The sequence below is a fragment of the Streptomyces sp. NPDC088812 genome (assembly GCF_044750285.1).
Lineage (GTDB): Bacteria > Actinomycetota > Actinomycetes > Streptomycetales > Streptomycetaceae > Streptomyces.
The window spans coordinates 1-57,671 of sequence record NZ_JBIVJP010000036.1; the positions used below are offsets into that span (position 1 = coordinate 1).

Genomic DNA, 57,671 nt, shown 5'->3' on the forward strand with positions numbered 1-57,671 from the left:
GGGTACTTACGTGGTGCTGGCACAGCTCGTGGTTCTCCTTCGGGCCAGGATCATAATCCTGGCTTCAGGGACTCCACGAAACCGGGGTCAGCTCGATCTCGATGCCCGGATGCTCACGCAGCCATCCCTCCAGAGCCTCGACGGTGCGGCCCGGCAACACGTCTACACGTTCACGGGTTTCGACGTCGATCAGGACGGTGGCGTAGTCGTGGCGCCGGCGCAGGGCGAAGTCGTCCACCCCCAGAACCCGGGGCACCGGCCTCTCGGGCAACGGCAGCCGCATCAGCGCGCGCAGGGCGGTGTGCCGGGAGACGACCAAGGCCAGTACGGACAGTGCCCGGGAGCCGGCACGGCCCGCTAACTCCCGCACCACCGCCCCCACCTGCGCGGACAGTCGCGGTGTGCGGCGCTGATGACGCTCCAGGACCCCCGAGAGCTGTTCCCGGAACGTCTGGCGGCAGCCCGGGGTCGGGCACACCAAGCGGCGCACCCACACCTTGACCACGACTTGACGGGCGTCAACGGGAACGTCCGCGACCGTCCGTACGTGATACCCATGCACCCGCCCCGACCGAGCACCACAGTCCGGGCAGGGTGCCGTCCCGCACGGCGTCCGCGCTCGCACCAGTATCCTCCGGTCCTCATCCCGCACATCCTCGATGACCAGCGGAGACAACCCTGAAAACACCGTACTCACAAGCTCGTTGATGTCATGCATGCAACATCAACGATGCCGATCGCCCTCCGTCACCACCGAAAGTGCGACAGAGCCGAACGATTTACAGTCCCGATCCTGGCCGGCGCGGCGGCGGCGCCCCTGCTGAGCGCCATCTCGGCCACTGGCGCGGCGGCGGCAACCGTCTCCACCGAGATCTCCGACGCCGCGTTCTTCGGAGCCTGGAACTCCACCGCCGGCACTTGGACGACCAGCCCCGTCTTCGACTACGACGGGCACCCCGGGCTGGCGCCGGTCGCCGCCGCCGCGCGCGCGGGTGACTACAAGACGGCGCGCACCGCCCTCCTCCAGTACATGAAGGGCCGCGACGAGCGCGTCCCGCCGGCCTGGGCGTACAACGGTGTGTACAGCGCGGCACTCGTCCCGCTGTTCCTCGACCACATATGGACCCTGGGCAAGGGTGAGATCTACCGGACCACCTTCACCGTCGGCACCGACTGGACGACGCTCACCTCCGATGTCACCTCGGCCGTGCAGGGCACGATCAGTGCCGGTGGCGTGGGCTTCATGCTCATGGCCCGCAACAAGGAGTCCGCCGCCGCCGAGTTCGCGAGCCGACACGCCACGAGCGGCGCGCCGGAGCTGACGCTCACCTACGCGGACGGCACCGTCCACACCCTGGCGGCGGACCAGAGCTGTTACATCGCGGCGGGCACGGACGCGGACGCCGTCTTCGGAGCCACCGAGACCATCGAGGTGCACGACGAGGGCACCGGAGCCTTCAGCTCCACCACCCGCAAGGGCTATCTCTGGTTCGACCTGTCCGGCCTGACCTCCCCGGTCAGCGCCACCCTCAGCCTGACCGGCCGCACCAGCGGCACCCGGCAGGACATCATGCTCTACCAGCTCCAGGTCAGCTTCGACGAGACAACCCGTACCTGGAGCAACACCGTCCAGAACACCTTCTCCTGGCAGGGGGACGCGAAGGGCTTCGACTGGAAGAAGATCACGGGCGCCAACGTCGACAGCGAGTTCTACTACCAGCTGCCCCGGTTCTACTTCGCCGGCCCGCTCGCCGACGCCTACGCCGGCGCGGGCGACGAGGACATCGCCACCGGACTCATCGGCCTGATGACCGACTTCATCGCCGACACCAACACCTACGGGTCGGCCGCCGGCGCCGCGAGCTACCCCCGGAACCTGGACGCGGCCTGGGGCGTACAGAACTGGTGCTACGTGTACGAGATCCTGCGCTCCAGCCCGTCGCTGACGGCAGACACCAACACCACCCTGCTCAAGGCGCTCTACGCCGCCGGGCCCTTCTTCTCCACCACCACCTCCGTCACCCCCAACTGGATGATCACCATCAAGAGCGCCCTGGTCTACCTCGGAGCATGCTTCCCCGAGTTCGCCTCGGCGACCCAGTGGCGCCAGGACGCTGTGGCCTATCTGGTCGAGCAGCTGGGCAGCTCGCTCTTCCCCGACGGCGGCTACACCGAGGCGTCCTCCACCTACGCCATGGGTGTCGCGAACACGTTCGTCGGCACCTCCAGCGTGCTGGTCGCCAACAACTACGACGTCGGCGCCATAACCCCACTGAGCGGTCTGTCCTGGTTCCTCGCCGACCAGACCTACCCCAACGGCTACGACCCCTCCTACGGCGACTCCAGCTACACCGACCAGCGTGCCTCACTGGCCAAGCTCGCCGACCTGCTCGGCGACGACCAGCTGAAATACGTGGCCACCGGCGGCGCCGAGGGCACCGAGCCCGGCCACACCTCGGTCACCTACCCGGACACCCGGGTCGCCGTACAGCGCACCGGCTGGACCGACACGGACTGGTACCTGCGTATCGGCGCCGACCGCGGCAACCACGGCCACCCCGACGAGCTCGCCGTCCAGGTCTACGCCCACGACCGGCCGCTGCTGCCCGCCATGGGCGCCTACGCCTACGTCACCGACCCCACCGCCGACTGGCTGCGCAAGACCACCCAGTCGCACAACACCATCACCATCGACGGCCTCGCGCAGGACCCCACCGCCGACGGCTCGGTCACCAACGTCGCCACGCCGTGGGCCGACCTCGCCGACGGCCACACCGACGCGACAGCCGGAGTGCGCCACGAACGCTCCGCCCTGTTCCTGCACGACCTGGGCTGGATCATCTCCGACACCCTGACCCCCGCCGACGCCGCGAAGCACTCCTACGAGCAGAACTGGCACTTGCTCCCCGACGCCGCCCCCACCCTCGACGGCGCGACGGCGCGGACCACGTTCGGCAGCGGCACCCAGCTGCACATCATCCCCGCCGACCCGGACGCGACGACTCCCGCTCTCCAGGACGGCTACTACTCCCCCGTCACCTACCAAGTGACCCCCGCCTCCCACGTGTCCTACTCCCTCACCGCGGCGGACACGGTGCGGCTGGACACGCTGCTGCTACCGCTACCGGTGCCGGAGGGCACCCGCGCCAAGGCGAGCCTGAGCCTGGTGAAGCGCTCGGGGAGCGCGCGGGTGCTGGAACTGAAGGCCGACTCGCTCAAGGGGTATTACCTGCGAGCGGCAGACGACGGGACCACCCACGACTTCGGACCATACAGCTACGACGGACCGCTCGCCTACGTCGACCAGGACCAGAGCGTGCAGCGCATCCTGCTCACCGGCGGCACCACCCTCCGCCAGAGAGGGAACGCCCTCCTCATCGCCGACCAAGCTCTGGACGGCACTCTGGCGGTGCGGTGGAACACGAGGGACAAGACCATCGAGATCACCGGCACCGCCGCCGAGGCCGGCGGCGCGAACCTCTACCTGGCGGCTACCTGGGCGCGTAGCGCCACCGTCGCCGGGCAGACCGTTCGCCTCGTGCGGAACGGCCCTCTCGTGGCAGTCGCAGCCCTGCGTTGACTCGGCCCGCACAAAGCGGAGGGTACGAGCGCCCAGAACTCCGAAAGTGCCTTCAGGAGACGTGGCGCCGGCGGTCGAGCTCCAGACCGTGCTGTTCTTGATCTCGGCGGGGGCCGTCAGGGGCGCGGAGTGTCATAGCGATGAAGAAGTGACGCCTTACGGCGACTACCGCGTGGCATGGCTCTGGCAGCGAGCCCCGGGGCGGAAGCGGTGGCGTCCGTGCGGGCCTGGCGGGCCGACGGCGTCACCGTCGTCGCCGCACGAGGCGGGTCCCGGATGGCCGCTCGCCGCAATCGCCGGCGGCCGCCTGACCCTGGACGCTCCGGACCGCATCATCGCCTTCCTCAACGTCGTGTCACCCGCCGCCCCGACGGCTGACGGGAACACACACGCCCGACGCGGGACGTTCGTCCGGGCGACCGGCGGCCGGGGCGGGCACCCACGCCGGGCCCGCTCCGCATCCTGCCCGGCACGAAGGCAGCAAGGCTCCCCACCACTCGCACACCACACGCTGCAGAGACGCAGACCACGGCCATGCTGTGGGGCTACGGGCACTACGCCGCGGCCGCCGTGGGAGCAGGACTCGCGGTCAACGTCGCCCAGGTCAAGGGACACAGCGCCCTCGCCGATGTCCAGGCCGCGGCCACGTACACGGTGCCCGTGGCCCTCTTCATCACCAGCGTCTGGCGGGTCACGCGGCTGTCCGCCACGGCCGACCTCCTTGCTCCCCTCGCGGTTCTCGCTGTCCTGGCCACCACGTTCACGACGTTCGCCGTACTGTGCACCGGCATCATCGCGTCGCTGCTGGTCGGTCTGTCACTGGTCGTGGCACGGCGGGAAGCCCTGTGAGAAGGCCGACCACTTCACACTGTTCGGTCGGCCGGTACAACGCATCGATGCATCGTGCGGGTGAGATAGTGTTACGAGCACCGGTCAATCCGTGAAAGGTGTGCCTCATGGCTGAGCTGTTCTACGACGCAGACGCCGACCTGGACATCATCCAAAATCGCCAGGTCGCGGTCATCGGTTACGGCAGCCAGGGCCACGCCCACGCTCTGTCGCTGCGTGACTCGGGTGTCGACGTGCGCGTCGGTCTGCACAAGGGTTCCACGTCCCGGGCGACGGCTGAGGAGCAGGGTCTGCGAGTGGTGCCGGTCGGCGAGGCCGCCGCCGAGGCCGATGTCATCATGATGCTCATCCCCGACCCGCTGCAGGCCGAAGTGTACGAGAATTCGGTCGCCCCGCACCTGAAGAACGGCGACGCGCTGTTCTTCGGTCACGGCCTGAACGTCCGGTACGGCTTCATCAAGCCCCCGGCCGGTGTGGACGTCTGCATGGTCGCCCCCAAGGGCCCGGGCCATCTGGTGCGCCGTCAGTACGAGGAGGGCCGCGGCGTTCCCTGTCTCGTGGCCGTGGAGCAGGACGCGACCGGAGGCGCCCTGGCGCTGGCCCTGTCCTACGCGAAGGGCATCGGCGGCACCCGCGCCGGCGTCATCAGGACCACCTTCACCGAGGAGACCGAGACCGACCTCTTCGGCGAGCAGGCCGTGCTCGCCGGCGGTGTCTCCGCGTTGGTGAAGGCGGGCTTCGAGACGCTGACCGAGGCCGGTTACCAGCCGGAGATCGCCTACTTCGAGTGCCTCCACGAGCTGAAGCTGATCGTGGACCTCATGTACGAGGGCGGCCTGGAGAAGATGCGCTGGTCGATCTCCGAGACCGCCGAGTGGGGCGACTACGTCACCGGCCCGCGGATCGTCACCGACGCCACCAGGGCCGAGATGCGGAAGGTCCTCGCCGAGATCCAGGACGGCACCTTCGCCAGGAACTGGATGGACGAGTACCACAGCGGTCTGAAGAAGTACCACGAGTACCAGAAGCAGGACTCCGAACTGCTTCTGGAGACCACCGGCAAGGAGCTGCGCAAGCTCATGAGCTGGGTCGACGAAGAGGCGTAGACGTCGCCCCCGGCGGTGTGACCGGGGAGAAGGGCAGCGGGGACTTGGCCCTTCTCCCCGAGTACGGGAGGGCTGTCAGCCCATTTCTTCCAGTGTCTTACCCTTCGTCTCCTCGAGGAACTTCAGGACGAACGGGATGGAGAGCGCGGCGAAGACCGTGTAGATCACGTAGGTGCCGGAGAGGTTCCATTCGGCCAGGGACGGGAAGCTCGCGGTGATGGCCCAGTTGGCGATCCACTGCGCGGACGCGGCCACACCGAGGGCGACGGCGCGGAGCCGGTTGGGGAACATCTCGCCGAGCATGACCCAGACGATGACCCCCCAGGACAGGGCGAAGAAGAGGACGAAGACGTGAGCGGCGATCAGGGCGACCCAGCCCTGGGTGGCCGGGAGCCTGCCGTCGACGAGGTGGGCGGAGAACGCCCAGGCCTCCAGCGCCAGTCCGACGACCATGCCGACCGAGCCGATGATGGCCAGCGGCTTGCGGCCGACACGGTCCACGAAGATCATCGCGATCACTGTGCCGACGATGTTGATGATCGACGTCGTGAAGGAGTAGAAGAACGAGTCCGTCGGGTCGACGCCGACCGACTGCCACAGCGTCGAGGAGTAGTAGAACGCGACGTTGATGCCGACGAACTGCTGGAAGACCGACAGGCCGATACCGATCCAGACGATCGGCTTGAAGAAGAAGCCGCCGCCGAGCAGTTCCTCGAAGCCGGCCTTCTCCTCGCGGTGCATCGCCGTCTCGATCTCACGGATGCGCGCGTCGAAGTCGACGTCACCGCCCTCGACCTCCTCCAGGATCCTGCGGGCCTTCTCGTGCTTGCTCACCGAGATCAAGAAGCGGGGGGACTCAGGGATGGCGAAGGACAGCAGCCCGTACAGGACGGCCGGGATCACCCTGACGCCCAGCATGACGTGCCAGGCCTCCAGGCCCATCAGCTCACCACGCTGGTCACCGTCCGCGGCGTTCAGCAGACCCCAGTTGACCAGCTGCGACACCGCGATCCCGACGACGATCGCGGCCTGCTGGAAGGAACCGAGCCGGCCACGGTAGGCGGGCGGGGAGACCTCCGCGATATAGGCGGGGCCGATCACCGACGCCATACGATCGCGAAACCGCCGATCACCCGCCACATCGCCAGATCCCACAGCGCGAACGGCAGCGCCGACCCCACCGCACTCACGGTGAAAAGCACCGCGGCGATCTGCATACACCGGATCCGGCCGATACGGTCCGTGATCCGCCCCGCGGTCGCCGCACCGATCGCACAGCCGATCAACGCGATCGCGATGACCTGGGCCAGTACCGCGGAACCGACGTCATACCGGTCCCGGATGGCCTCGACGGCACCGTTGATCACGGAACTGTCGTAGCCGAACAGGAAACCGCCCATCGCGGCCGCCGCCGCGACGAAGACGACATGCCCGAGATGATCGGCCAGCCGGTCCGGGGTCAACCTCGCCACGAGCAGCGCCGACGCCCCCTCGATCGCCCCGGCCTGCTCGGCACTCAGCACGGGATCCTGGGCGCTCCTGCTGACTGTGGTCCGATCCGTAGGGCTCCGTGGGGAACCCAGAGGGAGCCACCCGGGGGCGCCCGGGACCGGCCCCTCATCCGGTTCGCATGGTCTCCTCGTACGGGGTCTCCGTGGCCGGGGTGCTCGCCAGGGCGACCGGCAGCGCACGACGCGAGTTGATCCCGAGCTTCGTGTACACCTTCCGCAGGTGCCATTCCACGGTGTGCGGGCTGATGAACAGCTCCGCGCCGATCTGCGCGTTCGTCATGCCGTCGGCGGCGAGCGTCGCGACCTGCGACTCCTGGGGGGTGAGGACGCTCGTCGGCTTGTCCTCCCGTACCCTGACGTGCTCGCCGGTGGCGAGCAGTTCACGGCCGGCCCGCTCGGCGAAGGCGTGCGCCCGCATGCGGTCGAACATCTCGTGCGCCGTGCGCAGGTGCTCCCGGGCCAGCGAACGGCGGTGGCCGCGGCGCAGCCACTCGCCGTACAGCAGGTGGGTACGTGCCACCTCCACGGTCACACCGCCGCGGCCGAACTCCTCGATCGCGGTCCGGTACAGCCGCTCGGCCTCGTCGCCGTCGGTGAGCAGAGCCTGGCTGCGGGCGCCGGCGCCACGGGCCCATCCGGAGTCGGCGGCGCGGGTGAGTTCGAGCAGCCGGGCCAGCGAGTCGCGGGCCAGGTCGAGTTCACCGCACCGCGTGGCGGCCTCGACGTGTTCGACCAGCGACAGGCCGGTGAAGTTGAATCCGTCGTGCTCGATGCCCGTGCGGGCGGCCTCCAGGGCCTCCTCGTAGCGTGCCAGGCCGTTGAACAGCACGCCCTGGATGTAGCCCATGGCGCCCAGCAGGGACACCTCCCCCCGCTGTTCGGCCTGCTGCCTGGCTTCTTCGATGAGGCCGGCGGCGACGTCCGCCTCGCCTCGCCACGCGGCCAGTACCAGCGTCGCGTACTGGTGCGGGGCGTGGCCGGTCGCGGCGGCGAGCGCGTCGGCTTCGTCGATCATCCGGTCCGCCTCGGCGAAGTCGCCGTAGTGGATGTGCACCCCGCCGGCGTAGATGAGGGCCGGTGGCAGCGCGCCGAGCGCGCCGATGTCGCGGGCCAGCCGCACCGCGCGGCTCGACAGCGTGTCCCACGCGTGCAGGTCCCAGGCGTAGTGGATGAACGCCTCCAGCGCGACCGGCGCGAGCAGCAGCCAGCGCACGGTCGCCTCCCGGGTGCCGAGCTCCTCGTTCGTGAGCAGGTCCAGGGCGCCGCGCAAGGCCGGGATGCCGGTCTCGTACCCGTCCGCGAGGACCGCGGCCACGCCGTCGAGGAGGAGGTCGGCGGCCTGGGAGCCGGAGGAGGGCGCCCCGGACGCGCGGGCGGCGATCGCGGCGGCGCGGGCGCCTGTCGGGCCGTGGACCCGGCCCGCGAAGATGGTCGCGCTGATGGCCTCCAAGTACGTCTCCCGCGCCAGTGGGGACCCCGCGGCGGTGAACTGCGCGGCGGCCTCCAGGAGCAGCGGTGCCGCCTCGTCGCTGCGGCTGCGGGCGAAGAGGATCCTGGCCCGCAGGCGCGCCAGCCGGGCGCTGTCCAGGACGCTCAGGGGGCACAGTTCGGCCACCGTCGCCAGTTCCGTGGCCCGGTCGGGCGCGGCGGCCGAGAAGTGCGCCTCGGCGGCGGCGAGGGCTCGGCGGCCGCGTGGCCGCGGGTCGGGTGTCACCTCGGCCGCGCGCTCCAGCAGTACCGCCTCGGCGGCGATGCCGCCGCGCTGCCGCGCGCGGTCGGCGGCCTGCTCCAGGCCCGCGGCGACCTCCTCGTCCGGCCCGTCGGCGGCCTGCGCGGCGTGCCAGGCCCGCCGGTCGGGATCCAGGACCGGGTCCGTGGCCTCGGCCAGCGCCCGGTGCACCGCTCGGCGCTCTTCGGGCTCGGCTCCGTGGTAGACGGCGGAGCGGACCAGCGGGTGCCGGAACCGGACGGTCTCGCCGAACTCGATCAGACCGGCCACCTTGGCCGGTGCGGCATAGGGGACGATCTTGAGGGCGGCGGCCGCACGGACCAGCAGGCGCGCGTCACCGACCGGTTCCGCCGCCGCGATCAGCAGCAGCGTCCGGGTCGCCTCCGACAGCGCGCCGAGGCGGCTGGCGAAGTCCCGTTCGATGCGGCTCGCCACCGGCTCCTGCACACTCGGGTGGCTCGACGAGTCGAGGCCGTAGGCCAGTTCGGCGGCGCTGCGACCGCGGGAGAACTCCAGCAGGGCGAGCGGGTTGCCGTGCATCTCGGCCACGAACCGGTCCCGGACCCGCTTCTCCAGCCGGCCGCCGACGGTGGCCTCCAGGAGCCGGCCGGCCGCGGCGGTGTCGAGCCCGTCGAGCCGCAGCACCGGCAGACCGCCCAGCGCGGTCCGTCCCTCGGGGTCGCGCACCGCGAACACCATGGCGACCGCCTCGGCGAGCAGTCGACGGGCCACGAACTCAATGGTCTGCAGGGACACTTGGTCCAGCCATTGCGCATCGTCGACCAGCACGAGCACCGGCCGGGTCTCCGAGGCCCGGGTGAGCAGGGTGAGCACGGCGAGGCCGACCAGGAAGCGGTCGGGCGGGTCACCGACCGCCATCCCGAACGCCACCCGGAGGGCGTCGCGTTGGGGTTCCGGCAGCGCTTCGAGCTCGTCCAGGAACGGCGCGCACAGTTGGTGCAGGCTGGCGTAGGGCAGCTCCATGTCGGCCTCGATGCCGTGCGCCCAGGTCACCTTCACCCGGGACGCCTGCGCGGCCGCGTACTCCAGAAGCACCGACTTGCCGATGCCGGCCTCGCCGCGGACCACCAGGACTCGGGACCCGCCTGCACGCAGACCGACCAGCAGGTCGTCCAGCGCCGCACACTCACGATGCCGACCAACCAGGTCGGGAAGCGGGCTGGCGATCATGCGACGCGGCTCCTCGGGATCCGGGGATGTAGGGCTCCCACAACGTTGTCCGGGACGATCTCCATAACGATACCTGGGCCGGCTCCACACCATGTGGCCGATCACTGTGACGCACTCCACGCAAGAAGTCCCTCCGGACCCGTCACATTCGGGCCCGCTGTCCGGTCGCCTCCCTGGCGATGACCGCGCCCGCCCGCCGTCGCAGGGGGTTCCCATGTCTTCCCTCGGACACCAACTCGCCACGTCGGTTTCGTGGTTCTCGTGGTGGGAGCCGGTGCGTCCGGCTTCCGGGCGGCCATCGAAGTCGCCGAGGCCGGTGTCGCGGTCGTCGTGGTGGCCCGGCACACGGCAGAAGACGATGTACACAGTGTCATGACATCCGTGGTTCCGGATGGGCGCCCGCCGGTGTCTGCCACGCGACACGGCGTGGGAAACGGCACGCGGCCGACACGTTGCGGGAGGGCCCGTCCGGCGGCCGGCCCCCGCACCGCGCAGGTCGTGGCCCGCCACGCCGGGCAGGCCTTCCACGGCTTAGGACGCTTCGGCACACGTCCCGGCCGGGGGACGGCGGGACCGCCCCGCGCCGGTCCGACGGCCACCCGTACCGCCGGGTGGCGGTCGCCGGCGGCGGTCCGCGCCGCGGAGGCGGACGTGAACCGGCTGCTGGCCGCCGACGGCGACCAGCACGTCCGCGCGCTGCTGCGCCCGGTGCGCCCTCTGATGACGGAGCGCGCCGGTGTCGTACGCGACGAGGCCGGACCCACCGCCGGGCTCACCGCACCGGACGAGATCGAGGCCCGCACGGGGCAGGTGGGAGTCCACATCGGCATCGGCGGCTTCCAGGACCTCGCGTACGCCTATGACCTCGGGTCCGCCGCTCTCACCGCCCGCGCGACGCTGGAGTGCGCGGTGGAGCGGCGGGAGACACAGGGCGGTCACCACCGGTCCGACCACTCCGACGTCGGCCCGGACCTGACCGTCGACCTGCAAGCGCGTGGAGGCGCCCTCGACCCGTCGTCGGGCGAGTGGTGTGGTCCCCGGCGACCGGGGTGCGCCGCGAACCCGTCCCGCCCGTCCCCACCGACATCGCCGAGTCGATGCGGGAGGCCTCGGCCGACGCCGCGCAGCCCGAGTGGGGTCATGCGCCAGGTTGTTATGCTCGCCGCGTGCAGGGGTCAGGGTGAGCAGCGGGGACGGGCCGAGACAGCTGCGTGGTCGGCGCCGTGAGCGCGACGCACTCGACAAGCTGGTCTCGGAGGTGGAAGCCGGACGCAGCGCCGTACTGGTCCTGCGGGGGGACGCCGGAATCGGGAAGTCCGCCCTGCTGGATCACCTGGCGGCGCGTGTCGCGGAGTACCGCGTCGCCCGTGGGGCGGGTGCCGAGTCGGAGATGGAGCTCCCGTTCGCGGGACTGCACCAGCTGTGTGCCCCGTTCCTCGGACGCGTCGGCTCCCTTCCGCCTCCGCAGCGGGAAGCGCTGGCCACGGCGTTCGGGATCAGTGCGGGACCAGCTCCGGACAGGTTCCTGGTCGGTCTGGCCGTACTCGGGCTGCTGACCGAGGTGGCCGCCGAGCGGCCGCTGTTCTGCCTCGTGGACGACGCGCAGTGGCTCGACCGGGTCTCCGCGCAGACCCTGGCGTTCGTGGCACGGCGGATGCTCGCCGAGCCCCTGGCCCTGGTCTTCGCCTCCCGCGAGCGTCGGGGCCGCGACGAGTTGGCCGGTCTGCCCGAGCTGACGGTCGACGGCCTCGACACCACCGACGCCCGCGCGCTCCTGAGCGCGGCGGCCGACGGCCCGATGGACGCGCGGATCCGCGACCGTGTCCTCGCCGAAGCGCGCGGCAACCCCCTCGCGCTGCTGGAACTCCCCCACGGCCGGCTCGACGCGGAACCGGCCGATGGGCTCGGCCGGCCCGGTCCCGGTCCGGTGACCGGCCGCATCGAGCGGAGTTATCTCGCGCGGGTCCACTCGCTGCCGACGGACACGCGGCGACTGCTGCTGATCGCCGCCGCCGAGCCGATCGGTGACGTGACGCTGCTCCGGCGGGCCGCCGAGCGGCTGGGCATCGACCCGAGCGCGGTGGGCCCGGCGGTGACGGCGGGCCTGCTCGCCGTCGGGGCCCTCGTGCGCTTCCGGCATCCGCTCCTGCGCTCCGCCGTCTACGGGTCGGCCGGGCTCGCGGAGCTCCGGGAGACCCACCGTGTCCTGGCGGAGGTGACCGACCCCGCCCTCGACCCCGACCGCCGCGCGTGGCACCTGGCGCGGGCGACGGTACGGCCGGACGAGGCGATCGCCGGGGAGCTGGAGTCGTCGGCCGGCCGGGCGCTGGCGCGAGGCGGCGTCGCCGCGGCGGCCGCGTTCCTGGCACACGCGGCCGTGCTGACACCCGACCCGCGGCGCAAGACGGCGCGTGCCCTCGCCGCGGCACGGGCGAAACTCCGTGCCGGTGCGCCCGCCGCGGCACGCGATCTGCTCGCGCTGGCCCGCAGTGGAGCCCTGGACGAACACGGCGGCGCCCGCGCGGATCTGGTCCAGGCCCAGATCGCCTTCGTCACCAGCCGCGTCGACGAGGCACTTCCCTTGCTGCTGGCCACCGCGCGGCGCCTGGTGTCCCTCGATGTCGGTCTGGCTCGCGAAACCTTCCTGGACGCCCTGTCGGCCGCCATGTTCGCCGGGCGCCTCGCCTCCGGCGCGGACGCACGCGAGGTGGCGACGGCGGCGCAGCGGACGTCGCCGTGCGCCACGAGGCCGCCAGGCAGTGCCGATCTGCTGTTGGACGCTTTGGCCACCCGGTTCACCGGCGGGTACCGCGACGCGGTGCCCGCCTCGCGCGACGCGGTGCGCGCGTTCGGCCGGGAGACCGACCCGGAGAAGGTCCTGCGCTGGTCGTGGCTGGCCTCGACGCTGGCCGCCGAGATGTGGGACGACGAGGCCTGGACGGAGCTGGTGGCCCGCCATGTGCGGACCGCCCGCGCCGTCGGCGCGCTGACGGAGTTGCCGCTCGCGCTCAACTCACGGGTCGTCGTCCACTCCTCGTGCGACGGTGAGCTGGACGCGGCGGCGCTTCTGATCGCGGAGATCGTCCGGGTCCAGGAAGCGGCGGGCAGCAGCTTCACGCCGTACGGCATGATGACACTCGCCGCCTGGCAGGGACGCGCGCGCGAAGCCGTACCGGTGATCGAGGCCGGTACCCAGGACGCCGTGAACCGCGGTGAGGGTGTCGGCGTGGCCATCGCGCACCGGGCCGAAGCCGTGCTCCACAACGGTCTGGGCAGATACGAGGAAGCCTTCGACGCGGCCCGGCTGGCCAGCGCACATCCGCACGACCTGGTCACGGCCAACTTGGCACTGGCCGAACTGGTGGAGGCCGGAGTGCGCAGCGGTCGCCACGACGCGGCCGGGACCGCGTTGGAGCGGCTGACCCGGACCACGGACGCCGCCGCGACGGACTGGGGGCTGGGCGTCCAGGCACGCTCCCGGGCGCTGCTCAGCCAGGGGGACGCGGCCGAGGAGCTGTACCGCGAGGCGATCGAGCGGCTCGGACGTACCCGGGTCGCGACGGAGCTGGCCCGGGCGCATCTGCTGTACGGGGAGTGGCTGCGCCGGGAGAGCCGTCGCGTGGACGCCCGGGAACAGTTGCGTGAGGCCCACACACTGTTCATACGGTTCGGTGCGGGCGCGTTCGCCGAGCGCGTCGTCCGTGAGTTGCGGGCCACCGGCGAGACGGTGTCCCGACGCGGTGACAACGCCGCGGCGATGCTCACCGCCCAGGAGACCCAGATCGCGCAGTTGGCCAGGGACGGGCTCACCAACTCCGAGATCGGCGCCCAGTTGTTCCTCAGTCCGCACACCGTGGAATGGCATCTGCGGAAGGTGTACACCAAGCTCGGCATCACCTCCCGGCGCCTCCTGCGCACGGTGCTGTGAGTGACATCTCGTCGGTCACACGTAGGGGCGCCGTTCGGTCCGTACTGGAGGCTCCATCACGGTCCCCGTGCCTTCGCCGGGAGCCGGATCGGTGCGGGCGGTTGCCGGCCGCCGCCGGGCGGTGTTCCGTGCACCGCCCGCTGACCGGCAAGGTCGCGATCGTCACCGTCCCCGCTTTGCCGGCGGAACCGGACGCGTCCGGCGTCCGAAGGCCGTGCGGCGGCCCGGTCAGGAGGTGAACGTCATGGTGTCGAGCTGCAGCGAGCCGATCTCCTTGCGGGAGGAGACTCCCAGCTTCGCGAACACCTTGCGCAGATGCCATTCGACCGTGTGAGGGCTGAGGAACAGCCGGGCGGCGATCTCCGGGTTGGTGAAGCCCCCCTGCGCGAGTCGGGCGATCTCGACCTCTTTCGCGGTGAGGGCCACCGGGGGAGCCGAGGCGCGTTTGCGGACCGTCGCTCCGGTGGCCTGCAGTTCCCGTCGCGCGCGCTCCGCGAACGCCTCGGCCCCGGCCTCGGCAAGCATGTCGTGCGCCTCGCTCAGCCGGGAACGGGCTTCCGCCCTCCGCTGTTCGAGGCGGAGCCACTCACCGTGGCGGAGCCGTGCCCGGGCACTGTCGATCCGGGTCTCTGCGGCGTCGAGCTGCTCGATCGCCTCCCGGTGCAGGGCGTCGGCGGCCCGCCCCTCGCTCACCAGGGCACGAACGGCGGCGGAGGTGCCTCGCGCCCAGGGGGTTCCGCTGGCCTGGGCCATCTCCTCGATCGTCCGCGCGGCCTCGGCCGCGCGCGCGGTCCGCCCCAGCCGTACGGCCGCTTCGACGAGTTCCACCCGGGACTGGAGGGACAGTCCGAGTTCCTGCGGATTCTCACATCCGCGCCCGGCGGCGGCGTAGGCCTCCTCGTAGCGGCCGAGGCCGTTGTACAGGACCGCCGCCGCCCACTGGGTAGCCGTCGTCACCTTGCCCTCGCCCTGCAGGACAGTGTCGTGCGTGACGGCTTCGATGGCCTGCCGGGTCGTGGACTCCCGTCCTTTGAAGGGCTCCACCACGAGGGCTCCGTAGTGCGCGAAGAAGCTGCTGCCCGTGGCTTCACCGATCGCGTGCGCTTCCACGACGAGGGAATCGGCGTGGCGGAGGTCGCCGGCGAACACCCGGTTCGACAGGCGCAGAAGGAGGGCCGAGGGCAGCACTGCCAGCGCTCCGGTGCCGCGGGCGAGGTCGACCAGCCGCGCCGAGAGTTCGGAATAGGCGGCGAAGTCCCAGGTGTTGTGGGCCATGCGGCACACGAGGGGAAGCCACCCCAGGCCGTCCTCCGGTGAGTGCCCTTGTGTCCGGAAGGCTGTCACGGCCTCCAGGAGGAGCGGGACGCCCACGGAGTAGCCCTCGGTGATCACCCGTGCGAGACCGGTCAGCAGGAGATTCTCGCGGCTCGGCGTGCGGACGTGGTCCGTCACCCTCAGCACCGCCTCGGCGACGTCGCGGACGCCGCCGGTGGCCAGCCGGCCCGCGGTCAGGGCCGCGTAGATGGCGTCCCGGTAGGTCTGACCGGTGAGTTCGGGGTCGTACGGCTGGAGTCGCTCGGCCGCTTCGAGCAGCTGTGGCAGTGCGGCGCTGGCGCTTTTGGCGGCGGACATGATCTGTCCCCGCAGCAGGGTCGCCTGTCCGGCGCCGACCTCGTCGAGCGGGCTCAGTTCCGCAGCGTCGACCAGTTGCCGCGCGGTGTCGTAGGCGCCCGCCCGGTACTTGGCCCGCGCGGCGGCCAGGGCCCTGGCTCCGCGGCGTACGGGGTCCGGAGTCAGATCGGTGGCCCGGTGCAGGAAGGCCGCCGCCGCCGCGATGCCCCCGCGCGCGTGCGCCCGGTCGGCGGTGCCTTCCAGTTCGGCGGCGACGGCCTCGTCAGGGCGCGACGTCGCGCTCGCGAGGTGCCATACGCGGCGTTCGGGGTGGAGGCTCGCGTCGATCGAGTCGGCCAGGGCTCTGTGCACGCGCCGGCGTTCCCTGAAGCCGACGGCGCGGTACGCCGCGGAGCGGACCAGCGGGTGGCGGAAGCGTACCCACGGGCCGAGCGTGATCAGGCCCGACGCCTCGGCGTGGGTGACGGCGGTGTCCACGGAGATGCCCAGGCGCTCGGCGGCCTGCCGCAGCAAGGACACGTCACCGACCGGCTCGCTGGCGGCGATGAGCAGCAGCAGCTGCGTCTCCGGCGGAAGTGACCGGATCCGGCGGAGGAAGCCCGCCTCGATCTCGCCGGACAGCGGCCGGTCCGTGAGTCCGCCGAAACCTCCGGCCCGTTCCACGGCGGTCAGAGCGCGCGGCAGTTCCATCAGGGCCAGCGGGTTGCCGCGTGTCTCGGCGACGATGCGGTCCCGCACACTCGGATCGAGCGGGCCGGTGACGACCGAGTCGAGGAGTGCGCGGGACTCACGCTCGTCCAGTCCGCGTACGGCGAGTTCCGGCAGGTCGTCGAGGATCTCCCGGGAGCCGGACTCCCGGACGGCCAGGACGAGCAGAACCGACTCGGCGAGCAGCCGGCGCGCGACGAACTCCAGAGTCTGCGCGGAGACCCGGTCCAGCCACTGCGCGTCGTCGACCAGGCAGACCAACGGCTCGTCGCCGACGGCCCCGGCGAACAGGCTCAGGGTGGCCAGGCTGACCAGGAACCTGTCGGGTGTGTCACCGGCCCGCAGCCCGAACGCCGTGCTGAGGGCGTTCCGCTGCGGCTCGGGAAGATCGTCGAGATGGGACAGCAGCGGAGCGCAGAGCTGATGCAGCCCGGCGTAGGAGAGTTCCATCTCGGACTGCACACCGGCCGCCCTGACGACCCGGCATCCGGTGGCCCGTTCGAGGAGGTGGTTCAGCAGCTCGGTCTTCCCGATCCCGGCCTCGCCGCGCACCACCAGGACCCCGCTGCGTCCGACCCTGGCCTGCGCGAGCAGGTCGTCGAGCACCCGGCACTCGTCCCGCCGCCCGATGAGTCCGGCCCGTGTCCCGCCCCTCGCCATGACCGCCTCCCGACTGTCACGATACCCCGGCGTTCACGGCACGCCGGTGGCCCCTCGGTGGCTCAGGCCATCGACGCCATGACGGCCGCCGTGCCCACGAAGGTCACCATGGTGATCACTGCCATGGCGATCAGTGTCCCGCGCAGCCACCGCCCGAACCGGATGTGGTTCGCCGCCTCGGCCGCGCCGATGCTGTCGGCGATGTGCTGCGTCACCATACGGGCCACGTACTTCTGCTCTTCGAGGTACCAGAGCTCGATGTCCCTCTTCTGCTCGTGGGTCAGCCCGTCGGTCTGCCCGGTGAAGGCGGCCACGCGCCGACGGGCGGTACTGAGGTGAGCCTCTCGGTACAGATACGCCTCCAGGTCGGCCAGTCCACGAGCGGCCTGCTTGTCCGTGTTCATGATGCGCTTCCTCCACGAAGGGGGCGAGGGGCCCGGCCGGTCGCTCAGCCGGTGGCCTGCGCGGCCGTGTTGATCAGGCGCGCGACCTCACCGGGGTGCGAGACGCTGACCGCGTGGGACGCGGCGACGGCCACCGCCGTGGCCCCCGCGCGCTCCGCCATGTAGTTCTGCGCCCGCGCCGGGATGTTCCGGTCCTCCGTGGCCACGAGGACCCAGGACGGGATGTTCCTCCACGCCGGGGCGGAGGCACCTTCCGCCAGCGCGGCATCGGTCACGGGCCGCTGGGTGGCGGCCATGATCGCCGTGGTCCCTTCCGAGACGTCGGCGGCGAACTGCTGGTGGAACTTGCTCTTCTCGATGTAGAGGTCCGCGACCTGGCTTCCGTCGGGCAGGGTGACCGGCACCGGGCGGAGCGCCTCCGCGAGGGTGCTGCCCGGAAACCTGCCGGACAGGGCGACCGCGCTCTCGGCCTCGTCCGGCAGGAAGGCCGCGACGAAGACGAGCGCCTTGACGTTGTCGAGTCCCCGCGCGGCGTTGCTGATGACCGAGCCGCCGTAGGAGTGGCCGGCGAGGACCACGGGGCCGTCGATGGAGGCCACGAGCTGTCGGACGTAGTCGCTGTCCCCGGCCAGCCCGCGCAGCGGGTTGCTCGCGGACACCACCGTGTAGCCGTGGGACTGGAGCCCGTCGACGACGCCGTTCCAGCTGGAGGAGTCCGCGAACGCGCCATGGACGAGGACGATGGTCGGCTTCTGCGCACCCATGAGAGTGGCCTTTCTTCGAGTCGGTGAGTCGGTGAGTCGGTGAGTCAGTGAGTCAGTGAGAATGCGGCCGGCTTCCCCGGCGTGAAAAGGCGTTGATTCGCCGGGCGCGAGGTTTCAGTCGGTGCCGAGGGCCTTGCGCAGGACGTGAATCGCCTGCTCGATCGCCGCGGTGGAGGCCTGAGTTCCGCGCACCGGGTTCAGCATCATGAAGTCGTGCAGGGTGGCGTTGTAGCGGATGCTCGTGGTCGGCACGCCGGCCTGGACGAGCTTGCGGGCGTACGCCTCGCCCTCGTCGCGCAGTACGTCGTTCTCGTCGACGACGACGAACGCCGGCGGCAGCCCGCGGAGGTCCTCCGTCGTCGCGCGCAGCGGGGACGCGGTGATCTCGGCCCGCTCGACGGGGTCGGTGGTGTAGGCGTCCCAGAACCACTCCATCGCCTTCGCCGTCAGGTGCGGTCCGTGGGCGAAGGTCCGGTAGCTCTCGGTGTCCTGGCCCGCGTCGGTGACGGGGTAGTACAGCGACTGGTGCAGGAAGGTCACGTCGCCGCGCCGCTTGGCCAGGTGGGTGAGGGCGGCGCTCATGTTGCCGCCGACGGAGTCACCGGCGACCACCAGGCGGGAGCCGTCCAGGCCTTCTTCGCCGCCCTTGGTGGTGACCCACTGGGCGGTCGCGTACGCCTGCTCGACGGCGACGGGGTACTTCGCCTCCGGGGAGCGGTCGTACTCGACGAAGACCAGGGCCGCCCGGGCTCCGACGGCCAGTTCGCGCACCAGACGGTCGTGGGTGCCGGCGTTGCCGAGGATCCAGCCGCCGCCGTGCACGTAGAGGACGACCGGCAGGACACCGGTGGTGCCGGCGGGCTTGACGATGCGCACCCGCACGTCGCCGACCTCGGCCGGGACGGTGATCCACTTCTCGTCCACGACGGGCTTCTCGACCGGCCCGGACTGTACGTCGTCGAGCAGCCTACGGGCGCCCTCGACACCGAGTTCGTACAGCAGCGGCGGCTTGGCGGTCGCGTCGGCGAATCCCTGCGCGGCGGGTTCCAGAACGATGTCGCTCACGGTCTGCTCCTCGAAAGGTGGCGGGTTCGGAATTTCGCTTTCCACCTCATGAGACCGGGCCGGGAGTCGATGTGTGACGCGGCGGCGAGAACGGCACGGAAATCGCTCACCGGATTCCGGTGTCGTCAGTCGGCCGCCACCTGGGTGGGATCGGTGGGCCTCGGCAGCAGGTGATCGTCGATGTACAGATCGACGTGCTCGTTGTAGAACGCCGTCAGTCCGGCGATGCGGTTGGCGTGAACGGTCGGGAAGTCGTACGTCCAGGCGATGTCCTCGTGGGAGGCGGCGCCGCTGTCGAAGGACCAGTAGCCGCTCGTCGTCCCCTTGTAGGGGCAGCGGGTCACCGTGTCCGAGTGCCGCAGCCGGGACCAGTCGACGGTCGTGCGGTCGAGGTAGTAACGGGTCGGCAGGCCGGTCTCGAACAGCTTCACGCAGCCGGACGCCTCGGCCAGCACGACACCGTCCAGCTCGACGCGGACGCTGCTGCCGGACCGCAGGGCGTCCACACGGGAGTAGGGGCTCCGGGGGTGGACGAAGACCGGCTCGTCCTCCTCGAACCAGGAGTCCAGCGCCTCCCACTCGAAGCGCACGGTGTCGTGCAGGGCTCCCGGGGCGCCCTCTCCCCAGACCCACGCCGCTCCCGCACGGAACTCCGGGCCGACCTGAAGGGTGTGACGGTGCGCGGGGCCCGCGCCGAGCTGCTCCGTGTGCTTGTCGTCGTGGAGGACGCCGTCCACCAAGTCCTCCACCGGGATGCTGAACTGGGGGTACGCCTGCCATTCCCACACGTACAGCGCGCGGCGGGTGTCGAAGGCGACCCGGCCGCCGATCATTCCCCGGATACGGCGGGGAACGGGTTCGACGTGCCCGATCGGAACGATGAGGCTCGGGTGCAGGACACTTTCGGCTGCCATGGTGATCACCTTGAATCCGCTGACGGTGCGCTCGCCGTGCCCGGTGACCGTGGCCCCGGGACGACCGCGCTTGCTCGGGCCGACGGCCCTCCCCTACGCGGCCGATGCTATCGGCGGCGGCTCCCGGAGGCGGTGTCCGGACACACGTTGTCTTCACACGATGTGCCGGGGAGCGGGGCCGGCGCCGGAGACGGACGGGGCCCCGCGTCCGTGGCACCGGTCGACACCGGGATGCCACGGGCGCGGGGCCCCGCCGTACGAGGATCAGGCAGTGGGCCGCGGGGCGCGCAGGTGGGCGCGCTCCTTCAGCTCCGCCTCGTCGACCAGTTCCAACATGGGCTTGCCGGGGGCGCACATCATGGTGACGACGAACTCCGTCGGCTCGTCCGCCAGCGCGTTGCCGTCCTGGTAGTGGATGGTGTCACCGCCTGGCTCCCAGAAGGTGCCGCCGGGCTCGACGATGCGCTCCGGCTCGCCCTCCAGCTCGAAGCGGACGGCTCCCTTGACGACGTAGCCGAACGCCGGTCCGGAGTGACGGTGGGGTGGGGTGCCGGGGTCACCGGGCTCCCACCGGACGTGGATGGTCATCGCCGAGGCGCCTTCGGGAACAGTGATCGGCGAGGCGTCCTGGAGCAGTTTCGCCGCCCGGGTCCAGCTGGGACCGTCCTCGCCGCCGGTTCCGTGCCCGTGGTGGCCGTGGTGGGCATGTTCTGAGTTCTCCGACACTGAGTCGCACCTTTCGTGATGACACCGTGGTCGTTCCGGTCGCGAGGGACCGCTCGGTCTTCTGACCGGGTGCCCGCTGGATCTGTGACAGACGACGGCCGGCCTCGTCCGGCGCTCCGGGCCCGGCACGGTGTCACAGGAACCGGACGCGGCCTGTCTCAGGTGTGGTGACACCCAGCAGGGTCATCGGCCCCCGACGGAGGAGATCAAGATGAGAGTCGTCGTTGTAGGTGCCACCGGGCTGATCGGTTCCAGGACCGTCGCCAGGCTCCGGGACCACGGGGTGGAGGCCGTACCGGTCTCGCGTGGAGAAGGGGTGGACGTCGGCACCGGGCGGGGCCTGGACCGGGCGCTGCGCACCGCCGAGGTGGTCGTGGACGTCACCGACGCGCCCTCCCGGGAGCAGGAGGTGAGCACGGAGTTCTTCACCACCGCGACGGGCAACCTCCTCAAGGCCGCCACCGCGGCGGGCGTCGAGCACTACGTGGCGCTGTCCGTCGTGGGCGCCGACCGGGTCGGCTCGGGCTACTTCCGGGCCAAGGCGGCGCAGGAGGACCTGGCGCGGCACGCCACCGTTCCGTACTCCCTGGTGCGTGCCACACCGTTCTACGAGTCCGTGGAGGCCGCCGCGACCGCCGGCACCCGACCCGTTGTGCAGGTGCCGCCGCTGCTGCTGCGCCCGGTCTCGACGGACGACGTCGCCGCGGCGGTCGCCCATGTCGCGGTCGGGCTGCCGCTGTTCGGTGTGCTGGAGACCGCCGGGCCCGAAGAGCGCCGGCTCGACGACTTCGTCACCGAACTGCTGGCCACCACCGGCCGGACCGGCCCGGTGACAACGGACGCGCGGGCCCCCTTCTTCGGCGCGGTGCTCCGGGAACGGACACTGCTTCCCGGACCGGACGCCCATCTTGGCCACCACACGTTCACCCAGTGGCTCAAGACTCGCTGAGTCCACTGGGCGAGGTTCTCCGGGCCGCCCCCTCAGTCGTCCGCCGCGGGCCCGGGGCGTCGGGGAACGTCCGCGTCCGTGCCGGCCGAGGACCCGTGGCAGGTCCGCGCCCAGGTTCGGTCCGCAGAAGTCCGTTCTCGTACCGGCCGACCGAGCGGCCCGCGCTGCGGGCCCGGTCGACTGGCCGTAGGTGTCGAGGTCGATCGAGGCGACCGGCCCTTCAGCGGTCCGCGGGGCCTGGGCCGTGCCATCGCCGGCGTCGAGCGCGTCGAGCCACTTGATCTCCCCTTCCCTGTTGACGGCCCACACGGGACTCATCGGTGCCGTTCCGGACACCAGCGACCGCGCATCGGGCGTCCTCGGGATGCCCCAGGGCCTCGACCTCCTCGGCCACGGGCCGCCGCCAGAGCCGTACGGCGGGACGTGCTTCCTCGGCGAACGCCGCGAACAGGGCACCGCCGTGCGCGCGGGCCGTGGTCGTGGTCGTGGTCGTGGTCGTGGCGGTGGCGGTGGCGGTGGCGGTGGTCGCGGTGTACCAGTTGAGCGCCTCCCCCTGTTGTGGTCAGCGGCGGTGACCGACAGCGCGTTGGCGCTCAGGGGCACGACGGGGCGGCCCGCAGAGTCCACGCAGGAGCGAGTCCAGCACGGGATCGTGCTCGGCCGGCCACGCGGCGCCGTCGTTGCGCCGCTGGGAGGTGCAGGGGTCGGCCATCGCCCGGTGGTAGCGGCTCCACAAGGTCTGCGGCGAACAGCGCCGGTGCAAGGCCACGATGCGAGCGAGGTCGCCGGGCCCGTCGGGACGATCCGCGGTGCGCGGCGCATACGTGCGTTTGACACAGTGGCACACCTCGACGTTCGCCGCACCGGGGTCGGCGCACGGAGCGTGCGGCGTCCTCGACGACGTCGGTCACCTTCCGGGCTGCGAGACCACTCACCGCGGGCGAGGAACGGACCTCACCGGTGTGAGCGCCGGGCCGACCGCGGGGACGAGCAGGGCCACGGCGATGCCGGCGCCGGCCGCAACGGTGAGGGGAAGTACGGGCTCGGCCGATGCGGGAGGCGGAGTTCATGCCAGATACCTTTCGGGCGAGAGGGTGCCCGCCGCGTCCGGAGGGGCGGCGGGCGGTGTTGGTGTCCCCGATGGGTTGTGTGTCCTTGATCAGGACCGGTGCCGGCCGCTGATCTCCTTGTGCTCCGCCTCCGTGGGCTTGGGGACCTGAGTGCCGGGGCCGTAGAGGCCGCGGCTGAGCCCGGCCCGCAGGCGCTGGAGGCGGCCGGCCGTGCTGCCGCCCCCGCCCAGGGGGCGGTGCTGCTCGTGGGCGGTCAGGGTGTGCAGCCGCTCCTGGTCGAGGGGCACATGGATCTCGACGTACCCGCCGTGCGGAAGACGTTTGATGACGCCGCTCTCGCGCCCGTGCAGCACCTTGTCGCGGTCCCGCCGCTGCAGGCCCAGTGCCAGGCGTACGGTGACGACGAAGGCCAGGACCGGGACGACGAGAAGACCGATCCGCACGGCCCAGGTCACGGCGTTGACGGAGACGTGCAGTCGGATGGCGATCAGGTCGTTGGCGGCACCGATCAGCGCCACCAGGTAGACGCTGAGCCAGGCCACCCCGAGCCCGGTGCGCACCGGCCGGTTGCGGGGCCGGTCCAGCAGGTGCTGCTCACGGTTGTCACCCGTGACCCAGGCCTCGATGAAGGGGTAGGCACCCATGGCCAGGAAGAACAGCACACCGACGAGCAGGGGCAGGAAGGTGTCCAGCGCCAGGGTGCGGCCCCAGAAGTCGATCTCCCAGCCCGGCATGACACGCAGGAAGCCGTCCGCGACGCCCATGTACCAGTCGGGCTGGGAGCCGGCCGAGACCTGGTCGGGGCGGAAGGGCCCGTAGTTCCACACCGGGTTGATCTGCGCGACGGCGGCCATGAAGAAGATGACACCGGAGACGAGGAAGAAGAAGCCGACCGCCTTGACCGCGTACACCCGGAAAGGCAGGCCGACGACGTTGGTGTCGGTGCGGCCGGGTCCCGGAAACTGCGCGTGCCGGTGCCGTACGGCCAGGGCCAGCTGGCCGACGATCACCGCGATCACGAGTCCGGGGATGACCAGGACGTGGAGGATGTTGAAGCGGGCGATCAGGTCGTCGCCGGGGAACTCTCCGCCGAAGAGGAAGAACGACAGATAGGTCCCCACGACCGGGACCGACAGCAGGGTGCCGTGGACGACCCGCAGCCCCGTCCCCGACAGCAGGTCGTCGGGCAGGTCGTAGCCGGTCAGCCCCCCGAACATGGCCAGGACGAGCAGCAGGAAACCCAACACCCAGTTCAGTTCACGCGGCTTGCGGAACGCTCCGGTGAAGAACACCCGCAGCATGTGCGCGAGCAGCGCGGCGACGAAGACCAGGGCCGCCCAGTGATGGGCCTGCCGGATGAGCAGACCACCACGGACGTCGAAGGAGAGGTGCAGGGTCGAGTCGAACGCCTCCGACACCAACTGGCCCCGCAACGGGAGGTAACCGCCCTCGTAGACCACGAGGTCGGAGGAAGGGTGGAAGAAGAAGCTCAGGTAGACACCGGTGATCAGCAGGACGACGAGACTGTAGAGCGCGATCTCGCCCAGCATGAACGACCAGTGGCCGGGGAAGACCAGACGCCGGACGGAGCGAGACGCGCCGCGGTGGCCCAACCGGTCCTCCATCCACTGCGCGAGCCTCTGCCCCGGCTCGGCCGGCCGGCTGTCGTTGCCCATCTCTTCACCATTCGTTTCTGCGTGCGCCGGTACCACGGACCCACGGCGATGTCCGGGACCGCGGCGCCGTCAGCCGCTGCGGGCATCGGCTGCGCGTGCCGGTCACACGGTTGATTCCGGCTCGTCCCTGGCTGCGATGTTCCGGCACGATGCGTGAACCGCTGTCGTAGTCAAGACCGGTGAGACGGCTCGGGTGTGACATCGGGCCTTACTCCGTGTGTCACACCGTTGGACGGAGCCCGGTCACATGGACGACCGCACGCACAGGTCGCCGACCGCCCGCCCCACCCCCATGACCGAGGAGAGCAGGCACATGACCGACAGCCCCCTTCCACCCCTGCGTCCGATGCCGGACGACTGGCATCGGGCACTGGCCGTGGTGGCCCACCCCGACGACCTCGAATACGGCTGCTCGGCCGCTGTGGCGTCCTGGGTGGCCGACGGCCGGCAGGTCACCTACGTACTCGCCACCCGTGGCGAGGCCGGGATCGACACCCTGCCTCCGGAACGGGCCCGGTCGCTGCGCGAGACGGAGCAGCGTGCGGCCGCCGCGGCCGTCGGCGTCCCCACCGTGGAGTTCCTCGACCACCAGGACGGTGTGATCGAGTACGGCGTGGCCCTGCGCCGTGACATCGCCGCGGCCGTCCGGCGGCACCGGCCGGACATGGTGATCACACTGAACCACCGGGACACCTGGGCCCACGGCGCCTGGAACACCCCGGACCACGTGGCGGTGGGGCGCGCCGTACTGGACGCGGCGGCGGACGCGGGCAACCGCTGGATCTTCCCGGAACTCACCGGGCGAGGGCTGCGGCCCTGGAACGGCGTCCGGTGGGTGGCCGTCGCCAACTCGCCGACGCCGACCCACGCGGTGTCCGCCGAGCCGGGCTTCGAGCAGGGGGTCCGGTCCTTGCTGCGGCACCGCGCGTACATCGAGGCATTGACCGACGAGGACCCCGAGACGTACGCGCGCCGTTCCCTGGCCGACAGCGCCCGCGTCCACGGCCCCCGGTTCGACGGCCGGCCCGCCGTCGCCTTCGAGCTGTTCAGCAGGTGACCGAACGCCCCCTGATCTCCCACACCGAGAGAGGACCATCCATGAGGTACGCGTCACCCGCCGTGCTGGACGCCGGACCGTCCGACGGCGTCGACCCGGACGAGTTCGTACGCGCGGCCATGCGCTGGCACTTCAGCCCGGCGACCGGCTCCCGCTACTGGCTCGACCGGGCCGGCCGGCTCGGTTTCTGTCCGCGGCACGACGTCAAGGGCGTGGACGACCTCGCGCTCTTCCCCGACCTGACCGACGAACTGCGGAACGTCCCGGTGGCGGACCTGGTCCCCCGGGGCTACGGAGGCGGCGCCCGGCTGGTCAACGTCTTCGACAGCGGCGGAACGACCGGGGCGCCCAAGCGGGTCGTCCAGCTCGACGACTGGCTGCGGCACAGCACGGAGCACGTCGACAAGCGGCTGCGGGAGCACGGCCTGCCCGTCGGTGCCCAGTGGCTGACCGTGGCGCCGACCGGCCCGCACCTGGTCGGAGACGTGCTTCAGCGGGCGGCGGGGTCCCTCGGCGGCCCGGGGCTCAGCGTCGACATGGATCCCCGCTGGGTGAAGAAGCTGGTCGCCGCGGGCCGGAGCGACGAGGCGGAGTCCTACACCGACCATCTCGTCGAACAGTGCCGGCGGATCCTGCTGACCCAGGACATCGGGGTGCTCGCCGCCACCACACCGCTGCTGGAGCGCTTCGCCCGCGAGGACGACCTCCTGGAGCGGATCAACGGCTCCGTCCGGGCCATCGTCTGGGGCGGCACCCACATGGACCCCGACACCCGCCACCTGCTCGCCACGGAGGTCTTCCCCGACGTGCCGCTCATCGGCATGTACGGCAACACCATGATGCTCACCGCGCTGCTCGAACGGGCCGGTCTCAGCGCCTCGGAGCCCTGCGTGTTCGACCCGGTGTCGCCGTACGTGTTCCTGTCGGTCGTCGACCCCGGCACCGGGGAACGGGTCGGAGTCGGTGAGCGGGGCCAGGTGATCGTCAACCATGTCAGCAAGTCGATGCTGATCCCGAACAACGCCGAACGCGACACGGCCGTGCGGGTGCGGCCGGCCGGCGGTCAGGCGGGCGACGCCATCACGGACGTGGCGCCGGTGCCCACGGTGCGGGGCGAGACGGTGATCGAGGGCGTTTACTGATGACGGCTGCGGAGATCACCGGGCCGGTCCACCTGGACGCACTGGGCCCCCGCGGGCCCTACCGGACGCGGGTGCCGAGCGCGGTGACGGATGTGTCCGGTGCCGAGGTGGCGCGCATGAGCCTGGTGCCGCCGGTGTACGTCGCACGGGCGCTGGCCGCACTGCGCAGTGCCGAGCCTGTGCCGGCGGCCGACGTCGACGGGCTGCTGGGGGCGGCCGGCGAGGAGTTCGCCACCGGCACCGTCGGCGGATTGGGCGTACGCGCCTACGAACACCTCGTCAGCCGCACCTCCGGCAGCCCGCTGAAGGTGGTGCGCGCGGCGACGCGGGGCACGGCGCGCTCCGTGGCTCTGGCCCGTTCGTCCGCCGAGCAGGGCAGGCCGCGCGGGGCGGTGTCCGACCGCCGGGAGCCCGCTCCGGGGGCCGGGCACGCCGTCTGGGCCCGGCGGGGCGAGGTGTTCGCCGTCAACGCCTCCGGCAACCATCCCGGTGTCCACCGGCTGTGGCTGGAGGCGCTGGCCCTGGGCTACCGCGTCGCCGTGCGTCCGTCGCGGCGGGAGCCGTTCACCCCGCACCGCCTGGTCGCGGCGCTGCACCGGGCGGGGGTCCGGCAGGACCAGCTGGTGCTGCTGCCCACGGACCACCGGAGCGCCGACACACTGATCCGCGGTGCCGACCGCACGGTGGTGTACGGCGGCGACGAGGTGGTCGCCCGGTACGCCCGTGATCCCCGCGTGCTGCCGCAGGGGCCCGGCCGGAGCAAGATCCTCGTCACCGCGGACACCGACTGGCGGGAGCACCTCGACACGATCGTCGGTTCGGTCGCCGACGAGGGCGGGACCACATGCGTCAACGCCACCGCCGTCTACGTCGAGGGCGATCCGGCGCCGCTCGCCGAGGCCCTCGCGGCCCGGCTCTCCCGGCTGCCCGCACTGCCGCCCCAGGACCCGCGGGCGGTGCTCCCGGTCTGCCCGGTGGACCGGGCGCGGGCCCTCGGCTCCCACCTGAGGTCGGTGGCGGCGGGGACGCGTGCCTGGCTCGGGGGTGACGGTGTCGTCGACGACCTCGGGGACGGAAGTGCCGTCCTGCGTCCCGCCGTCCATCAGGTCGGCAGCGCCGATGCGACGCAGCTGAGGGTGGAACTCCCCTTCCCCTGCGTGTGGGTGGCGCCCTGGAGCCGCGCGGACGGCACCGCCGCGCTGCGGGACACGCTCGTGCTCTCGGCCCTCACCCGCGACCGTGCCCTGGTCGACGCGCTGCTGGCGGAACCCACCATCGCCAATGTGTACGTCGGTGACCACCCGACCCACTGGATGGCTCCCGGAGTGCCCCACGACAGCTACCTCTCGGACTTCCTGATGCGCAGCAAGGGCGTCGTCGGCGTCCTGTGACACGCGCTCAGTGCGGCATGAGCAGCATCAGGGCCGTCCCCAGCGCCATCGCACCGTCGCGCGAGTGACCGTACGGGTCCGTCGCGGCGGCGCGGTGCGCGGGGGCCGTGGCGATCCTCAGCGACGGCATGGGGCGGGTCAGCGACCGTACCGCGCAGGCCAGGAGGAACGCCGTCAGCAGAGCGGTGACGCCGACGGGGACCACCCGGCCGTGGGGTGCCCGCAGCATCCACGCCATCGCCGCCATGCCGGCCGCGGGCGGCAGCCGGGCGGCGATCGCCGCCGTGGTGTCCGTGTCCGCCGTACGGAGGCTCAGGGCGGTCAGCGGGAACCACAGGGCGGCGGCCGTGAAGAGGACCGCCGTGGTCCGGCCGGGCAGCGAGTGGCCGAGGCTCCAGGGCATCGCCGCCATGGCCAGGGCCATGACGCAATGGAGGAGGTGATCCACTCGGTCACGGCGCCCCGTCCTCCGGGACCGCACGCCCTGCCACAGTGCGTGCACCGCCACGACGGCGAAGAGCACGGTCAGCATGAGGTGCACGAGGTCGACGGGAGTACTCACAACAGTCTTGACCAGGTGCGCGATCGATCCGTGACAGGCGCGTCCCCCGGGTCTCGAGTGCCACGGTGTGACACCTGTGGCCCGCTTGCAGTACGGGGTGCCCGAAGCCGCAAGGGACGATCCGTGCACGCCGGTACCCGCCCCGGCACCCTTGGCCGGACAACCCAGGACTTCCTCGCGGCGCGCCCGCAGATCTTCGGTATCGCGTACCGCGTCCTGGGCGGTGCGGTGGAGGCCGAGGACATCGTGCGGGAGACCTGGCTGCGGTGGCGGACCACGGACCGCACGAGGGTCGACGAACCCGCCGCCTTCCTGACCACGGTGGCCACCCGGCCGGCGATCGACCTGGCGAAGTCCGCACGGGTACGCCGGGAGGCCTACGACGGGTCCTGGCTCCCCGAGCCCGTCGGCACCGCGCACGATCCGCAGCCGGGAGCGGAGCGGGCCGAGGACCTGGAGCTGGCGGTTCCGCTGCTCCTGGAGAAGCAGCCGCCGATGTCATCACAGCGGCTCGGACGGTGGCGGGATCCGCGGCTCGGACGGGATCCCGGTGGTCGGACAAACCCACGTGTCCCGGTGTCCCGTGGCCTTCGCCCCGCGCTTGTGGCCCCGGGCCGGCATCCGGCGGGTCGAGGTGAGCGGCCTGCCCGCCGTGCCGGTCTCGTCCGGCGGTGAGGCCGTCGCCCTGTTGTTCGCCGACGTTCCGGCGGAAGGCATCGACCCGGCTCGTCTGGGTGATGAACCCGGCCGAGCTCTCGCTTCACGTGGCCTCGCTGAACGGCCGTGCCTGACCCGGCCCGGTCGTGCCGGCCACCGTTCACATCGTTCGCGCCGCTGTCACAAACCACCGTCTGCCCTTGTCACCAGTAAGTGACCCACCCAGAGCGACGGGAGCAATCGTGGCCATGACCGAACAACGACTCGCCACCGCGGTGCTGGTGATCGGCACCGGCGGAGCCGGCCTGCGGGCGTCGATCGAGCTGGCCGAGGCCGGCGTCGATGTCATCGCCGTCGGCAAACGCCCCAAGGAGGACACCCACACCTCTCTGGCCGCCGGCGGGATCAACGCGGCCCTGGCCACGATGGACCCCGAGGACACCTGGCAGCAGCACGCGGCGGACACGCTCAAGGAGAGTTACCTGCTCGGCGACCCCCGGACGGCCGAGATCGTCACCCAGGGCGCCGCCCAGGGCATCGACGACCTGGAGCGCTACGGCATGGCCTTCGCGCGCGAAGGGGACGGCCGGATCTCCCAGCGCTTCTTCGGCGCCCACACGTTCCGCCGTACCGCCTTCGCCGGCGACTACACCGGCCTGGAGATCCAGCGCACCCTCATCCGGCGTGCGAGCCGGCTGGACATCCCCATGCTCGACAGCGTCTACATCACCCGCCTCCTGGTCCACGACGGTGCCGTCTTCGGCGCCTACGGCTTCGACCTCGACAACGGCACCCGCCTCCTCATCCACGCGGACGCCGTCATCCTCGCGGCGGGCGGACACACACGCATCTGGCGGCGTACCTCCTCACGACGGGACGAGAACACCGGCGACTCCTTCCGGCTGGCGGTCGAGGCCGGGGCCCGGCTGCGCGATCCCGAACTGGTTCAGTTCCATCCCTCCGGCATCATCGAACCGGAGAACGCCGCCGGCACCCTGGTCAGCGAAGCGGCCCGCGGCGAGGGCGGCATCCTGCGCAACGCCCTCGGCGAGCGGTACATGAACCGCTACGACCCCGAGCGTAGGGAACTGTCCACGCGCGACCGCGTGGCGCTCGCCTCCTATACCGAGATCAAGGAGGGCCGGGGCACGCCCAACGGCGCGGTCTGGCTCGACGTGTCCCACCTCCCCCGCCAGACGATCATGGAGCGGCTCCCCCGGGTCTACCAGACGCTCCTCGACCTGCAGATGCTCGACATCACCCGCGAACCCATCGAGGTCGCCCCCACGGCGCACTACTCGATGGGCGGCGTCTGGGTCCGGCCCGAGGACCACAGCACCGACGTCCGCGGCCTGTACGCCATCGGCGAGGCCGCGAGCGGCCTGCACGGTGCCAACCGGCTCGGCGGCAACAGTCTCATCGAACTCCTGGTCTACGGCCGTATCACCGGCCAGGCCGCCGCGGCCTACTCGGACTCGCTCACCGCGCAGCCCCGCAGCGCGTCCGCCGTGGCCCGGGCCCGCGCCGAGGTCGACGAACTGCTCGCCGCCGACGGACCCGAGAACGTCCGCGCCCTCCAGCGCGCCATCCGCGACACCATGACCGAACACGCCGGCGTGGTCCGTGACGAGCAGGGTCTGCGCGCCGGTCTGGCGGAGCTGGACCTCATCGAGAAGCGCATGGAGAACGTCGGAGTCCACCCCGACATCGCCGGTTTCCAGGATCTCGCCCACGCCTTCGACCTGAGATCGGCCGCCCTGGCGGCCCGCGCCACCCTGGAAGCGGCACTGGAACGCCGGGAAACCCGCGGTTGTCACAACCGCAGCGACTTCCCCGACATGGACCCCGCCTTCCGCGTCAACCTCGTCTGGTCCCCGACGACCGGAATCACCCACGAGGACGTTCCCCCCGTCCCGGAGGAGATCGCGTCCCTCATGGCGGAGGTCTCCACCGAAGGAAAACTCGTCGAATAGCCGGCGGACACCGGGGACACACGGTGGCCTTGTCACAACAGACGTGCGCACCCGGTCTTTCCTTGTACCGACACATCAGCATGTTTCACGAAAGGGTTCCCACATGAAGGTCGTAGTCATCGGCGGCACCGGACTGATCGGCTCGAAGCTGGTCGCCAAGCTCAACGAGCATGGCCACGAGGCGGTGCCGGCCGCCCCCAACACCGGTGTCAACACGCTCACCGGTGAAGGCCTGGCCGAGGTCCTGACCGGCGCCTCGGTGGTGATCGACGTGTCCAACTCGCCGTCCTTCGCGGACGACGCCGTCATGGACTTCTTCCGCACCTCGACCACCAACCTCCTCAAGGCGGAGGCGGAGGCCGGTGTCACCCACCACGTGGCCCTCTCCGTGGTCGGCACGGAGCGGCTCCAGGAGAGCGGCTACTTCCGTGCCAAGCAGGCACAGGAGGGTCTGATCAAGGACTCGGGCATCCCGTACTCCATCGTCCACGCCACGCAGTTCTTCGAGTTCATGAAGGGCATCGCCGAGTCGGCGACCGACGGCGACACCGTCCGTCTGGCCCCGGTCAAGATCCAGCCCATCTACTCCGACGACGTGGCCGCCGCCGTCGGCCGCACCGCAGTCGGCACTCCCGTGGGCGGGGTGGTGGAGGTCGCCGGCCCCGACGTGTTCCAGCTGGACGAGCTGATCCGCAAGGGCCTTGCCGCCAAGAACGACCCCCGCGAGGTCGTGACCGACACGCACGCGCCGTACTTCGGTGCGGAACTGCAGGAGACCACGCTGCTCCCGGGTCCGGACGCGCGCATCGCGGAGACCCGGTTCACCGACTGGCTCGCGCAGCAGCACTGAGCCGCCGGGGGGCGAGCCCCGGGAGGAAGGTCCGCCGCCCGCGCGTGGGGCCTGTCGTCCGCACTGCGGCACGGCGGGCCCCTCAGTGCGTTTCCGGCACGGCGACGGCCGGGACGCCACCCCCCGTCATGTTTTCTGCGGTCCTGCAAGAGGGCCGCTGGCCTCCGGGCCCGACATGACTGGTCCCCCCTGTGCCAGGCCGTCAGCGGGCGGCAGGTCTGCATGACGTGGATGCGCGCATACGGCACCGAAGCGCCAGGAGCGCGACACCCACCCCACTCCACACGTGTCCTTCCGCTCGGCGACGACACGTTCCGTCTCAGGGGCGGTCTGCGCATCAAGGACATCGAGCTGCCCCTGGACATCCACATGGGCCTGGCCGGGAAGGCGGATGGGCGGGGCGGTCCCGGTACCGGGACCGCCCCGCCCATCCGCCTTCCCGGCCCTGTCGGTCCGGCCGTTCTCACGTCACTCGGCCCGCGCTCACGCGGCCGTCTTCGTCGCAGCCGTCCGACGCGCCGTGCGCCGTCGGGTGGCGCGCCGCTCCCCTTCCGTCGTACCGCCCCAGATACCTTCGACGGGGCCCGCGTCGACGGCCCACGCCAGACACTGCTCCATCACGGGACAGCGACGGCAGACGGCCTTCGCGTCGTCCGTCTGCATCACCGCCTGGCCACTGTTGATGTTGCCGATCGGGAAGAAGAGATCAGGGTCCTCGCGTAGGCAGAGGCCCCTGTCGCGCCAATCCATGAAACACCTCCTGCGTAAGGAACGGACACTGCTCGGGGGTTGCTCGTCATGTGGGGGAGCGTGCGCAACGCGGGTGGGCGATACAGCACCACTTTTCACTTGAGAAGACCGGACGGTCGGTGAGTGTGTGACATCGAACCGGTGCCGACCGGCCCTCCCGGGGGCCCGCCGAGGAACTCACCGCGAAAGGGTCACGAAGCGCCCGCGCCCCCGGGCTTCCGTGAGAACACCGGCACAAGAGAAACGGAGACCGAAGGATCATGCTTCGCGCCGAAGGGGCGGAAGCACTGGAACCGGCCCTCCTCCTGGTGCTGGAGCAGCTTTCCCCGGCCGAGCGTGCCGCGTACGTCCTGCGGGCCTTCGGCTACGCCTGTCCCGACATCGCGCGGATGCTCCGGCTCGGTGTCGTCACCGTGGGGAAGATCGTGAGCCTCACACGCGGACTGCTCACCGACGAGCACCGTCCACAGCGTGTCAGGGGAGAGGCTGGTTCCAGGAGCGCAGTTTGTCGGGGTTGAGGACGACCCAGACCTGTACGACACGGGAGCCGGCTATGTCGAGGGTGACGACCGCGGCGACCTGGCCGTCGTAACGGACCACCAGACCCGCGCGTCCGTTGACGGAGCCGGTGTGCAACGTGGTGCGCGGATGCCGGGCGAGCAGGGTCAGCAGACTCCGGGCGACCCGCTCGCCGCCGGTGACGGGCCGGGTCAGGACACGGACCTTGCCACCGCCGTCGAAGAACGCAGTGGCCTCCTGGTCCAGCAGGGACGCCAGCCGGCCGGTGTCCTCGTCGGCGCACGCCTGCCGTACGGCGTGGACGATCTCGTCCTGTCGGCGTGGGGATGCCGGCCGCGCTTGCCGCGCTCGGAGGCTGTGCCGGGCCCGGTCCACAGGCTCGGCGCGGTCCGGCTCGGGCCTGCCCAGGCTGTCCGCGGTTGTGGGCCCCGTCGTTCCGAGGAGGTCGTCGAGCACCAGCACCGCTCTCTCGGCCGGGGACAGCGCGTCCACGGTCCGCCGCAGCACCGCGTCGACCTCGTCCTCCAGGCCGGTGCCGCGCCGTCGCCTCCCGCGCGCGGACCCTTGTGCGTCACCGTGGTGGTCGGACACGTCCAGCCGCGCCAGGGAGATGCTTCCCACGACCTGGATCAGCCAGGCACGCGGTGTCCTTATCCGCGCCCGCTGCTGGTCGGAGAGCTCGTACCACTCGCGGTACGCCTCGTCGATGACGCGCTCGGCCGCTACGGGGCTGCCCAGCATCCAGTGGGCGACATCCAGCAGATGCCGCCGCTCGTCGAGCAACTCCGCGATCGGCAGGGTGTCACCGACAGGTTCCATACCGCCTCCTCCTTCCGAACGGCTCTCCGGCCGCACTGCCGCTGAGGCGGCACGCGCATCGGAACGTTACCCGCGGTGTCCGAGAACTCCGGCGATCGTGACATCTCCGCAACGAAAACACGCTTACCTGTGGACCCACTGTTCGAGAACATGTTCAGTGGCAATACCGTGCGTTCCGGGAACGGCCCGTCCGCGAGGTCCATGTACGTGAGGTCCATGTACGTGAGGTCCAAGTGAGGTCCACGTACCCCGGGCGGCTCTTCACACACTCGTCTCCCGACGGAGATCAGCATGCGCAACTCGGTGCGTGCGTACCGCGGCGGTCGGAACCGTGCTGCGTCCTGCCGCACGGCGCCCCGCTCTCGCGGGACGCTCCTGACCCCGGCTGCGAACTGCCGTAGCGGACGTCGCCGTACGACAGGCCGTTCCCTGACGGGCCGCGCGGGCGGACTCGGTGGGTTCTCGCGACAGACGATGTGTTCTCCCCGCCGCCCGCGCGCTCCGTTCCCGACCGGCGCGGGCCGCCGCATAGAATGTCCGGGTAGCATCCCCGATGCTGGGCCGTGTGACGGAGCCGGCGCATCGGACGGTCCCGGCAGAGGACGAGAGGAACGCATGATCTCCGTGACCCCCACGGCTCGCAACATCGAGATCACCGCCGAGAGCCTTCAGGAGGAGCTGGCCCGGCTGGAGATCCAGAAGCAGGCGCTGGAGAGGGAACTGACCGCGGTCACCGCGCACCTCGGCTCCGTGCAGCGAGCCCTCAGCGCCTTCCAGGCCCTCATGCCCGAGACTCCCCCGTCACCCGCGGCATCCGCTCCCGTGGCGGCGGACACCGCCGAGGACGCCGACGAGAGCCGGACGACGGCCGGCCGCACCGACGCCGACGCCGACAGCGCGAAGAGGTACGGCAAGCTCACCGAACAGATCCTGGCGTACTTCGCCGAAACCGGCGACGTCGATGTGCGTGCCCGCGATGTCGCGGCCGCCCTGGGCCGCGACACCGACAGTGGCAGCATCAATGCCGTCCGGAGCACGCTCGACCGTCTGGTCGGCACCTCCCGCGTCCGCCGTGTCGGCCGCGGGCTGTACCGCGCGGTCAGGCCCGGTCGGTGACCGTCACGTCCGCCTCGTGGACCAGGGACGTACGGTGGGCGTACTGAATTGTGCACATCTTCTTGCCACCGAAGGACGACGTTGTTGCCGGCCGACGGGAAGTAGTCGGTGGGCTGCCGGGGAGCCGCCGTGGAGACGTAGGCCTGTCCGGTCGGCACCGACGTCATCGTCAAGAGGTACGGCTCCGACCTGCGGCGACGCGCCCGTGAGCGCGCCGCGCCGGAGAGCTCGCGGTCGCGCAGGGAAGTAACAGCGCCTGGAGACGACACTGTTGTGCGCTGAACGCACCAGACGTGCTCCGCCGAAACAGTGGGGCAGCTGTGCTCCGGGGCGACGCGCTCTTCACACGGTCATCGCGCGCTCCAGTGGCCCTCCAATATCCCGGCCACCTCCGCGGGCCGCTGGAGCACCGGCCAGTGGTTGCAGTCCATCTCGATCACCTCGGAGACGCGCAGGGAGGCTCCGAGCTTGCGCCCGAACTCGATCTGGCAGGCGGGGTCGAGCGCTCCCCAGAAGACCAGGCAGGGCGCCGACACGGCGGACAGCCCCGGCTCCCACTCCGACCCCATGGTGACCGCGGACCGGTACAGCCTGAGGACGGCGTCCTTCATCGGCTCGTCCATGCGGCTCGCCATCTGCCTGGCCAGGTCGACCGGCACGTCGAAGCCGGCCGCCAGGTCTTCGGCGAAGGGCTCCGCCCGCAGTTCGCTCATGAAGCGGTCGCCCTCGGCCTGGTCCTGCCAGATCTTGGCCAACGGGTGCCATACGTATCCCGCGTTGACGGGACCGTTGCCTCCGGCCCAGGTACGCACCAGATCGGGGCGCAGGCCGGCGACGCGGAGGGTCAGGATGCAGCCCCAGTCGTGACCGACCAGGTCCACCGGCTCGCCGACCCGCTCCAGCCGTCGGATGAGCCAGTCGACATACTCCTCCTTGGTGGAGCCGAAACCGGCCGGGCGCGGGGCGCCGAAACCGGGCAGGTCCCAGGCTTGTACGTCGGGCCTGGTCAGGTGCTGCCGCACACCGTCCCATACGTGGTGGGTGTCGGGGACTCCGTGGATCAGGATCGCGGGCACGAGTGACATCCTTCATCAGGGGACGACGCGTCGTCCGTACGGGCGAAATGCCATCCTGTCACACTGTTGTTTTCTCCTTCCGTCACGGAAGCCACTCGCATCGACCGCAGCCTCCCCCCGGGCGGCCGACGACTCGTCAGCGCCGCTGCCCCCGGCACCCACACGATCAGTGTCACCCATGGACCTGTCCGCGTGGAACAGCGTGGCGGACCCGGGGCCGGCGGGGTGTCACAAGTCCCGCCGCTGTTCGGTCAACTGTTCAGACACGGACACGGCAGCCAGTTCCGCAGCACATCATAAAATATGCATGTGTCGTACCAGTTTGGAGTCGGTATGCTCTCCAGCCAGTCGGCGCAGGTCGTCCGCGCCACCCTCCCCGCCGTAGGAGCCTCCCTCAGCACCATCACCGAGCTGTTCTACCGCCGCATGTTCGAGGAACGGCCCGAGTTGCTGCGCGGCCTGTTCAACCGCGCGAACCAGGCCAGCGGTGCCCAGCGCGAGGCTCTCGCCGGCGCGGTCGCCGCCTTCGCGACAGCGCTCGTGGAACACCCGGACGAGCGACCCGACGCGGTGCTGGGCCGCATCGCGAACAAGCACGCCTCGCTGGGCATCACCTCGGACCAGTACACGCTGGTCGCCCGGCACCTCCTCGGCGCCGTCGCGGAGGTCCTCGGTGACGCGGTGACCCCGGCGGTGGCGGCCGCCTGGGACGAGGTCTACTGGCTCATGGCCAACGCCCTCATCGCCATGGAGGCGCGTCTGTACGCCCAGGCCCAGGTCGAGGACGGCGCCATCTGGCGGACGATGGAGATCGCCGAACGCCATGAGGAGACCCCGGACGCCGTCTCCTTCGTCCTGCGCCACACCTACGGGTCGCCCACCGAACCGTTCGTCCCCGGCCAGTACGTCAGCGTCCAGGCCCAACTCCCCGACGGTGCCTACCAGATACGGCAGTACAGCCTCTCCACGGCTCCCGGCCGCAAGACCTGGCGCATCACTGTCAAGCGAGAGCGCTCCGCCGACGGCCGTGTGCCCGAGGGAGAGGTCTCCTCCTGGCTGCACGCGCACGCCCGTCCCGGTGACACTCTGAAGGTCTCCCTGCCCTTCGGCGACCTGCTGCTGCCCGAGGGCGACAGCCCGCTCCTGCTCGCCTCGGCGGGCATCGGTGTCACCCCCATGCTGGCCATGCTGGAGCACCTGGCCACCGTCTCACCCGACCGCCCGGTGACCGTCGTCCACGCCGACCGCTCGCCCGTTCACCATGCCCACCGGCTCGAACTCTCCGAACTCGTCGGACAGCTCCCCAACGCCTCGCTGCACGTGTGGTACGAGGACACCGACCACCCGGACGCCGCCGGTGACCACGTCAACGAGGGCTGGGCCGACATCACCCGGCTCTCACCGGACCCCGGCACCACGGCGTTCCTGTGCGGTCCGCTGATCTTCATGAAAGCCGTCCGCACCGACCTGCTCGCCCACGGACTCAGTCCCAGAGACATCCACTACGAAGTGTTCGGCCCCGACCTGTGGCTCAGCAAGTAGCTGCCGGGAAACTCACGCCGCTCCTGGTAGGACTCCGTCGAGTCTGTCTCGTGTCTCCATGACCTCCGTCGCCCGTGCGGCCGGCGTCGGCGACGCCACCCGCAGCCCCGCCGCACCCGGCGCTCTACCACGCCATGGTCCGCCTCATCCGCTCACGCCCTGCCCGACCCCAGGCGCCCCGCCCGTGCGCGGGGGCCGGGGCAGGGCGTGCCGGCGAACGGGTCAGATCAGTTCCAGTCCTCCGTCGACGGTGACCACCTGACCGGTCGCGTGACGTCCGGCGGGTTCGGCCAGACGCAGGATCCAGTGCGCCACCTCGTCCGCGGAGGCGATGTGATGCGTGGGGATGCGTTCACGCTCGTAGGCGTACATGTCGTTGGCCGCCTCCGGGCTGAGACCGGCGTGAAGCATGACGTCCGTGCGGGTCGGTCCGGGGGCGACGGCGTTGACGCGGACCCCTTCGGCGGCGAGTTCGAGGGCCCAGCTCCGCGTCATCTGCTCGATGGCCGCCTTGGTCGCCGAGTAGTGGGCGCCGCCGGCCATCGGGCGATGGCCGTAGGTGCTGGAGAGATTGATGATCGTGCCCGACGTCCTGCGCAGGTGCGGCAGGGCCTCGTGGGCCAGCAGACTCGGAGCGACGACATTGAGTGCCAGGAGGTCGAGGACGGCCTGCTTCTCGGTCTCCTCGAGCGGCATCACCGCTGTGGCACCGGCGTTGTTGACCAGGTGATCGATCCGTCCCCACTGTCGCACAGCGTGGGAGACGATCTCGGCGGGTGCACCGTCGTCGCAGACATCGATGGCGAGGACCTCGATGTTGTGGTGGGCCGCGGCGGTTTCCTTCAGGGGTTCCGCACGGCGGCCGACTCCGAGCACATGCGCGCCGGCCTCGGCGAAGGCGATGGCCGTCGCCCGGCCGATACCGGAACCCGCACCGGTGACGATGGCGACATGACCGGAGAATCCCCGGTCGGTGGTGATGGCAGTCACGTGACATCCTTCGTTCGACGTTCACCGTCCACAGAACGTGGGGTGACGTCCTACTGTCCGGCCGGGAATGCGGGCTGTGACAGGCCACCGCATGTGATGAGTCACAGTCGATGAGACGTGAGCACGTGAGGACGAGCGCGGATGTCACAGGACCGACGCGGCTCCTGTCCTACGTGCAGTAACGGTCCCCGACGGAAGGGACGCCCATGAGAGTCGTCGTAGCAGGAGCCACCGGTCCGAACGGTTCGAGGACGGCGCCGGACTGCGCGGCCACGGTGTGTGGGCCGTGCCACGTCGGCACCGTGCTCGCGCGGCAGTGAGGGGCGTCCGCATCGTGGCCGTGTGAATGCCACGGTGTGTCCGCCGGAGGCGGTTCGATGTGACACTTGTAGCATGGTCGGCGACACAGTTAGAAGGGACCGTTCCATGCCCGCCGGCGCCCCTCACGACCCCCTCGCCCGAGCGACGAAGGACTTCATCGCCGCGCGTCCGCAGCTCTTCGGCATCGCGTACCGCATCCTGGGCAGCGCCGCGGAAGCCGAGGACGTGGTGCAGGAGACCTGGCTGCGGTGGCAGAACACCGACCGGGCGGCCGTGCACGAGCCAGCCGCCTTCCTGACCACGGTGACCACCCGCCTGGCGATCAATCTGGCCCAGTCGGCACGCGTACGCCGGGAGACCTACGTCGGTCCCTGGCTCCCGGAGCCGGTCGACACCAGACAGGATCCGCAGCTGGGCGCGGAGCGGGCCGAGGCCCTGGAGCTGGCGGTGCTGCTGCTCCTGGAGAAGCTGAACCCCGTGGAGCGCGCCGCCTACGTGCTGCGGGAGGCCTTCGACTATCCCTACGGGCGGGTAGCCGAGATCCTGGAGACGAACGAGGCCAACGCCCGTCAGCTGGTGAGCCGGGCCCGCAAGCACCTGGCCGCCGAACGCCGCGAGCGGGTCAGCCCGGCGGCCCACCGGCGCCTGCTGAAGGTCTTCCTCTCCGCGGCGCGGACGGGCGACCTCTCGGTGCTGGAGGACGTGCTGACCGCGGATGTCGTCAGCTACTCGGACGGGGGCGGAATCCGCAGCGCGTCCAAGATCCCGGTCGTCGGACGTGCCCGCGTGTCCCGGTACCTCGCGGCCTTCGCGCCGCGCTTCTGGCCGCCGGCGGACACTCGGTGGGTCGAAGCCAACGGCCGGCCGGCGGTGCTCGTGTCCTCCGCCGGGAGCGCTGTGGCCCTGCTGTGCGTCGATGTGTCCACGGAGGGCATCGACCGGATCATGTGGGTGATGAACCCGGACAAGCTGTCTCCCTATGTCGCCTCTCTCGACAACTGACCCACTGTCGAGTGTTCTTCGGCCGGCACCGGGTAGGCGTCACAGACAAGGTGACTCGTCGGTCATCCGGTAGGCGGGACCCCTCGTCCTCGCACATCAAAAGACAGACAGCGTGACGCTTCGTCGTCACGGAACTCTGCAACTTACAGTGACAGCATCGGAGTCATGCCGTGACCGAGCGGATTCAGTTGCCCACCCTGTCGACCGGGAAGGACTTCAACGGGGACTCGTTCTCGCCCATCTACACCACGACGGTGACCGTCAGCGGTGGTGTGGCCGCGCACGGGCGGGCCTCCGGACGGGCACGGTCGGCCGACGGCCTCCTGGACCTCGATCTGCGCATGCCTTCCGAGCTGGGCGGTGACGGCCAGGGCACCAACCCCGAGCAGTTGTTCGCCGCCGGTTTCGCCGCATGCTTCCACGGAGCGCTGAGCCTGGTGGCGCGGCACGAGGCGCTCGACCCGGACCTCATCTCGGTCGCGGCGACCGTGGGCTTCGGACGGGACCCGGGGAACGGCGGGTATCTGCTGCGCGTCGATCTGGTGGTGACGTGGCCCGGTGTCGCAGCGGAGGTGGCCACCCCCCTGATGGAGAAGGCCAACTCCCTGTGCCCCTACGCGCGGATGGCGTGGAAGGGCACACCGACGACCGTCACACTCTCCTCCTGAGGGTCTGTCCCGGTCAGAGCGGGAACCACAGGTCGGCATCGGCGGCCTCCTCCTTGCCGACGGTGAACACGGATATCTCCTTCTTGGGGAGGCTCTGCGGAGGCAGGGCGACGACCAGGGGATGATCGCCCCGCGGAGCGTGCGGTGCGGGCTCCGCGGGGGCGGCGGGCTCGAAGTACTCCGCGTTGACGGACGCGTAGTGTGCCCAGTGCCGCGGCAGTTCGTCCTCGGGGAAGATGGCCTCGACGGGGCAGACGGGCTCGCAGGCGTGGCAGTCGACGCACTCCGAGGGGTTGATGTACAGGGTGCGCACGCCCTCGTAGATGCAGTCCACCGGGCATTCGGTCACACACGCGCGGTCCTTGATGTCGACACAGGGCTGCGCAATGACGTACGTCATCCTCTCCTCCTCGCCGTGGCAGACGTCCCGGAAGCTGTTCGCAAGAGCAGTCCGGCTCGTCCATATGACCGCGCGGGCCGCGGAAGTGTGACGGCAGGCCCACCGTTCTCAGCTGTCGACATGCTGTCGATGTGCCCCTGTCCACACCATGTGACCGATGGCGGAGCAGCGTACGGGGACGTGCTGCGGGGAGGGCGTCACGAACGGGGCCGGTAGGACCGTTGACGGAATGGGTATGCGCGACCCGGGCCCGCTCGGGATCGGAGAGTCCGTGCCACCGCCGGTTCGCGTCGTTGATCACTCCCTGTCGCGGGGCATCCCGAGGAGAGCACGACAGCGGCGCGGGGGGGGGGGGGCCCCCCCCCCGGGGGCCCCCCCCCCCCCCCCGGGGGGGGGGGGGGGGCCCCCGGGGGGGGGGCCCCCCCCCCCCCGCGCCGCTGTCGTCAGGGCCGGCTCACCGGGCGACCGCGTCCTCGGGCTGTTCGCCGGGGCGGGGCGTGCCCTTGGAGACGAAGGCGTCCCGTGGGTGCTGGACCGACGCGAGCGAGACGACGTCGCGTCCGTAGAGGGCGGCGGTGACCCACACGGCGAACACCCGGGCCTTGCGCTCCCAGGTCGGTATGGCCAGGACGTGGTACCCACGGTGCATCAGCCAGGCCGGGAACCCTTTGACGACCAGGCGCCGGTACTGGAAGATGCCGCCGCCGAGGCCCAGCGTGGCCACCACGCCGAGGCTGTGGTGGACGTAGTCCTTGGTGGGCCGGCCGCGCAGCGCCGCCAGGATGTTCTTCGCCAGCAGCTTCCCCTGCCGTACCGCGTGCTGGGCGTTGGGGACCGTGTGCGCACCCGGGCGTCCGGACGCCAGGTCGGGCACGGCGGCGTCGTCGCCCGCGGCCCACACGTCCGCCACCGCCTCGGTGTCGGTGCCGACCCGGAGGTCGGCGCGGACGACCAGCAGTCCTCGTTCGTCGACCGGGAGATCCGTGTGGTTGCGCACGACCGGGTTGGACGCGTTGCCCGCCGCCCACACGAGCAGATCCGAGTCGTACGCCTCACCGTCGGACAACATGATGCGACCGCCGGCCGCGGAGACGAGCTGGGTGTTCAGATGCACCCGCGCACCCCGCTTCTCCAGAGAGCGCACCACCCACTCACCGGGCCCGTCGCCGACCTCGGGAAGGATGCGTCCCCTCGCCTCGATCAGATGGAAGGACAACTCCTCCGCGTCGATCTCCGGATAGTGCTTGAGCAGCGCGGTCGCCAGGGCCAGCAGCTCTCCGAAGCCCTCGACGCCGGAGAAGCCGCCGCCGACGAAGGTGACCGTCAGCAGCTTCCGGCGTTCGGGCCCGGGAGGCAGGATCGCCGCGCGGTCGAACGAGGTCAGCAGCCGGTCCCGCACGGCCACGGCCTCCTCGACGTGCTTGAGCCCGTAGGCCTGTTCGCCCACTCCCGGGATCGGGAAGCTGCGGGTGACCGCGCCCGCCGTCACCACCAGTACGTCGTAGGAGAGGTCGAAGTCCGGCCCGGTCTCCGGCCGGACCGTCACCGTGCGTTCGCTGTTGCGGATCTCCGTCACCGCGCCCGCGATCAGCCGGGTGCGACGCAGATGCCTCCGCAGTGACACCGCCGCGTGACGGGCCTCGACCGAACCGGCCAACACCTCGGGCAGGAACGGCTGGTACGTCATGTAGGGGCGAGGGTCGACCACGGTGACGCGTGCCTCACCCCGGCGCAGCTTCTTCTCCAGGCCCCACGCGGCGTAGAAACCCGCGTAACCACCGCCCACGATCAGGATCTCACGCACAGTGTCCTCTGTTCCTCTCGGCTTCTGACACCAAGACCGGGAGGAACCGCCCACTGTGACACGACAGTGGTGCGCACGACGGCGGTGTGGAGGACAGCGACGGTGTGACGGGGTCAGTCCGGGAGGGAAGGAGCCGACAGCCGCAGCCGGGCGGGCGGCGGATGCGGCAGGGTGCGGGCACCGGAGTCGCGCAGTCCGTCGAGGGCCAGCTCCAGGTAGCGCCGCCACAGCTGCGGGTCGGTGTCCAGCAGCGGGGCCGCTGTCTGGTGGATTCCGCCGAGAAGCAGCGTGATGTCGGTCCCCGTGACGTCCGGGCGGACGGCGCCCTGCTCCTTCGCCCGGGCCGTGAGGTCCTCCACGACGTCGCCGAGGCGGCCTATTGCGTCCCGTACCTCCGCCTGCTGCAACGAGGGCCGTCCGACCACATCGCAGAACGCCTGGTCGGCGGCGAGCGCCTCGACGCCCGCGGTCATGAACTCCCGCAGCGCCGCGCCCGCGTCATCGGCTCTCAACAGGCGTGTCGCCAGATCGGTGAGCCGGTCGAGCAGTTGCAGCATGATCGCCGCGAGCAGATCGTCCTTCGAGGCGAAGTGCCGGAACACGGTGCCTTTGGCGAGGCCGGCCCGCTGGGCGATCTCGCTCATCGACACATCGACCCCGCACTCGGCGAAGGCCTCGGCCGCCGCCGTGAGCAGCAGGCGCCGGTTGCGGACCATGTCGGCCCTGGGGCCGGGAGCGGGCGTCGTGTCAGTCATGCCACCTCTTTTCGCCCTGAGCCTAACACTGAAGATGACCGTGCGGTCATCTTCAGTGTTAGGCTCATCAACATGACCGACCGGTCACTTTAGCCGGGCGGTGCCCTCACCGGCCTCGGGCCCGAGCGCCCGACGGCGACAACTCTCGGAGGAGACATGAGCACCACTGTTGACAACAAGGTCGCCCTGGTCACGGGCGCATCCTCGGGCATAGGCCGGGCGACGGCACTCGCCCTGTCCAAGGCGGGCGCCCGGGTGGCCGTCGGCGCCCGCAGGGCCGACCGGCTGGCCTCCCTCGCCCGGGAGGGCTCCGGCGAGATGCTGGCCCTGGATCTGGATGTCACCGACCCCCGCTCCGTACAGGACGCCGTCGCGGCGACCGTCGAGCACTTCGGCTCAATGGACATCGTGGTGAACAACGCGGGCCTCATGCTCAGCGGGGCCATCCTCGGCGCGGACACCACGGAGTGGACGCGGATGGTCGAGACCAACCTGCTGGGGTCGATGTACACGGTGCACGCGGCGCTGCCCCATCTGCTCGCGGCCAAGGGCGCCGTGGTGCAGATCTCCTCGACTTCGGGACGCATCTCGTCGGCGGCGAGCGGTGCCTACGCGGCCACCAAGTTCGGCATCACCGCCTTCACGGAGGCGCTGCGGCAGGAGGTCACCGAGCAGGGCGTACGGGTCGTCGTCATCGAGCCGGGATTCGTCTCGACCGAACTGACCAGCCACATCACCGATCCGGTCATGCAGGCCGCGGCGAAGAACATGGCCGAGTCCATGCGAACCCTCGACCCGGACGACATCGCCGCGGCCGTCCTCTACGCGGTCACCCAGCCCGAGCACGTGGCCGTCAACGAGATCCTCATCCGTCCCACCGACCAGACCCGCTGACGGACGACGGCCCCGCATCGCGTCCGGTGTCCCGGAGGCCGGGTGATCAGGCCACCGTGCCCACCACGACGGCTGTGCACACGATCGTCATCACGGTGATCGGCATCATGGCGGTCGGTGTGCCCCTCAGCCACCGGCCGAACCGGCCGCGATGCCCGGCCTCGGCGGCGCCGACGCTGTCGGCGATGTGGTCCGTCACCGCACGGGCCACATGTCTCCGTTGCTCGACGGACCACCGCTCGACGGCGGTCCGCTGCTCATCGCCCAACCCGTCGGCTTGAGCGGTGAAGTCGGCCACGCGGCCTGCTTGTCCGGGTCCCTGTGCACTCCGTGGTCAGTGGCCGCTGCCGCGGGAGACCGGGTTGTCGGCGGATGTGTGACACGCCGGAGGTGCAGGGCGAAGTCATCGGCCCGTGCGTGTCACAGATCGGCGGGCAGCCCGGTCAGTGGGCTGTAACGAGTCCCCCTTGTGGAGAGGTCCCTTCATGGACGCGCGTATCGACTACTTCGGCAACGCCCTCGCGGGCAAGGTCATGAAGCACCTGAACTCGGCCGGCGCGGCGGTGCACTCGGCCGTCCCGGTCGCCACCCAGGAACTGGTGAAGATCCGCGCCAGCCAGATCAACGGTTGCGGCTTCTGCACCGACATGCACACCAAGGACGCCCTCGCCGCCGGTGAGGACCAGCAGCGCCTGAACCTGGTGGCCGTGTGGCACGAGGCCACGGTCTTCACCGACGCCGAGCGCGCGGCGCTGGAGCTGGCCGAGCAGGGCACGCGCCTCGCGGACGGCGCGAGCGGTGTCTCGGACGAGGCATGGGCGAACGCCTCGAAGTACTACGACGAGGACCAGCTCGCCGCGCTGATCTCACTGATCGCGATCATCAACGCGTACAACCGCATCAACGTCATGAACCGGCAGCCCGCCGGGGGCTACAAGCCCGGCATGTTCGGCTGAGACGTCAGCCACCGGACTCGCCGCATGCCAGCCGCCCGTCTCCCGGCCGTCCCCGGCCACCGGCCGGGAGACGAGCCACCGGCCGGGAGACGAGCCACCGGGAGTAGCCGCCGCCTGCCGCGGGCCGACGGCGGCCCGCGGCCGTCCGTTCACCGTCTTCGAGAACACCCGAGCGGGGTCACGGCCCCCGGACGGACGAGACCACCATGAGAGTCGTCGTCGCAGGCGCCACCGGTCTGATCGGTTCCAGGACCGTGGCCGGGCTCAGGGACCACGGAGCGGAGGTCGTACCCCGTCACCGAACTGCCGATGCGGCGGGTACGGCCGCCGGCCGGACCGGGCCGGTCGTCGCCGACCCGCGTGTCCCGTTCTTCGGCGTATCCCTCGAGGAGCGGACGCTGCTTCCCGGGCCGGACGCCCATCTGGGCCACCACACCTTCGCCCAGTGGCTCAAGCAGCGCTGACCCCCTCCGGGCGGCGGTCCGCGGCCGCCTCCTCCCCAAGTCGTGCCAGGAAGGCCCCCATGAGTGATCCGTCCCGGCCCACTGAGACCCCTGACCTCAGTGAGCTCGACCAGTTGCCCGACCGTGACCGCGAGGAGACCGCCGAGTGGCTGGCCTCCCTCGACGCCGTCGTGCGGAACGCCGGGCCGGAACGAGCGGTGTACCTGATGCGACGGGTGCACGAGTTCGCCGCGGCATCCGGGATGCCCCTGCCCGGACTGCTGTCCTCGGACTACATCAACACCGTCCCGGCCGCCGCCCAGCCTCGGTTCGACGGCGACCTGGAGCTGGAGTCCAGGATCACCGCGCTCAACCGGTGGAACGCCGCGGCGATGGTCACCCGCGGCGCCCCCTCGGGGCTGGGCGGGCACATCTCCACCTACGCCTCGGCGGCCTGGCTGTACGAGATCGGCTTCAACCACTTCTTCCGGGGCAAGCAGGGCAGCGGCTCGGGCGACCAACTGTTCCTCCAGGGGCACGCCTCCCCGGGCATCTACGCCCGGGTGTTCCTCGAAGGCCGCCTGGGCCCACAGCAGTTGGACTCCTTCCGCAGGGAGGCCGGCGGTCACGGCCTGCCGTCCTATCCGCACCCCCGGCGGCTGCCCTGGCTGTGGGAATTCCCGACCGTGTCCATGGGACTCGGCCCCCTCGGCGCCATCTACCAGGCCCGCTTCAACCGCTATCTGCACGCCCGCGGCATCAAGGACACCTCCGCCTCACGGGTGTGGGCGTTCCTCGGCGACGGGGAGACGGACGAGCCGGAGTCCATGGCCGCCCTGACCCTCGCCTCCCGTGAGGGCCTGGACAACCTCACCTTCGTCGTCAACTGCAACCTGCAGCGCCTGGACGGGCCGGTACGGTCCAACTCGAAGATCGTCCAGGAGTTGGAGGCGCGCTTCCGCGGCGCGGGGTGGAACGTGGTCAAGACCCTGTGGGGCGAGGCCTGGGACCCGCTGCTGGGCCAGGACACCACCGGCGACCTGGTACGGCGGCTGGGCGAGGTGCCCGACGCACAGATGCAGACCCTCGCCGCGCGGGATGCCGCCTACATACGCAAGAACTTCTTCACCGGTGACGCCCTCTCCGTCCTCTCCGCCTCCCTGAGCGACGCCCAGGTGATCGACCTGTTCGGGAACTCACGAGGCGGACACGAGCCCTTGAAGGTGTACGCCGCCTACCGGGCCGCGGTGGAGCACCGGGGCGCGCCGACGGTGGTCCTCGCCCAGACCGTCAAGGGCCACACCCTCGGCTCGGCGTTCGAGTCCCGCAACGCCAACCACCAGATGAAGAAGCTCACGACGGCCCAGTTCCGCGAGATGCGCGACCTGCTGGAGCTGCCCATCCCGGACAGCGCGCTCGCCGGCGACCAGGTCCCCTTCTGGCATCCGGGGGAGGACGCACCCGAGGTGCGGTACCTGCGCGAGCGGCGGGCCGCGCTGGGCGGTCCCGCACCGGCGCGCGAGGTGACCGCGAAGCCGCTGCCGCAGCCGCCCGCCCCACCCTTCGAGGCGCTGGAGAAGGGCTTCGGCCGCCAGGAGGTCGCCACCACCATGGCGCTGGTCCGACTGGTCAAGGATCTGATGCGCGACAAGCGGACCGGCGCGCGCTGGGTGCCCATCGTTCCCGACGAGGCCCGTACCTTCGGCATGGAGTCGATGTTCCCCACCGCCGGCATCTACTCGCCGCAGGGCCAGAACTACGACCCGGTCGACGCGGACCAGCTCCTCCACTACAAGGAGAGCACCACCGGGCAACTCCTCATCGAGGGCATCACCGAGGCCGGTTCGGTGGCCGAGTTCACGGCCGCGGCGACCTCGTACGCCACCCACGGCGAACCGATGATCCCGTTCTACATCTTCTACGCCATGTTCGGGTTCCAGCGCACCGGCGACCAGTTCTGGGCGCTCGGCGACCAGATGGGCCGCGGCTTCGTCGTCGGCGGCACCGCCGGACGCACCACCATGACCGGTGAAGGGCTGCAGCACGGCGACGGACACTCGCACCTGCTGGCCGCCACCAACCCGGCGGCCGTCAGCTACGACCCGGCGTTCGCCTACGAGATCGCGGTGATCGTCCGTGACGGCCTGCGCCGGATGTACGGCCCGCGGCCCGAGAACGTCTTCTACTACCTCACCGTCTACAACGAACCCACACACCAGCCGCCCCTGCCGGAGACGCCGGGAGTGGAGGAGGGCATCGTCCGGGGCATCTACCGGTACCGGCCCGCCCGGCCCGCCACCACCGGACCCCGGCTCCAGCTCCTGTCCTCCGGTACGGCCGTCCACTGGGCGCTGCGTGCCCAGGAACTCCTCAGGGAGGAGTGGGACGTGCACGCCGACGTGTGGTCGGTGACGTCCTGGACGGAACTTCGCCGCGACGCCATGCGCGCCGACGACGCCCGGACCCGCGGGGAGGAGCGCTCCCCGTACGTCACCGAGGCCCTGGCCGGTGCCCCGGGCCCGGTGCTCGCCGTCAGCGACTGGATGCGCCAGGTTCCCGACCAGATCAGCCAGTGGATCGAGCAGGACTACTACTCCCTGGGCACCGACGGCTTCGGACTGTCCGACACCCGTGAGGCCGTACGCCGCTACTTCCGCGTCGACGCCGAGTCGATCGTGGTGACCGCTCTGGACCGCCTGGCCCGCGCCGGACAGGTCCCGCCGGAGACCGTCGCCCGGGCCCGCGCGCGCTACGGCCTCGACCGGTGAGAGCCCGCCGGTGCGGGCCAGGTTGACCACACGCCCCCACCCGCGTCGCCGCATCTCCGGGGCGCACCGCCGCGTCAGGGCCAAGACACTGCGCAGATTGGTCGCCATCAGGGCGTCCCACTCGTCGAGTCCGGTGTCCCACACGGAACCCGAGACGGTGCGGGCGGCGTTGCCGACCAGGATGTCGGGCGAGTGCCAGGTGTCGGTGGCCGCGCGCACGGCCGCCGCCGGCGCCTCGTCGTCGGCGACGAAGGGCACGGCCGTGCCGTCGCCGGAGTCCAGTCGGCGGGCGAGGCGGGTCACGGCGTCGGCGTCGCGGTCGAGCAGGGCGATCCTCATTCCCCGCCCGCGCCGGCGGTGTCGAGCAGCAGGCTCACGGCCCGGTGGGCACACCGTGCGGAGTGGGGGGCGTCCATGCGCAGCCGGGCCCGGTCGGCGAGCGCGGGGCGGCGGCCGGCCCGGGCCTGCGTGTCCACCTCGTCGGCGGCGCGCCTCAGGTGGAGGCGGGCGGTGTCGACGAGTACGGCGGCCTCCGCCACGTTCGCCTGGTGCGACGGGGCCTCGGCCACCACGGGGTACAACGGTGAGGCCGTCCTCTTCCCGCCCGCCGCAGCGCTGACCACCCGGTCCAGGGTGGCCGCCGCGACGCCCACGACGGTCGCCACCAGCGGCAGATTGATGGACAGGTGGAAGACGACGCGCGGTTCGTCGGGATGGCGGCGCCGGTAGGACCGTCCGCCAGGTCCGTCAGGGAGATGACGCGCGAGTCCGGCACGAAGAAGCCGTCCGTCACGACCGCGTCGCCGGCGGTGCCCCGCATCCCGGCCATGTGCCACACGTCCTCGACGGTCAGCGCGGAGGTGGGTACGAGGGCCATGCCGCGCCGCGGGTCACCGTCCGAGCCCTCGGTCCAGGTGAAGCCGAGCAGGTTTCAGGGCGCGTGGTGAACACCGGAGATCCACGGCCAGCGGCCGCTCAGGACCCAGCCGCCGTCCGTACGGCGCGCGGTTCCCGACGGGTTGGCGGTGCCGCAGACGAAGGTGTCCGGGGTGTCCTTCCACAGGGTCGCGCGCTCGGTGTCGGGGAGCTGGGAGGCGAAGAGGTCGCCGCCGTAGGCGATGGCCACGGTCCAGGAGGCGGCGGCGCATCAGCGCGCCAGTTCCTCGCAGACCTCGACCGCCGTCCGGACGTCCGCGCCATGTCCTCCGTGGACGGCGGGGGTGCCCAGCCGGAACATGCCGGACTCGCGCAGGGCGGTCACGCTCGTGGCGGTGAGCCTGCGTGCGGCGTCCGTGTGCGCGGCCTCGCCGACCAGGAGCGGGACCAGTGACCGGGACCGACGGTCAGATCGGCGAGACTGCCGAACTGCGCGGGCAGCCACACCTGTGGAGGAGTCCCGGTCATGTCGACGTGCTCTGCTTTCGGTCCGGAAGGGCTCCGAAGCCGGAGCCACAGAACTGATGGACCGCACCGGCATGTTGTGACAGCGTGTGGGTGTGAGGACGAGCACACCCGGCACGTCCCACGCCCGCGCCCGCCGGACCGCCGCTGTCACAGGCCCGGCCGGCGTCCTGTCTTGCTGAGCATGCACCTCGTCACAGTGATCGCACCGAAAGCCCGGACCCGGCCGGACTCCTACGCCGTCACCGCGGAGTTCTACGACATCCTCCAGGCAGGCGAGGACGAGACACTGGTCCGTTGCCTCTACGGTCCCGCGGTCGGCGAAGCCCGTCTGGGCGTGCTGGACATCGGGGCCGGAACGGGACGGGTCACGTTGATGAGCCTGTCGGAGTCCCGGGTCGGCGTACACGCGGTCGAGCCCTCGCGTGCCATGCGCGCCCCGTTGATGACCCGTCTCGCCGCGCTGCCGGCGGCGCTGCGGGAGCGGGTGACGGTACATCCGCACCCGTTGGACGAAGCGGCCCTGCACGGGGTCGCGGACGTGGCCGTCTGCCACAACACGGTCGCCTGCCTCCCGCCGGCCGCGCGGCGCGCGCTCTGGCCGGCGATCGCCGCGGCCCTCACCCCCGGTGGCACACTGCTCCTCCATCTGCCGCCCGCCCGTCTTCCCGTGCGGGACGTCGTGCGCGTCTTCCCCGAGCGCCGGATCGGCCGGCACGCATACGGCGGGCGCATGGTGATGTCGGCGGTCGGGGACCGTATCCGCACCCGCGTCGACTACCGGGTCCGGGCCCGGGAGGGTGTGCTGCGGGAACACACCGAGACGTTCTGGATGTGGCCGGCCTCGCGCTCCGAACTCGTCCGCGATCTGGAACGGCACGGGTTCACCCCGCTGTCCCGGCCGACCGATGCGGCCGTCCTCGCGATGACCCGCGATGTCACAACCAGGGCTTCGACGCGGTCTGGTGAGAGACAGCGTCACACGGCTCGTCCGGTGTGACCGACCAGGACGGAGGACATCATGCCGCGTGACCGTACGTTCGTGATCGTCGGAGGCGGCCTGGCCGCCGGCAAGGCCGCGGAGGAACTGCGCGAGCACGGTCACGACGGGCCGGTCCTCCTCATCGGCGACGAGCGGGAGCGGCCGTACATCCGGCCACCGCTGTCCAAGGGCTACCTGCTGGGCAAGGAGGAGCGCGAGTCGATCCACGTGCACCCCGAGGGCTGGTACCGGGAGCACGGAGTCGAACTGCTTCTGGGCACGAGCGTCACGGCCGTCGACGCGGCCGCCGGGGAGGTGACGCTCGACGACGGCCGCCGCGTGCCCTACGCCGCGCTGCTCCTGGCGACCGGATCCTCACCGCGCCGCCTGTCCGTACCGGGCTCGGAACTGGACAACGTGCTGTACCTGCGCCGCGTGGGCGACAGTGAGCGACTGAAGGCCGCTTTCACCCCGGGCGCCCGGATCGTGGTCGTCGGCGGTGGCTGGATCGGTCTGGAGACCGCCGCGGCGGCCCGGACCGCGGGGGCCGAGGTGACGGTGCTGGAGCACTCGGAGCTGCCCCTGCTGAAGGTCCTCGGACGGGAGGCGGCCGAGGTGTTCGCCGCACTGCACAAGGAGCACGGAGTCGACCTGCGCCCCCCTGGCGCGGATCGAGCGCCTCACCGGGACCGACGGGCGCGTCGACGGGGTGCTGCTCGCCGACGGCACCCGTCTGCCCGCGGACGCCGTGGTGGTGGGAGTGGGGATCACACCCAATGTCCGGCTCGCCGAGGAGGCGGGTCTGGACGTACGCAACGGCATCGTCACGGACCAGTACCTACGGACGTCGGTGGCCGGCATCCACGCCGCCGGGGACGTCGCCAACGCCTACCACCCCAGGCTCGGCCGGCATCTGCGCGTCGAGCACTGGGCCAACGCCCTGCACCAGCCGCGGACCGCCGCGCTGAGCATGCTCGGCCGGGAAGCGGCGTACGAACGGCTGCCGTACTTCTACACCGACCAGTACGACCTCGGGATGGAGTACACCGGCTACGTGGAGCCGGGCGGTTACGACCGTGTCGTCTTCCGCGGCTCGCGGGACGAGCGGCGGTTCATCGCCTTCTGGATGTCCGGGAACCGCGTCCTCGCGGGAATGAGCGTCAACGTGTGGGACGTCATCGACCCCGTCCGTTCCCTCATCGATTCCCGGACCGAGACGGACGACTCGGTCCTGCGCGATCCCGACGTCCCGCTGGAGTCCCTGGTGTCCTGAAGGCCGCGCCGGGGCCGCCGCGTCCCGCCCGTCGTGCGCTGTCACAACTCCCCGGGCTGCTCGGTCAGTGCGGTAGCGTGCCCGGGCGCCGACGCTCGGGCACGGTCCCCACGCCCCCCTCTCCGGCCGAAGCAAGGACGTCAGATGACCCACGATCACCACGAGCCCTTCGACACCGCCGCCGCCGGCGTCACCCTGGCGGCGGAGGCCGCCGTGCTGGAGGCGCGTGCGCACCTGCTCCGGGAAGCCATCGACACCGTCGACGCACGCATGCGGGAGACCTCGGAGAAGCTGTGCCGGCTACGCCTGTCATGTCCCGCCCCAGCGGCGGAGGAGGCCCAGCGCCAGGACGGCGGCGACCGGCGTGCGGACCTTCCGTTCCCCGGAGAACACCTGCGGACAGCCCGGTACGTCCGCGGCGACGAGTATGCTTCCGCCCAGGATGTCCGAGGCGATCGTGCCGGTGTCCGAACCACGCGGCACCACAGGTGAGCTCGTCCGGCGCCGCACGGAGGGTGAGGGTGAGAGGAAGACATGGCCCCGGCGACTCGCGCGGCGCACGACATCGAGATCACCGCTGAGAGCCTTCAGGAGGATCTGGCCCGGCTGGAACTCCAGAAGCGCGCGCTGGAGAGGGAGCTGGCAGCCGTCGTCGCCCACCTCGACTCCGTGCAGCGGGCGTTGAGTGCCCTCACGGTGGTGATGACGGAAGCGGCGGCCGCGTCCTCCCCCGCCGAGACCCCTTCCGCCCCCGCGGGGACCGGTGCGGGCGGCGCCGGTACCGAAGCGGTCGCGGCCACCGAAGTCGCCGCCCCGTGAAGGAGGAGACCCGGGCACGACGGCGGTCGGGGCCGGGGAAGCGGCAGGCGGCGAAGAAGCCGGCCGCTCGCCCGCGGGCCGGGAAGCAGCAGGGCGACTACGGCAGGCTCACCGAACAGATCCTGGACTACTTCGCGCGGACCGACGGCGGCGACGTGCGCGCCCGCCAGGTCGCGGCGGCGCTCGGACGCGACACCGACAGCGGCAGCATCAACGCCGTCCGCAGCACACTCGACCGGATCGTCGGCAGTTCCCGCGTCGAACGGACCGGTCGCGGCCTCTACCGCGCGAAGTCCTGACCGTGACCCGCGGCATCCGGCTGGAACCGTCTGCCCTCAGCTGCCGCCCAGCGCTTCGCGGAGCTTGGTGCGCGAAGCGACATCGAGCTTGGTGAACACCTTGCGCAGATGCCATTCGACGGTGCGTGGGCTGATGAACAGCTCGGCGCCGATCTCCGAGTTCGTCCTGCCCTCGGCGGCCAGTCGGGCGATGTGGGCTTCCTGCGCGGTGAGGGCCTCGTGCACATCGGCCTCGTGGCGCCGCACGGACTCGCCGAGCGCGGCGAGTTCGCGGCGCGCTCGCTCCGCGTAGGCGCTCGCTCCGAAACCGTGCAGCATGTCGAACGCCGTACGCAGGTGTTCACGTGCCTCGACGCGGCGGTTCTCGCCGCGAAGCCATTCGCCGTACACCAGGTGGGTGCGCGCGAGATGGACGGTCACCCGGCTGCCTCCGAGGTGTCTGATGGCCTCCCGGTACAGCCGGTCGGCCGCCCGGCCGTCGCTCAGCAGCGCCCGGGACCGGGCCAGGACGCCGAGGGCCCACTCCGTGCCGCTCGCGGCGGCCCGCTCCTCCAGCCGGACCAGCGCCGCCGCGGCCGCTTCCGGGGCGTCATCGCGGACACCGGCCTCGACGAGTTCCATGAGAGAGAACCCGACGACCGCCAAGTCGTCGTACGCGGACCCCAGTTCGGCGCTGGCGAGGGCGTCCCCGTACCGGCCGAGACCGTTGTACAGCACCGCGAGCAGATAGTGGGCCAGGCCGATCGCCCGGCCCTCTCCCCAGGTGGACGCGTCCCGGGCGCCGCCCTGGATCAGCTCCGCCGCCCGGACGCCGTCGCCACGCCAGGCCGTGAGCAGCAGCGGGGCGTATCCGAGGGGCGAGTTGCCCGTGACCTCGGTGAGGTTGCCGGACTCGTTGATCAGCTCGGCGGCCCGGTCGAACTCTCCCGCGTGCACATGGACGGCGGCGCGGTAGGAGAGGGCCAGCGGGAGGAAGTTGAGCGCGCCGCTCTCGCGGGCCGCCCGGACGGCGTGCGTGGTCAGTGTGTGCCACGTTTCGTCGTCCCACATCTCGCCGGCGGCCAGCCATGTCAGCCAGAGCCAGCGCACGGTGTCGTCGCCGTCGTACTCGGCGGCCTGCCGGAACGCCAGCAGGGCCGGCCGCAGCAGCGACGCGCCTGCGGCGTGGCTCTCGGCGAACCAGGCGGCCAGGCCGTCGAGGAGCAGGTCCGCCGGCCGGGGCGGTCGCGGTCCGGGCGGTGCCGCGACGGCGGCCTCGGCCGCCTCCCGCACCCCGACCCGTCCGCTGAGGCGACCGCCGAAGACCGCCGATCCGATGGCTTCCAGGTACGTCTCACGCGCTTGGCCCTCGTCGACGTCCTCCAGCCGGGCGGCGGCGTCGAGCAGGAGCGGCAGCGCCTCGGCGCCGCGTCTACGGGCGAAGGCGATCTGGGCGCGGAGCCGGGCCAGCCGTGCCTGCCGGGCCGTGTCCAGCGGGAGGGTCTCCGCGGCGGAGAGGAGTTCGAGCGCCACCTCCGGGGCCCCGGCCTCGAAGGAGGCCCGCGCCGCGGCAGCCGCCCGCGTTCCGCGTCTGCCCGGGTCGGGCGTCAGCTCGGCCGCGCGTCTCAGGAACGCGGCCGCCGCCGCGATACCGCCGCGGGCCTGTGCCCGGCCGGCCGAGCGCTCCAGGTCGCCGGCCACGGCCTCGTCGGGTTCGACCGCCGCGTGGGCGCGGTGCCAGGCGCGGCGGTCCGAGTCGAACTCAGGGACCGTCGCCTCGGCCAACGCGCGGTGCACGGACCGGCGTTCGCCGGGCGGGGCCGCGCGGTAGGCCGCCGAGCGCACCAGCGGATGGCGGAAGCGCACCCGCGTACCGAACTCGATCAGCCCCGCCTCCTCGGCCGCGCCCTCGGCGTCCGCGTCGATCTGGAGCTGCTCCGCGGCCCGCCGCAGCAAGGGCACGTCCCCCACCGGTTCCGCGGCGGCCGCCAGTAGCAGGCGCTGAGCCCCGTCCGGAAGCGACGCGATCCGCCGCACGAAGGTCTGCTCGATCTGGCTCGTCAGCGGCCGTGCGTCGGGACGCCCGAAGCCACCGGCCAGCTCCGCCGTGGTCAGCCCCCGGGTCAGCTCCAGCAAGGCCAGGGGGTTGCCCCGGGTCTCGGCGATGACGCGCTCCCGGACACGTTCGTCCAGCCGCCCGGGCACCACCGACTCCAGCAGCGCACGCGCATCGTCGTCGCGCAGCCCTACGACCTCGATCTCCCGCAGCGCCGCCCACGGATCGTCACCCGTCCCGTAGGCCGGGGTGCGTGCCGCGAAGACCAACGCCATGCGCTCCGCGAGCAGTCGGCGGGCGACGAAGGCCAGCGTCTGCGCGGAGACCCGGTCGAGCCACTGGGCGTCGTCCACCACGCACAGGAGCGGCCGGTCCTCCGCCGCCTCGGCCAGCAGGCTGAGTACGGCCAGACCCACCAGGAACCGGTCCGGCGCGCTCCCGTCCCGCAGGCCGAAGGCGATGGCCAGGGCGTCGTGCTGCGGGCCGGGAAGCCGGTCGATGTGGCCCAGCACCGGCATGCACAGCTGGTGCAGGCCGGCGAAGGCCAGCTCCATCTCGGACTCGACACCGGCGGCCCGGAGCACCTGGAAGCCCGACGCGCTCCGTGTCAAGTACTCCACCAGTGCGGACTTGCCGACCCCGGGCTCGCCCCGCAGGACCAGCACCTGACCGCGGCCCTCCCTGGCGTCGGCGACCACGTGGTCCAGCACCCCGCACTCGTGGCGCCGGCCCAGCAGGCCGCGCCGGGGAGCGCTGCTCGACATTCACACCACCGCAGGTCAGGGGGCCGTACGACCCTGATCGGCTCGGATCGCCCCCATCATGCACCACCGCCCACGCCCCGGCCAGTCAGTCCGTCCCCGGGGCTCCGGGAGACCGCCGACACTGTCAAATGGTCACCTGGTGTGAGGACTTGGGTACGGAGCGGTGCCCCCCGGGGGTGCGCACCCGGGGGGCCAGGGTGTGGACCAGGTGTCCCACGGGGCGCCGTAAGGGGGCCCGGCAGGCGACCGTGGAGAAACACACCGACGGATGCCGCGAGTGAACCGAGCCGAGTCCTCGCCTGTGCGCCCGACGTCCCCACAAGGCCGCCCGCCTCGCAGGCACCCACCGCAAGAACGGAGACAGCAGGCTCATGAATCCCGAACCGTCCCCCGGGGACGGCACCCTGGAGGAGGCCGTCTCCGTCTTCGTGGAGCTGCGGCCGCGCCTTTTCGGTATCGCCTACCGCATGCTGGGCAGCACGGCCGAGGCCGAGGACGTCGTCCAGGAGGTCTGGCTGCGCTGGCAGAAGACCGACCGCTCGGCGGTGGTCAGCCCCGCAGCGTTCCTGTCGAGCGCCACCACCCGCCTGGCCATCAACGTGGCCCGGTCCGCACGGGTCCGCCGCGAGACCTACATCGGTCCCTGGCTCCCCGAGCCCATCGACACCAGTCACGATCCCGAGGCCGGCGCCCAGCGTGCGGAGGCCCTGGAACTCGCCCTCCTCCTCGTCCTGGAGAAGCTGGCTCCCGCGGAGCGGGCCGCGTACGTCCTGCGCGAGGCCTTCGACTACGCCTACACGGACATCGCCGACATGTTGCACCTCAGTGTGGTCAACGTACGGAAGATCGTGAGCAGGGCCCGCAAGCACCTGCTGTCCGAGCAGCGGGAGACCGTGGACGCGGCGGAACACCGGCGGTTGCTCAAAGCGTTCGTCACCGCGGCCCGGACGGGAGACATCACGTCATTGGAAACACTGTTCACTCCCCGCGCCGTCGCCCCGTCCGACGACTTCAGCGCACGCGGTCCCGCCCCGAACCGTGCGCGCAAGGGGAAACGGCCGGCCGCCCGGCTGTGACCGGCTCATCGCGACGGCACCGCCCGAGCCCGTCCTCACAGGTGCCGGCGCGAGGTGACGCCGAGCTTGGCGAAGATCTTCCGCAGGTGCCATTCCACCGTGCGT

44 protein-coding genes and 6 pseudogenes (1 of these 50 running past the window's edge) are annotated in these 57,671 nt (G+C 71.3%); 26 read left to right on the forward strand and 24 right to left on the reverse strand.

Going from position 1 to position 57,671, the window contains the following annotated elements:
• Positions 1–94: 94 nt before the first annotated feature.
• Positions 95–718, reverse strand: a pseudogene (locus tag ACIP67_RS41060) (transposase family protein); the annotation flags it as partial.
• Positions 719–730: 12 nt separating this feature from the next.
• Between ACIP67_RS41060 and ACIP67_RS41065 the strand changes: the two are divergent.
• The 3 genes from ACIP67_RS41065 (at position 731) to ilvC (ending at position 5,535) form a co-directional block, all read left to right on the forward strand.
• Positions 731–3,580 carry a heparinase II/III family protein gene (locus tag ACIP67_RS41065; protein WP_401699305.1) on the forward strand — a complete coding sequence of 950 codons (2,850 nt, stop codon included), beginning with the start codon at positions 731–733 and terminating at the stop codon, positions 3,578–3,580.
• Positions 3,581–4,114: 534 nt separating this feature from the next.
• Positions 4,115–4,429: a hypothetical protein gene (locus ACIP67_RS41070; RefSeq protein ID WP_401699307.1), complete on the forward strand. Its 315-nt coding sequence runs from the start codon at positions 4,115–4,117 to the stop codon at positions 4,427–4,429.
• Between the two features lie 107 nt (positions 4,430–4,536).
• Positions 4,537–5,535, forward strand: coding sequence for a ketol-acid reductoisomerase (ilvC, locus tag ACIP67_RS41075; RefSeq protein WP_401699310.1), 999 nt, complete (start codon positions 4,537–4,539; stop codon positions 5,533–5,535).
• A gap of 75 nt (positions 5,536–5,610) precedes the next feature.
• Here the strand turns inward: ilvC and ACIP67_RS41080 are convergent.
• Together ACIP67_RS41080 and ACIP67_RS41085 are read right to left on the reverse strand one after the other, a co-directional pair.
• A pseudogene (locus tag ACIP67_RS41080) lies at positions 5,611–6,935 on the reverse strand (sugar porter family MFS transporter).
• Positions 6,936–7,152: 217 nt separating this feature from the next.
• Entirely contained in the window at positions 7,153–9,966 is a 2,814-nt protein-coding gene (locus ACIP67_RS41085) for an AAA family ATPase (RefSeq protein WP_401699312.1), read from the reverse strand.
• A gap of 651 nt (positions 9,967–10,617) precedes the next feature.
• On the opposite strand from ACIP67_RS41085, the gene ACIP67_RS41090 reads away from it, so the two are divergent.
• Together ACIP67_RS41090 and ACIP67_RS41095 are read left to right on the forward strand one after the other, a co-directional pair.
• A complete protein-coding gene (locus ACIP67_RS41090) occupies positions 10,618–11,193 on the forward strand; it encodes a hypothetical protein (RefSeq protein WP_401699315.1) in 576 nt (191 codons plus the stop codon).
• Entirely contained in the window at positions 11,147–13,894 is a 2,748-nt protein-coding gene (locus ACIP67_RS41095) for an AAA family ATPase (protein WP_401699317.1), read from the forward strand. Before ACIP67_RS41090 ends, ACIP67_RS41095 begins: the two co-directional genes overlap by 47 nt.
• Before the next feature lie 228 nt (positions 13,895–14,122).
• Here ACIP67_RS41095 and ACIP67_RS41100 read toward each other — a convergent pair whose 3' ends face one another.
• The 6 genes from ACIP67_RS41100 to ACIP67_RS41125 form a co-directional block, all read right to left on the reverse strand.
• Positions 14,123–16,894, reverse strand: a complete 2,772-nt coding sequence (locus ACIP67_RS41100) for an AAA family ATPase (protein ID WP_401699319.1) — start codon at positions 16,892–16,894, stop codon at positions 14,123–14,125.
• Positions 16,895–16,956: 62 nt separating this feature from the next.
• The gene (locus ACIP67_RS41105) at positions 16,957–17,298 is read right to left on the reverse strand and encodes a hypothetical protein (RefSeq protein WP_401699321.1); all 342 of its coding nucleotides are present in this window, start codon (positions 17,296–17,298) and stop codon (positions 16,957–16,959) included.
• A 44-nt stretch (positions 17,299–17,342) separates the two neighbouring features.
• Positions 17,343–18,062: an alpha/beta fold hydrolase gene (locus tag ACIP67_RS41110; protein WP_401699323.1), complete on the reverse strand. Its 720-nt coding sequence runs from the start codon at positions 18,060–18,062 to the stop codon at positions 17,343–17,345.
• A 114-nt stretch (positions 18,063–18,176) separates the two neighbouring features.
• A complete protein-coding gene (locus ACIP67_RS41115) occupies positions 18,177–19,127 on the reverse strand; it encodes an alpha/beta hydrolase (protein WP_401699325.1) in 951 nt (316 codons plus the stop codon).
• A gap of 125 nt (positions 19,128–19,252) precedes the next feature.
• Positions 19,253–20,041: a DUF427 domain-containing protein gene (locus tag ACIP67_RS41120; protein ID WP_401699327.1), complete on the reverse strand. Its 789-nt coding sequence runs from the start codon at positions 20,039–20,041 to the stop codon at positions 19,253–19,255.
• Between the two features lie 264 nt (positions 20,042–20,305).
• Entirely contained in the window at positions 20,306–20,767 is a 462-nt protein-coding gene (locus ACIP67_RS41125) for a cupin domain-containing protein (protein ID WP_401699329.1), read from the reverse strand.
• 211 nt (positions 20,768–20,978) lie between these two features.
• On the opposite strand from ACIP67_RS41125, the gene ACIP67_RS41130 reads away from it, so the two are divergent.
• Complete coding sequence (locus ACIP67_RS41130; RefSeq protein ID WP_401699332.1) at positions 20,979–21,716, forward strand: SDR family oxidoreductase; 738 nt, start codon at positions 20,979–20,981, stop codon at positions 21,714–21,716.
• 1,159 nt (positions 21,717–22,875) lie between these two features.
• Here ACIP67_RS41130 and ACIP67_RS41135 read toward each other — a convergent pair.
• Positions 22,876–24,462 carry a cytochrome bc complex cytochrome b subunit gene (locus ACIP67_RS41135; protein WP_401699335.1) on the reverse strand — a complete coding sequence of 529 codons (1,587 nt, stop codon included), beginning with the start codon at positions 24,460–24,462 and terminating at the stop codon, positions 22,876–22,878.
• 313 nt (positions 24,463–24,775) lie between these two features.
• Here ACIP67_RS41135 and ACIP67_RS41140 point away from each other — a divergent pair, with 313 nt between their 5' ends.
• Genes ACIP67_RS41140 through ACIP67_RS41150 form a run of 3 tightly spaced genes read left to right on the forward strand, consistent with a single transcriptional unit; the run spans position 24,776 to position 28,052 of the window.
• The gene (locus tag ACIP67_RS41140) at positions 24,776–25,519 is read left to right on the forward strand and encodes a PIG-L deacetylase family protein (RefSeq protein WP_401699337.1); all 744 of its coding nucleotides are present in this window, start codon (positions 24,776–24,778) and stop codon (positions 25,517–25,519) included.
• A gap of 41 nt (positions 25,520–25,560) precedes the next feature.
• Positions 25,561–26,661 (forward strand): phenazine antibiotic biosynthesis protein, encoded by a 1,101-nt coding sequence (locus tag ACIP67_RS41145; RefSeq protein ID WP_401699340.1) that lies wholly within the window; start codon positions 25,561–25,563, stop codon positions 26,659–26,661.
• Positions 26,661–28,052, forward strand: coding sequence for an aldehyde dehydrogenase family protein (locus tag ACIP67_RS41150; protein ID WP_401699342.1), 1,392 nt, complete (start codon positions 26,661–26,663; stop codon positions 28,050–28,052). Before ACIP67_RS41145 ends, ACIP67_RS41150 begins: the two co-directional genes overlap by 1 nt.
• A 7-nt stretch (positions 28,053–28,059) precedes the next feature.
• On the opposite strand, the gene ACIP67_RS41155 is transcribed toward ACIP67_RS41150, so the two are convergent.
• Positions 28,060–28,614, reverse strand: coding sequence for a DUF5134 domain-containing protein (locus ACIP67_RS41155; RefSeq protein ID WP_401699345.1), 555 nt, complete (start codon positions 28,612–28,614; stop codon positions 28,060–28,062).
• Between the two features lie 123 nt (positions 28,615–28,737).
• Here ACIP67_RS41155 and ACIP67_RS41160 point away from each other — a divergent pair, with 123 nt between their 5' ends.
• The 3 genes from ACIP67_RS41160 (at position 28,738) to ACIP67_RS41170 (ending at position 32,094) form a co-directional block, all read left to right on the forward strand.
• A complete protein-coding gene (locus ACIP67_RS41160) occupies positions 28,738–29,289 on the forward strand; it encodes a sigma factor (protein WP_401699347.1) in 552 nt (183 codons plus the stop codon).
• Between the two features lie 230 nt (positions 29,290–29,519).
• Positions 29,520–31,244: an FAD-binding protein gene (locus ACIP67_RS41165; RefSeq protein ID WP_401699349.1), complete on the forward strand. Its 1,725-nt coding sequence runs from the start codon at positions 29,520–29,522 to the stop codon at positions 31,242–31,244.
• 103 nt (positions 31,245–31,347) lie between these two features.
• Positions 31,348–32,094: an SDR family oxidoreductase gene (locus ACIP67_RS41170; protein WP_401699351.1), complete on the forward strand. Its 747-nt coding sequence runs from the start codon at positions 31,348–31,350 to the stop codon at positions 32,092–32,094.
• Between the two features lie 483 nt (positions 32,095–32,577).
• Here ACIP67_RS41170 and ACIP67_RS41175 read toward each other — a convergent pair whose 3' ends face one another.
• Positions 32,578–32,844 carry a WhiB family transcriptional regulator gene (locus tag ACIP67_RS41175; protein ID WP_401699353.1) on the reverse strand — a complete coding sequence of 89 codons (267 nt, stop codon included), beginning with the start codon at positions 32,842–32,844 and terminating at the stop codon, positions 32,578–32,580.
• A 260-nt stretch (positions 32,845–33,104) separates the two neighbouring features.
• Between ACIP67_RS41175 and ACIP67_RS41180 the strand changes: the two genes are divergently transcribed.
• Positions 33,105–33,362, forward strand: coding sequence for a hypothetical protein (locus tag ACIP67_RS41180; RefSeq protein ID WP_401699355.1), 258 nt, complete (start codon positions 33,105–33,107; stop codon positions 33,360–33,362).
• On the opposite strand, the gene ACIP67_RS41185 is transcribed toward ACIP67_RS41180, so the two are convergent.
• A complete protein-coding gene (locus ACIP67_RS41185) occupies positions 33,319–34,182 on the reverse strand; it encodes an RNA polymerase subunit sigma (RefSeq protein ID WP_401699357.1) in 864 nt (287 codons plus the stop codon). The genes ACIP67_RS41180 and ACIP67_RS41185 overlap by 44 nt on opposite strands.
• 615 nt (positions 34,183–34,797) lie before the next feature.
• Here ACIP67_RS41185 and ACIP67_RS41190 point away from each other — a divergent pair.
• Positions 34,798–35,298, forward strand: coding sequence for a hypothetical protein (locus tag ACIP67_RS41190; protein WP_401699359.1), 501 nt, complete (start codon positions 34,798–34,800; stop codon positions 35,296–35,298).
• 350 nt (positions 35,299–35,648) lie between these two features.
• On the opposite strand, the gene ACIP67_RS41195 is transcribed toward ACIP67_RS41190, so the two are convergent.
• Positions 35,649–36,383: an alpha/beta fold hydrolase gene (locus ACIP67_RS41195; RefSeq protein ID WP_401699361.1), complete on the reverse strand. Its 735-nt coding sequence runs from the start codon at positions 36,381–36,383 to the stop codon at positions 35,649–35,651.
• 324 nt (positions 36,384–36,707) lie between these two features.
• Here ACIP67_RS41195 and ACIP67_RS41200 point away from each other — a divergent pair, with 324 nt between their 5' ends.
• The gene (locus tag ACIP67_RS41200) at positions 36,708–37,916 is read left to right on the forward strand and encodes a globin domain-containing protein (protein ID WP_401699364.1); all 1,209 of its coding nucleotides are present in this window, start codon (positions 36,708–36,710) and stop codon (positions 37,914–37,916) included.
• 222 nt (positions 37,917–38,138) lie between these two features.
• Here ACIP67_RS41200 and ACIP67_RS41205 read toward each other — a convergent pair whose 3' ends face one another.
• Positions 38,139–38,906 carry an SDR family NAD(P)-dependent oxidoreductase gene (locus tag ACIP67_RS41205; protein ID WP_401699367.1) on the reverse strand — a complete coding sequence of 256 codons (768 nt, stop codon included), beginning with the start codon at positions 38,904–38,906 and terminating at the stop codon, positions 38,139–38,141.
• 426 nt (positions 38,907–39,332) lie between these two features.
• Here ACIP67_RS41205 and ACIP67_RS41210 point away from each other — a divergent pair, with 426 nt between their 5' ends.
• Positions 39,333–40,229, forward strand: a complete 897-nt coding sequence (locus ACIP67_RS41210) for an RNA polymerase sigma-70 factor (RefSeq protein ID WP_401699370.1) — start codon at positions 39,333–39,335, stop codon at positions 40,227–40,229.
• Between the two features lie 170 nt (positions 40,230–40,399).
• Positions 40,400–40,897 carry an Ohr family peroxiredoxin gene (locus ACIP67_RS41215; RefSeq protein WP_401699372.1) on the forward strand — a complete coding sequence of 166 codons (498 nt, stop codon included), beginning with the start codon at positions 40,400–40,402 and terminating at the stop codon, positions 40,895–40,897.
• Between the two features lie 13 nt (positions 40,898–40,910).
• Here ACIP67_RS41215 and fdxA read toward each other — a convergent pair whose 3' ends face one another.
• From fdxA to ACIP67_RS41230, 3 genes are all read right to left on the reverse strand, one after another.
• Positions 40,911–41,297, reverse strand: coding sequence for a ferredoxin (gene fdxA, locus ACIP67_RS41220; RefSeq protein WP_401699374.1), 387 nt, complete (start codon positions 41,295–41,297; stop codon positions 40,911–40,913).
• A gap of 454 nt (positions 41,298–41,751) precedes the next feature.
• Complete coding sequence (locus ACIP67_RS41225) at positions 41,752–43,101, reverse strand: NAD(P)/FAD-dependent oxidoreductase (protein ID WP_401699376.1); 1,350 nt, start codon at positions 43,099–43,101, stop codon at positions 41,752–41,754.
• A 113-nt stretch (positions 43,102–43,214) separates the two neighbouring features.
• A complete protein-coding gene (locus ACIP67_RS41230; protein WP_401699378.1) occupies positions 43,215–43,856 on the reverse strand; it encodes a TetR/AcrR family transcriptional regulator in 642 nt (213 codons plus the stop codon).
• Positions 43,857–44,012: 156 nt separating this feature from the next.
• On the opposite strand from ACIP67_RS41230, the gene ACIP67_RS41235 reads away from it, so the two are divergent.
• Entirely contained in the window at positions 44,013–44,750 is a 738-nt protein-coding gene (locus tag ACIP67_RS41235; RefSeq protein WP_401699380.1) for an SDR family NAD(P)-dependent oxidoreductase, read from the forward strand.
• A 46-nt stretch (positions 44,751–44,796) separates the two neighbouring features.
• On the opposite strand, the gene ACIP67_RS41240 is transcribed toward ACIP67_RS41235, so the two are convergent.
• A complete protein-coding gene (locus ACIP67_RS41240; RefSeq protein WP_401699382.1) occupies positions 44,797–45,048 on the reverse strand; it encodes a hypothetical protein in 252 nt (83 codons plus the stop codon).
• A 187-nt stretch (positions 45,049–45,235) separates the two neighbouring features.
• On the opposite strand from ACIP67_RS41240, the gene ACIP67_RS41245 reads away from it, so the two are divergent.
• The 3 genes from ACIP67_RS41245 (at position 45,236) to aceE (ending at position 48,917) form a co-directional block, all read left to right on the forward strand.
• Positions 45,236–45,706 (forward strand): carboxymuconolactone decarboxylase family protein, encoded by a 471-nt coding sequence (locus ACIP67_RS41245; protein WP_401699384.1) that lies wholly within the window; start codon positions 45,236–45,238, stop codon positions 45,704–45,706.
• Between the two features lie 206 nt (positions 45,707–45,912).
• Positions 45,913–46,170, forward strand: a complete 258-nt coding sequence (locus ACIP67_RS41250) for a hypothetical protein (RefSeq protein ID WP_401699386.1) — start codon at positions 45,913–45,915, stop codon at positions 46,168–46,170.
• A 59-nt stretch (positions 46,171–46,229) separates the two neighbouring features.
• Positions 46,230–48,917 (forward strand): pyruvate dehydrogenase (acetyl-transferring), homodimeric type, encoded by a 2,688-nt coding sequence (gene aceE, locus ACIP67_RS41255; protein WP_401699388.1) that lies wholly within the window; start codon positions 46,230–46,232, stop codon positions 48,915–48,917.
• A gap of 45 nt (positions 48,918–48,962) precedes the next feature.
• Here aceE and ACIP67_RS41260 read toward each other — a convergent pair.
• From ACIP67_RS41260 to ACIP67_RS41270, 3 genes and pseudogenes are all read right to left on the reverse strand, one after another.
• Positions 48,963–49,256 (reverse strand): annotated as a pseudogene (locus tag ACIP67_RS41260) (SDR family oxidoreductase); the annotation flags it as partial.
• Positions 49,253–49,582, reverse strand: coding sequence for a hypothetical protein (locus ACIP67_RS41265; RefSeq protein ID WP_401699391.1), 330 nt, complete (start codon positions 49,580–49,582; stop codon positions 49,253–49,255). The pseudogene ACIP67_RS41260 and the gene ACIP67_RS41265, both read right to left, overlap by 4 nt.
• A 266-nt stretch (positions 49,583–49,848) precedes the next feature.
• Positions 49,849–50,043: a hypothetical protein gene (locus ACIP67_RS41270; RefSeq protein ID WP_401699393.1), complete on the reverse strand. Its 195-nt coding sequence runs from the start codon at positions 50,041–50,043 to the stop codon at positions 49,849–49,851.
• Positions 50,044–50,502: 459 nt separating this feature from the next.
• Between ACIP67_RS41270 and ACIP67_RS41275 the strand changes: the two genes are divergently transcribed.
• The 4 genes and pseudogenes from ACIP67_RS41275 (at position 50,503) to ACIP67_RS41290 (ending at position 53,691) form a co-directional block, all read left to right on the forward strand.
• Positions 50,503–51,318, forward strand: a complete 816-nt coding sequence (locus tag ACIP67_RS41275) for a class I SAM-dependent methyltransferase (protein WP_401699396.1) — start codon at positions 50,503–50,505, stop codon at positions 51,316–51,318.
• Between the two features lie 21 nt (positions 51,319–51,339).
• Positions 51,340–52,573: pseudogene (locus ACIP67_RS41280) on the forward strand (NAD(P)/FAD-dependent oxidoreductase).
• A 144-nt stretch (positions 52,574–52,717) separates the two neighbouring features.
• Positions 52,718–53,065, forward strand: a complete 348-nt coding sequence (locus ACIP67_RS41285; RefSeq protein ID WP_401699398.1) for a hypothetical protein — start codon at positions 52,718–52,720, stop codon at positions 53,063–53,065.
• A gap of 42 nt (positions 53,066–53,107) precedes the next feature.
• A pseudogene (locus ACIP67_RS41290) lies at positions 53,108–53,691 on the forward strand (hypothetical protein).
• Positions 53,692–53,727: 36 nt separating this feature from the next.
• Here ACIP67_RS41290 and ACIP67_RS41295 read toward each other — a convergent pair.
• Positions 53,728–56,490, reverse strand: coding sequence for an AAA family ATPase (locus ACIP67_RS41295; protein WP_401699401.1), 2,763 nt, complete (start codon positions 56,488–56,490; stop codon positions 53,728–53,730).
• A gap of 371 nt (positions 56,491–56,861) precedes the next feature.
• Between ACIP67_RS41295 and ACIP67_RS41300 the strand changes: the two are divergent.
• A pseudogene (locus tag ACIP67_RS41300) lies at positions 56,862–57,521 on the forward strand (sigma-70 family RNA polymerase sigma factor); the annotation flags it as partial.
• A gap of 80 nt (positions 57,522–57,601) precedes the next feature.
• Here the strand turns inward: ACIP67_RS41300 and ACIP67_RS41305 are convergent.
• On the reverse strand, positions 57,602–57,671 hold the final stretch of the coding sequence (locus ACIP67_RS41305) for an ATP-binding protein (protein WP_401699403.1). It continues 2,702 nt past the right edge of the window; only the last 70 of its 2,772 coding nucleotides appear in the window; its start codon lies off the right edge, out of view; its stop codon occupies positions 57,602–57,604.

Coding starts and splice junctions, on each gene's coding strand:
- ACIP67_RS41065 (WP_401699305.1), top strand. CDS start 731: ATGCCGATCGCCCTCCGTCACCACCGAAAGTGCGACAGAGCCGAACGA.
- ACIP67_RS41070 (WP_401699307.1), top strand. CDS start 4,115: ATGCTGTGGGGCTACGGGCACTACGCCGCGGCCGCCGTGGGAGCAGGA.
- ilvC (WP_401699310.1), top strand. CDS start 4,537: ATGGCTGAGCTGTTCTACGACGCAGACGCCGACCTGGACATCATCCAA.
- ACIP67_RS41085 (WP_401699312.1), bottom strand. CDS start 9,966: ATGATCGCCAGCCCGCTTCCCGACCTGGTTGGTCGGCATCGTGAGTGT.
- ACIP67_RS41100 (WP_401699319.1), bottom strand. CDS start 16,894: ATGGCGAGGGGCGGGACACGGGCCGGACTCATCGGGCGGCGGGACGAG.
- ACIP67_RS41105 (WP_401699321.1), bottom strand. CDS start 17,298: ATGAACACGGACAAGCAGGCCGCTCGTGGACTGGCCGACCTGGAGGCG.
- ACIP67_RS41110 (WP_401699323.1), bottom strand. CDS start 18,062: ATGGGTGCGCAGAAGCCGACCATCGTCCTCGTCCATGGCGCGTTCGCG.
- ACIP67_RS41120 (WP_401699327.1), bottom strand. CDS start 20,041: ATGGCAGCCGAAAGTGTCCTGCACCCGAGCCTCATCGTTCCGATCGGG.
- ACIP67_RS41130 (WP_401699332.1), top strand. CDS start 20,979: ATGAGAGTCGTCGTTGTAGGTGCCACCGGGCTGATCGGTTCCAGGACC.
- ACIP67_RS41135 (WP_401699335.1), bottom strand. CDS start 24,462: ATGGGCAACGACAGCCGGCCGGCCGAGCCGGGGCAGAGGCTCGCGCAG.
- ACIP67_RS41140 (WP_401699337.1), top strand. CDS start 24,776: ATGACCGACAGCCCCCTTCCACCCCTGCGTCCGATGCCGGACGACTGG.
- ACIP67_RS41145 (WP_401699340.1), top strand. CDS start 25,561: ATGAGGTACGCGTCACCCGCCGTGCTGGACGCCGGACCGTCCGACGGC.
- ACIP67_RS41150 (WP_401699342.1), top strand. CDS start 26,661: ATGACGGCTGCGGAGATCACCGGGCCGGTCCACCTGGACGCACTGGGC.
- ACIP67_RS41165 (WP_401699349.1), top strand. CDS start 29,520: ATGACCGAACAACGACTCGCCACCGCGGTGCTGGTGATCGGCACCGGC.
- ACIP67_RS41170 (WP_401699351.1), top strand. CDS start 31,348: ATGAAGGTCGTAGTCATCGGCGGCACCGGACTGATCGGCTCGAAGCTG.
- ACIP67_RS41175 (WP_401699353.1), bottom strand. CDS start 32,844: ATGGATTGGCGCGACAGGGGCCTCTGCCTACGCGAGGACCCTGATCTC.
- ACIP67_RS41180 (WP_401699355.1), top strand. CDS start 33,105: ATGCTTCGCGCCGAAGGGGCGGAAGCACTGGAACCGGCCCTCCTCCTG.
- ACIP67_RS41185 (WP_401699357.1), bottom strand. CDS start 34,182: ATGGAACCTGTCGGTGACACCCTGCCGATCGCGGAGTTGCTCGACGAG.
- ACIP67_RS41190 (WP_401699359.1), top strand. CDS start 34,798: ATGATCTCCGTGACCCCCACGGCTCGCAACATCGAGATCACCGCCGAG.
- ACIP67_RS41195 (WP_401699361.1), bottom strand. CDS start 36,383: ATGTCACTCGTGCCCGCGATCCTGATCCACGGAGTCCCCGACACCCAC.
- ACIP67_RS41200 (WP_401699364.1), top strand. CDS start 36,708: ATGCTCTCCAGCCAGTCGGCGCAGGTCGTCCGCGCCACCCTCCCCGCC.
- ACIP67_RS41210 (WP_401699370.1), top strand. CDS start 39,333: ATGCCCGCCGGCGCCCCTCACGACCCCCTCGCCCGAGCGACGAAGGAC.
- fdxA (WP_401699374.1), bottom strand. CDS start 41,297: ATGACGTACGTCATTGCGCAGCCCTGTGTCGACATCAAGGACCGCGCG.
- ACIP67_RS41230 (WP_401699378.1), bottom strand. CDS start 43,856: ATGACTGACACGACGCCCGCTCCCGGCCCCAGGGCCGACATGGTCCGC.
- ACIP67_RS41235 (WP_401699380.1), top strand. CDS start 44,013: ATGAGCACCACTGTTGACAACAAGGTCGCCCTGGTCACGGGCGCATCC.
- ACIP67_RS41245 (WP_401699384.1), top strand. CDS start 45,236: ATGGACGCGCGTATCGACTACTTCGGCAACGCCCTCGCGGGCAAGGTC.
- ACIP67_RS41250 (WP_401699386.1), top strand. CDS start 45,913: ATGAGAGTCGTCGTCGCAGGCGCCACCGGTCTGATCGGTTCCAGGACC.
- aceE (WP_401699388.1), top strand. CDS start 46,230: ATGAGTGATCCGTCCCGGCCCACTGAGACCCCTGACCTCAGTGAGCTC.
- ACIP67_RS41275 (WP_401699396.1), top strand. CDS start 50,503: ATGCACCTCGTCACAGTGATCGCACCGAAAGCCCGGACCCGGCCGGAC.
- ACIP67_RS41285 (WP_401699398.1), top strand. CDS start 52,718: ATGACCCACGATCACCACGAGCCCTTCGACACCGCCGCCGCCGGCGTC.
- ACIP67_RS41295 (WP_401699401.1), bottom strand. CDS start 56,490: ATGTCGAGCAGCGCTCCCCGGCGCGGCCTGCTGGGCCGGCGCCACGAG.